This is a genomic window from Pseudomonas sp. TNT2022 ID1044, from assembly GCF_028656895.1.
Taxonomy (GTDB): Bacteria; Pseudomonadota; Gammaproteobacteria; order Pseudomonadales; family Pseudomonadaceae; genus Aquipseudomonas; species Aquipseudomonas reinekei.
In genome coordinates, this window is the sequence record NZ_JAMDHB010000027.1 from 55046 (window position 1) to 112716 (window position 57671).

Annotated in this window: 49 protein-coding genes (1 of these 49 cut by a window edge); 19 read left to right on the forward strand and 30 right to left on the reverse strand. The window is 61.0% G+C overall.

What is annotated here, in order from left to right:
* Nucleotides 1-288 precede the first annotated feature (288 nt).
* Nucleotides 289-759 (reverse strand): hypothetical protein, encoded by a 471-nt coding sequence (locus M5G20_RS27145; protein ID WP_150736060.1) that lies wholly within the window; start codon nucleotides 757-759, stop codon nucleotides 289-291.
* A gap of 461 nt (nucleotides 760-1220) precedes the next feature.
* On the opposite strand from M5G20_RS27145, the gene M5G20_RS27150 reads away from it, so the two are divergent.
* Nucleotides 1221-2156 carry a chemotaxis protein CheV gene (locus tag M5G20_RS27150; protein ID WP_150736061.1) on the forward strand — a complete coding sequence of 312 codons (936 nt, stop codon included), beginning with the start codon at nucleotides 1221-1223 and terminating at the stop codon, nucleotides 2154-2156.
* 161 nt (nucleotides 2157-2317) lie between these two features.
* Nucleotides 2318-3124 (forward strand): MOSC domain-containing protein, encoded by an 807-nt coding sequence (locus tag M5G20_RS27155; RefSeq protein WP_273921726.1) that lies wholly within the window; start codon nucleotides 2318-2320, stop codon nucleotides 3122-3124.
* A 70-nt stretch (nucleotides 3125-3194) separates the two neighbouring features.
* On the opposite strand, the gene ppnP is transcribed toward M5G20_RS27155, so the two are convergent.
* From ppnP to M5G20_RS27195, 8 genes are all read right to left on the reverse strand, one after another.
* The gene (gene ppnP, locus M5G20_RS27160) at nucleotides 3195-3479 is read right to left on the reverse strand and encodes a pyrimidine/purine nucleoside phosphorylase (protein WP_150736063.1); all 285 of its coding nucleotides are present in this window, start codon (nucleotides 3477-3479) and stop codon (nucleotides 3195-3197) included.
* A 68-nt stretch (nucleotides 3480-3547) separates the two neighbouring features.
* On the reverse strand, nucleotides 3548-4090 hold the full coding sequence (locus M5G20_RS27165) for an exonuclease domain-containing protein (RefSeq protein ID WP_075948077.1): 543 nt from the start codon (nucleotides 4088-4090) through the stop codon (nucleotides 3548-3550).
* Nucleotides 4091-4161: 71 nt separating this feature from the next.
* Entirely contained in the window at nucleotides 4162-6123 is a 1962-nt protein-coding gene (locus M5G20_RS27170; protein WP_273921727.1) for an acetyl/propionyl/methylcrotonyl-CoA carboxylase subunit alpha, read from the reverse strand.
* Nucleotides 6124-6219: 96 nt separating this feature from the next.
* The gene (locus M5G20_RS27175) at nucleotides 6220-7017 is read right to left on the reverse strand and encodes an enoyl-CoA hydratase/isomerase family protein (protein ID WP_273921728.1); all 798 of its coding nucleotides are present in this window, start codon (nucleotides 7015-7017) and stop codon (nucleotides 6220-6222) included.
* Nucleotides 7014-8171 carry a citronellyl-CoA dehydrogenase gene (gene atuD, locus M5G20_RS27180; protein WP_273921729.1) on the reverse strand — a complete coding sequence of 386 codons (1158 nt, stop codon included), beginning with the start codon at nucleotides 8169-8171 and terminating at the stop codon, nucleotides 7014-7016. Before atuD ends, M5G20_RS27175 begins: the two co-directional genes overlap by 4 nt.
* A 25-nt stretch (nucleotides 8172-8196) precedes the next feature.
* Nucleotides 8197-9813 carry a geranyl-CoA carboxylase subunit beta gene (gene atuC, locus M5G20_RS27185; protein WP_273921730.1) on the reverse strand — a complete coding sequence of 539 codons (1617 nt, stop codon included), beginning with the start codon at nucleotides 9811-9813 and terminating at the stop codon, nucleotides 8197-8199.
* Nucleotides 9814-9816: 3 nt separating this feature from the next.
* Complete coding sequence (locus M5G20_RS27190) at nucleotides 9817-10686, reverse strand: SDR family oxidoreductase (RefSeq protein ID WP_273921731.1); 870 nt, start codon at nucleotides 10684-10686, stop codon at nucleotides 9817-9819.
* Between the two features lie 12 nt (nucleotides 10687-10698).
* A complete protein-coding gene (locus M5G20_RS27195; RefSeq protein ID WP_273921732.1) occupies nucleotides 10699-12501 on the reverse strand; it encodes an acyclic terpene utilization AtuA family protein in 1803 nt (600 codons plus the stop codon).
* A 162-nt stretch (nucleotides 12502-12663) separates the two neighbouring features.
* On the opposite strand from M5G20_RS27195, the gene M5G20_RS27200 reads away from it, so the two are divergent.
* From M5G20_RS27200 to M5G20_RS27210, 3 genes are all read left to right on the forward strand, one after another.
* On the forward strand, nucleotides 12664-13287 hold the full coding sequence (locus M5G20_RS27200; RefSeq protein ID WP_273921733.1) for a TetR/AcrR family transcriptional regulator: 624 nt from the start codon (nucleotides 12664-12666) through the stop codon (nucleotides 13285-13287).
* A 93-nt stretch (nucleotides 13288-13380) separates the two neighbouring features.
* Complete coding sequence (locus M5G20_RS27205; protein WP_273921734.1) at nucleotides 13381-14187, forward strand: substrate-binding periplasmic protein; 807 nt, start codon at nucleotides 13381-13383, stop codon at nucleotides 14185-14187.
* Between the two features lie 98 nt (nucleotides 14188-14285).
* Complete coding sequence (locus M5G20_RS27210) at nucleotides 14286-15296, forward strand: GNAT family N-acetyltransferase (protein WP_273921735.1); 1011 nt, start codon at nucleotides 14286-14288, stop codon at nucleotides 15294-15296.
* A 90-nt stretch (nucleotides 15297-15386) separates the two neighbouring features.
* Here M5G20_RS27210 and M5G20_RS27215 read toward each other — a convergent pair whose 3' ends face one another.
* Entirely contained in the window at nucleotides 15387-15935 is a 549-nt protein-coding gene (locus M5G20_RS27215; RefSeq protein ID WP_273921736.1) for an RNA polymerase factor sigma-70, read from the reverse strand.
* Between the two features lie 382 nt (nucleotides 15936-16317).
* Here M5G20_RS27215 and M5G20_RS27220 point away from each other — a divergent pair, with 382 nt between their 5' ends.
* Both M5G20_RS27220 and M5G20_RS27225 read left to right on the forward strand, forming a co-directional pair.
* Entirely contained in the window at nucleotides 16318-29316 is a 12999-nt protein-coding gene (locus M5G20_RS27220; RefSeq protein ID WP_273921737.1) for a non-ribosomal peptide synthetase, read from the forward strand.
* Nucleotides 29317-29523: 207 nt separating this feature from the next.
* Nucleotides 29524-30339, forward strand: a complete 816-nt coding sequence (locus tag M5G20_RS27225; protein ID WP_273921738.1) for an alpha/beta fold hydrolase — start codon at nucleotides 29524-29526, stop codon at nucleotides 30337-30339.
* Between the two features lie 86 nt (nucleotides 30340-30425).
* On the opposite strand, the gene dsbG is transcribed toward M5G20_RS27225, so the two are convergent.
* The 4 genes from dsbG to M5G20_RS27245 all read right to left on the reverse strand — a co-directional run bounded on the left by dsbG (nucleotide 30426) and on the right by M5G20_RS27245 (nucleotide 34837).
* Nucleotides 30426-31193, reverse strand: coding sequence for a thiol:disulfide interchange protein DsbG (gene dsbG, locus M5G20_RS27230; RefSeq protein WP_150736077.1), 768 nt, complete (start codon nucleotides 31191-31193; stop codon nucleotides 30426-30428).
* Nucleotides 31169-32023 (reverse strand): TlpA disulfide reductase family protein, encoded by an 855-nt coding sequence (locus tag M5G20_RS27235; protein WP_273921739.1) that lies wholly within the window; start codon nucleotides 32021-32023, stop codon nucleotides 31169-31171. Before M5G20_RS27235 ends, dsbG begins: the two co-directional genes overlap by 25 nt.
* Complete coding sequence (dsbD, locus tag M5G20_RS27240) at nucleotides 32023-33765, reverse strand: protein-disulfide reductase DsbD (RefSeq protein WP_273921740.1); 1743 nt, start codon at nucleotides 33763-33765, stop codon at nucleotides 32023-32025. Before dsbD ends, M5G20_RS27235 begins: the two co-directional genes overlap by 1 nt.
* A gap of 121 nt (nucleotides 33766-33886) precedes the next feature.
* Nucleotides 33887-34837, reverse strand: coding sequence for a tetratricopeptide repeat protein (locus tag M5G20_RS27245; RefSeq protein WP_273921741.1), 951 nt, complete (start codon nucleotides 34835-34837; stop codon nucleotides 33887-33889).
* A 193-nt stretch (nucleotides 34838-35030) separates the two neighbouring features.
* Here M5G20_RS27245 and M5G20_RS27250 point away from each other — a divergent pair, with 193 nt between their 5' ends.
* The 5 genes from M5G20_RS27250 (at nucleotide 35031) to M5G20_RS27270 (ending at nucleotide 39425) form a co-directional block, all read left to right on the forward strand.
* Entirely contained in the window at nucleotides 35031-35711 is a 681-nt protein-coding gene (locus M5G20_RS27250) for a response regulator (protein ID WP_273921743.1), read from the forward strand.
* Nucleotides 35708-37033, forward strand: coding sequence for an ATP-binding protein (locus M5G20_RS27255; RefSeq protein ID WP_273921744.1), 1326 nt, complete (start codon nucleotides 35708-35710; stop codon nucleotides 37031-37033). Before M5G20_RS27250 ends, M5G20_RS27255 begins: the two co-directional genes overlap by 4 nt.
* A gap of 142 nt (nucleotides 37034-37175) precedes the next feature.
* The gene (locus M5G20_RS27260; protein ID WP_273921745.1) at nucleotides 37176-37658 is read left to right on the forward strand and encodes a GNAT family N-acetyltransferase; all 483 of its coding nucleotides are present in this window, start codon (nucleotides 37176-37178) and stop codon (nucleotides 37656-37658) included.
* A 57-nt stretch (nucleotides 37659-37715) separates the two neighbouring features.
* Nucleotides 37716-39119 carry an aspartate aminotransferase family protein gene (locus tag M5G20_RS27265; protein WP_273921746.1) on the forward strand — a complete coding sequence of 468 codons (1404 nt, stop codon included), beginning with the start codon at nucleotides 37716-37718 and terminating at the stop codon, nucleotides 39117-39119.
* 81 nt (nucleotides 39120-39200) lie between these two features.
* A complete protein-coding gene (locus M5G20_RS27270; RefSeq protein ID WP_075948058.1) occupies nucleotides 39201-39425 on the forward strand; it encodes an MbtH family protein in 225 nt (74 codons plus the stop codon).
* Between the two features lie 66 nt (nucleotides 39426-39491).
* On the opposite strand, the gene M5G20_RS27275 is transcribed toward M5G20_RS27270, so the two are convergent.
* The 10 genes from M5G20_RS27275 to soxR all read right to left on the reverse strand — a co-directional run bounded on the left by M5G20_RS27275 (nucleotide 39492) and on the right by soxR (nucleotide 47218).
* Nucleotides 39492-40391 (reverse strand): metal ABC transporter substrate-binding protein, encoded by a 900-nt coding sequence (locus M5G20_RS27275; protein WP_273921747.1) that lies wholly within the window; start codon nucleotides 40389-40391, stop codon nucleotides 39492-39494.
* Nucleotides 40392-41291, reverse strand: a complete 900-nt coding sequence (locus M5G20_RS27280) for a metal ABC transporter permease (RefSeq protein WP_273921749.1) — start codon at nucleotides 41289-41291, stop codon at nucleotides 40392-40394.
* Nucleotides 41291-42136, reverse strand: a complete 846-nt coding sequence (locus M5G20_RS27285; RefSeq protein WP_273921750.1) for a metal ABC transporter ATP-binding protein — start codon at nucleotides 42134-42136, stop codon at nucleotides 41291-41293. Before M5G20_RS27285 ends, M5G20_RS27280 begins: the two co-directional genes overlap by 1 nt.
* A complete protein-coding gene (locus M5G20_RS27290; RefSeq protein WP_273921752.1) occupies nucleotides 42133-43059 on the reverse strand; it encodes a metal ABC transporter substrate-binding protein in 927 nt (308 codons plus the stop codon). The genes M5G20_RS27285 and M5G20_RS27290 overlap by 4 nt, the downstream gene beginning before the upstream one ends.
* 35 nt (nucleotides 43060-43094) lie before the next feature.
* A complete protein-coding gene (locus M5G20_RS27295; RefSeq protein WP_273921753.1) occupies nucleotides 43095-43667 on the reverse strand; it encodes a DUF6162 family protein in 573 nt (190 codons plus the stop codon).
* Entirely contained in the window at nucleotides 43664-43993 is a 330-nt protein-coding gene (locus M5G20_RS27300; protein ID WP_273921754.1) for a hypothetical protein, read from the reverse strand. The genes M5G20_RS27295 and M5G20_RS27300 overlap by 4 nt, the downstream gene beginning before the upstream one ends.
* Nucleotides 43990-44532, reverse strand: a complete 543-nt coding sequence (locus M5G20_RS27305) for a thiamine pyrophosphate-binding protein (protein WP_273921755.1) — start codon at nucleotides 44530-44532, stop codon at nucleotides 43990-43992. Before M5G20_RS27305 ends, M5G20_RS27300 begins: the two co-directional genes overlap by 4 nt.
* Nucleotides 44529-45728 (reverse strand): PepSY-associated TM helix domain-containing protein, encoded by a 1200-nt coding sequence (locus M5G20_RS27310; RefSeq protein WP_273921757.1) that lies wholly within the window; start codon nucleotides 45726-45728, stop codon nucleotides 44529-44531. The genes M5G20_RS27305 and M5G20_RS27310 overlap by 4 nt, the downstream gene beginning before the upstream one ends.
* A 359-nt stretch (nucleotides 45729-46087) precedes the next feature.
* Nucleotides 46088-46546: a VOC family protein gene (locus tag M5G20_RS27315; RefSeq protein ID WP_273921759.1), complete on the reverse strand. Its 459-nt coding sequence runs from the start codon at nucleotides 46544-46546 to the stop codon at nucleotides 46088-46090.
* A 204-nt stretch (nucleotides 46547-46750) separates the two neighbouring features.
* Nucleotides 46751-47218, reverse strand: coding sequence for a redox-sensitive transcriptional activator SoxR (soxR, locus tag M5G20_RS27320; RefSeq protein ID WP_273921760.1), 468 nt, complete (start codon nucleotides 47216-47218; stop codon nucleotides 46751-46753).
* Between the two features lie 95 nt (nucleotides 47219-47313).
* On the opposite strand from soxR, the gene M5G20_RS27325 reads away from it, so the two are divergent.
* The 5 genes from M5G20_RS27325 (at nucleotide 47314) to M5G20_RS27345 (ending at nucleotide 52067) form a co-directional block, all read left to right on the forward strand.
* Nucleotides 47314-47679, forward strand: coding sequence for an antibiotic biosynthesis monooxygenase (locus M5G20_RS27325; RefSeq protein WP_273921761.1), 366 nt, complete (start codon nucleotides 47314-47316; stop codon nucleotides 47677-47679).
* A 167-nt stretch (nucleotides 47680-47846) separates the two neighbouring features.
* Nucleotides 47847-48116 carry a hypothetical protein gene (locus tag M5G20_RS27330; RefSeq protein ID WP_273921762.1) on the forward strand — a complete coding sequence of 90 codons (270 nt, stop codon included), beginning with the start codon at nucleotides 47847-47849 and terminating at the stop codon, nucleotides 48114-48116.
* 101 nt (nucleotides 48117-48217) lie between these two features.
* Complete coding sequence (locus tag M5G20_RS27335) at nucleotides 48218-48832, forward strand: LysE family translocator (protein ID WP_273921763.1); 615 nt, start codon at nucleotides 48218-48220, stop codon at nucleotides 48830-48832.
* Nucleotides 48833-49037: 205 nt separating this feature from the next.
* Nucleotides 49038-50195, forward strand: a complete 1158-nt coding sequence (locus tag M5G20_RS27340) for an aminotransferase class V-fold PLP-dependent enzyme (RefSeq protein ID WP_273921764.1) — start codon at nucleotides 49038-49040, stop codon at nucleotides 50193-50195.
* Nucleotides 50196-50258: 63 nt separating this feature from the next.
* Nucleotides 50259-52067 carry an aminopeptidase P family protein gene (locus M5G20_RS27345; protein ID WP_273921765.1) on the forward strand — a complete coding sequence of 603 codons (1809 nt, stop codon included), beginning with the start codon at nucleotides 50259-50261 and terminating at the stop codon, nucleotides 52065-52067.
* Here M5G20_RS27345 and M5G20_RS27350 read toward each other — a convergent pair.
* Nucleotides 52060-52980 (reverse strand): LysR family transcriptional regulator, encoded by a 921-nt coding sequence (locus M5G20_RS27350; RefSeq protein ID WP_273921766.1) that lies wholly within the window; start codon nucleotides 52978-52980, stop codon nucleotides 52060-52062. The two genes, M5G20_RS27345 and M5G20_RS27350, sit on opposite strands and share 8 nt — an antisense overlap.
* A 104-nt stretch (nucleotides 52981-53084) precedes the next feature.
* Here M5G20_RS27350 and M5G20_RS27355 point away from each other — a divergent pair, with 104 nt between their 5' ends.
* Nucleotides 53085-54083 carry a zinc-dependent alcohol dehydrogenase family protein gene (locus M5G20_RS27355; protein ID WP_273921767.1) on the forward strand — a complete coding sequence of 333 codons (999 nt, stop codon included), beginning with the start codon at nucleotides 53085-53087 and terminating at the stop codon, nucleotides 54081-54083.
* On the opposite strand, the gene M5G20_RS27360 is transcribed toward M5G20_RS27355, so the two are convergent.
* Both M5G20_RS27360 and M5G20_RS27365 read right to left on the reverse strand, forming a co-directional pair.
* Nucleotides 54080-54670, reverse strand: a complete 591-nt coding sequence (locus M5G20_RS27360; protein WP_273921768.1) for a 2-hydroxychromene-2-carboxylate isomerase — start codon at nucleotides 54668-54670, stop codon at nucleotides 54080-54082. The genes M5G20_RS27355 and M5G20_RS27360 overlap by 4 nt on opposite strands.
* A 36-nt stretch (nucleotides 54671-54706) precedes the next feature.
* Nucleotides 54707-55435 carry an SDR family oxidoreductase gene (locus M5G20_RS27365; RefSeq protein ID WP_150736103.1) on the reverse strand — a complete coding sequence of 243 codons (729 nt, stop codon included), beginning with the start codon at nucleotides 55433-55435 and terminating at the stop codon, nucleotides 54707-54709.
* 92 nt (nucleotides 55436-55527) lie between these two features.
* Between M5G20_RS27365 and M5G20_RS27370 the strand changes: the two genes are divergently transcribed.
* A complete protein-coding gene (locus M5G20_RS27370; RefSeq protein WP_273921769.1) occupies nucleotides 55528-56088 on the forward strand; it encodes a TetR/AcrR family transcriptional regulator in 561 nt (186 codons plus the stop codon).
* Between the two features lie 15 nt (nucleotides 56089-56103).
* Here M5G20_RS27370 and M5G20_RS27375 read toward each other — a convergent pair whose 3' ends face one another.
* The 3 genes from M5G20_RS27375 to M5G20_RS27385 all read right to left on the reverse strand — a co-directional run.
* A complete protein-coding gene (locus tag M5G20_RS27375) occupies nucleotides 56104-56385 on the reverse strand; it encodes a hypothetical protein (protein WP_273921770.1) in 282 nt (93 codons plus the stop codon).
* Between the two features lie 166 nt (nucleotides 56386-56551).
* The gene (rhtA, locus tag M5G20_RS27380; protein ID WP_150736105.1) at nucleotides 56552-57439 is read right to left on the reverse strand and encodes a threonine/homoserine exporter RhtA; all 888 of its coding nucleotides are present in this window, start codon (nucleotides 57437-57439) and stop codon (nucleotides 56552-56554) included.
* Nucleotides 57440-57594: 155 nt separating this feature from the next.
* Nucleotides 57595-57671: part of a hypothetical protein coding region (locus M5G20_RS27385; RefSeq protein ID WP_273921771.1), annotated on the reverse strand (this coding region is incomplete at its 5' end). The annotated region continues 190 nt past the right edge of the window; the window shows 77 of its 267 annotated nt.

A 57671-nucleotide genomic window follows, 5' to 3' on the forward strand; every position in this document is an offset into this window, starting at 1 on the left:
TACCGTTGGTCGCGTCGTGATATATGTCCATGGAGTCAAGAAACAAGGCGTTCTGGACGGTAGTTCCACAATGGAAAAGTGTGGGGCTATCGTCAGCAAGATACCCTCGGTCACAGGGGTTTGACCCCGTTAGCGCCAGGTAAAACCCTGGTCTGGAGAGGAGGGGAAGTGCGACAAAAAGTTTGAAGGTGTCGTAAATGGATATGTAATGTTCAATTACGACTTGAGTATGCCCCGCTAATTAGCAGTCATGATCTCAATGATGGAGCGCGGCTAAATTCATTGAAATCAAGCCTGGCGCTCCATATAGGAAACGAGCGTGAACGGCCGGGAATTAACCGGAGGCTGGAAATGCCGTTGCCCGACCTGGAAGGCGAAGGCTTCGATCAGGGTTGTCTGTTCGCTTTCGTCAAGACTGAGCTGGCCGGTCTTCTGATCGATCAACTCCAGTTGCCAGGCGATCAACGTCAGGCAGTCCTTGAGCGCCCCCAAGGCTTCGTCGTGCAGGTCCATGTGATGCTGCGCATGGTTGAGCAAACCATGGATGTGCAACGAAAACTCTGAAACGGCTGCCAGCGCGAGGGCATCCGCCTTGCTGGCGAGCTTGAGAAGGGTACTGAGCATGCAGTCGATGGCGTCCTTGTCATTGCTGATCAGTTGCAAGTGACTGAGGCATTCCTCGGTTTTGGCCAGCAGTGTTTCGGCTTCGACGAGAAACTCAGGGACGCGCTTCGCCCACTCTGTGCGATTGTTCGGCATGCTTATCTCCACAACGTCATGTTAAGTGAGGGGATGTCGTGTGTGTCGACGAGGACGACAGTCGTCCCGACGTAATCGGTTCGTCGTGAGATCGCGCTCTGGCCGGCTGGAGTGCAGGCTGGGTTAGTCAAAAGGGTGACTGGCCACGTACTTGCGATCGCACACAAAAGCCTGACTCCATTCATGCAATGAGAATGGCGTCACATTAATGGCTATTGGATATCGCGAATATCAGGTTGCACCTGATTGTTGCTAGGGGAATCCCTTACGCAACGGAACCTCACGCGCAAACTATTGTCGCGGCGCAGGAATACAGCGGATGAAATTACAACGCCAGTAAAGCATGATGTTAATGTGACATCAATGTTTGAGCGCGGCATTTTACAGGGGGTCAAGCTCCGGCAATAACAGCCGATAACCCTCTATTAGTGAATTCATCAGTACAAGCCCAGGAGTGATTGATGGCCGGCATTCTCGATACGGTAGACCAACGTACGCAATTGGTGGGTGAGAATCGCCTGGAAATTTTGATGTTCCGGCTTGCCGGGCGGCAGTTGTTCGCCATCAACGTGTTCAAGGTGCAGGAAGTCCTGCAACTGCCGAAGCTGACCTTGATGCCCCAGCGTCATCCGTTTGTGTGCGGTGTGGTCAATCTGCGAGGTCAGACTCTGCCGGTGATCGACCTGTCCCAGGCGATCGGCATGCGGCCGCTGGTGCCGGGCCCGGGCAGCACGATCATCGTCACTGAGTACAACCGCTCGGTGCAGGCATTCCTGGTCGGTGGCGTGGATCGCATCGTCAACATGAACTGGGAGGCGATTCTGCCGCCGCCGACCAGCGCCGGTCGCCAGCACTACCTGACGGCCATCAGCAAGGTCGACGATCAATTGGTGGAAATCATCGACGTCGAAAAAGTCCTGGCCGAAATCGTCCCGTACAACGCCAAGGTGTCCCGCGACAAACTTGAAGATCCGGTGCTGGAACGCGCCCGTGGTCGTGAAGTGCTGTTGGTGGATGACTCCAATGTGGCGCTGGCACAACTGCGCGATACGTTGGGGCAGTTGGGCGTGAAAATGCACATCGCCAGTGACGGTTTGAAGGCGCTGAACATGCTCAAGGCCTGGGCCGATAGCGGTGTGAACATGACCGACAAGCTGCTGATGGTCTTCACCGATGCCGAAATGCCGGAAATGGACGGCTATCGCCTGACCACCGAAATCCGCAACGATCCGCGCTTGCGCGGCCTGTATGTGGTGCTGCACACATCGCTGTCCGGCAGCTTCAACGACTCGATGGTCAAGAAGGTCGGCTGCGACAACTTCCTCTCCAAATTCCAGCCGGACAAACTCGTCGATGTGGTGCGCCAGCGCCTGATGCTCGACGCCGTGCCGGCGTGATCATGACCAACCTGTAGGGACCGGTTTGCCGGCGCGATTTTACCGACCGCCTCGTCAGCAAGCCGGCTCCTGCAAGAACTGCGCGTGCTTCAGTCATCAGCCTTTGATTCAGCGCTCAAGCTCGTATAGGGTGGCGTTTTTGGCCCACCAGGGAGCTGGCTATGCTGCGTCTGAGCGCGCTTTATCGTTATCCGTTGAAATCCGGCAAGGGCGAGATCCTGCAACAGATCAGCCTCGACAAGCTCGGGCTGGACGGGGATCGACGCTGGATGCTGGTGGACGAGGGCAGCGGGCGTTTCCTGACCCAGCGAGCGGTGGCAAAAATGAGCCAGCTGTCGGCGCTGTGGAATGCCGAGGGCGGCTTGACCCTCCAGGCTCCTGGCCTCGCTGCTATCGATATCGCCTTGCCTGGCAGCGATGCCGAACTGCGCGGTGTAACCATCTGGCGCGATACTTTGCGCGTGCCCGATGCCGGTGATGCGGCGGGTGCCTGGGTCAGCGAGTTTATCGGCAAGCCGACGCGCCTGGTGCAAGTGCCGCTCGATCGTGCGCGTACCACCCAGGCCGGTTATGGCAAGGACGATGATCAGGTGGCGTTCGCAGACGGTTTTCCGTTGTTGTTGATCGGGCAGGCATCCCTGGAAGATCTGTCGGAAAAAGTCGGCCGGCCCATGGAAATGTTGAGATTTCGGCCGAACCTTGTGATCGAAGGCAGTGATGCGTTTGCCGAGGATGGCTGGAAGCGCATTCGCATTGGTGATGTCGAGTTCCGCGTGGTCAAGCCGTGCTCACGGTGCATTCTGACCACCATCGACCCACAGACCGGCGAACGCAGCGCGGATCGTGAACCGTTCGCTACCCTGCAAGCCTATCGATCCAAAGCGGATGGCGCGATGTTCGGGCAAAATCTGGTCAATGACAGTAACGGCCGTCTGGAAGTCGGCATGCCGGTGACTATCCTTGAATGAAAGCCGCTGCATGAAAAAATGCCCGTGTCCCTGGACACGGGCATTTTTTTGCTTTGTGAAACCCAGGGTTTTAGCCGCGGTATTCGCACAGATAAGCGGTATCGACAGATACTTTCAGTTTGAATTTGCTGTTGGCAGGCACGTTGAACTGGCTGCCGGCGGCGAAGGTTTCCCATTCTTCGCTGCCGGGTAGCTGGACGGTCAGGGCGCCGGATACCACGTGCATGATTTCACGCTGGGAAGTGCCGAATTCGTAGTCGCCCGGAGCCATGACGCCGATGGTCGCCGGACCTTCAGCGGTGCCAAAGGCGATCGACTTGACGGTGCCGTCGTAGTACTCATTGACTTTAAACATGGCGATTCCTCGAAAAGGGCTAAAAAGGGCCGGCCAGTATGCACAAGGCCTTTGTTGGCGTCACCTGTCTAAAGCGGCAGAACCAGGGGTAACAGTCGTGCGGTATTGCGCGCGTCTTCCAGTGCCCGGTGCTGCTGGCCGGTAAACTGCAGACCGGCCAGTTGCAGGGCGCCATTGAGCCCCAGCGGGCGTTCCAGCCGTCGGGCCTTGGCAAAGCGTTGCTTGAGGTTCATGTGCTGTACACGACTCAAGACGCTGTCGAGTTGCAGGCGCTGCCACTCCTGCAACAGTTGCTTGCGGTCGTAATCGCCCCAACTGGCCCAGCCTTCAAGGCGGCTGTGATGTTGGCCGAGCCAGCGCTCGAACAATGGCCAGACCTCGCCCAAAGGTTGCGCGCTATCGATGTTGGCCTGGGTGATATGCGTCAGGTCCCGGCAAAATGGGGTCAGCAACGGTCGCCGCAACGGGCGGACGAACCGCTGGAAATGATCCAGTTCCCGTCCCTTGCGATCGACCAAGGTGGCACCGATTTCGATGATTTCCATCTCAGTTACTGGCCAACCACCCTCGTCGGTGGTGGCTTCCAGATCAATGACCAGCCAATGAGGCATCGCAGGGTTCCTGGTATCCGCGTCCTGATAGGTTTTGAGCGTAGCCAAACCCGACGGATCCGCCTAGCGGCTTATTCGACCTCCAGCAGAATCTGGCGATTTTTCACTTGATCACCGACCCGCACCTGCAAGCGCTTGAGCACGCCGTCGATACCGGATTTAAGCGGATGCTCCATCTTCATGGCCTCCAGCACCACCAGCAGCTGGCCTTTGCTGACGGTGCTGCCCTCGCTGACCAGCACGTCGACAATCGCGCCGTCCATCGGCGCCTTGAGCGTGCCGGAGCTGACATTGGCCAGGCTGCTGACCAAGGCCTGGGTTCGGTCCTCCAGTGTCAGGCTGCCCGGTCGGGTAAACAGGCACAGGTGTCCACCCTCTAGTCGATAGGCATGGCGTTGGCGGATTCCGTCAATTTCCAGGGCGGCCCAGTGTCCGTCGCTGTGGATGACTTTCACTTCAAGCGTGCGGTGGGTGACTTCAATCCGGTACGCCGCGCCCGGTACCGCGTTCACGACCACCGACCACTCCTGATCTTCCAGGCCGAGACGATAGTGCAGCGGCACACTCGCGTTATTGCGCCATCCGGACAATGGGGCACGATGCGACTGGGCCGAGGCCTGATAGAGCAGGGTAGCGGCAATCGCCAATTGCTCGGGGGTGGGCGCATAAGGCTGCAAACATTGATGTTCGGCAAATTCCTGGGCGATCAGGCCGGTGCTGAATGCTCCACGAATGAATGCCGGGTGTTGCAACAGGCTGGCAAGCAGGCGCTGGTTGCTTTGCACGCCCAGCAGCACGCTGTCCTGCACCGCCCGCAGCAGTTTGCGCCGGGCTTCTTCGCGGGTAGCACCATGGGCAATGATCTTGCCCAGCATCGGGTCATAGAAGGGGCTGATGCGCTGACCTTCGATCAGGCCGTGGTCGAATCGCACGCCTTCCTGCAAACCGGGTTCCCAGCCGGCAATGCGTCCGGTTTGCGGGAGGAAACCCTGGGCCGGGTCTTCAGCATATAAACGCACCTCCATGGCGTGACCGGTGAGCTGCACTTGCTCCTGACGCAATGGCAGCGGTTGTCCATCGGCAATGTTCAACTGCCAGGCCACCAGATCGAGCCCGGTGATCAGCTCCGTCACCGGATGCTCCACTTGCAGGCGCGTGTTCATTTCCAGAAAGTAAAACTGCCCGCGTGCATCGAGCAGGAATTCCACCGTACCGGCACCGACGTAGTTCACTGCACGCCCGGCCTTGAGCGCCGCTTCGCCCATGGCCTGGCGCAATTCGCCGGTCATTACCGGGCAGGGGGCTTCTTCGATGACTTTCTGGTGCCGGCGCTGGATCGAGCAATCGCGTTCACCGAGGTAGATCAGGTTGCCATGTTGATCGCCGAACAACTGAACCTCAACATGCCGTGGCTCGATCAACGCCTGTTCAAGAATCAGTTCGCCGCTGCCAAACCCGTTCAACGCTTCAGAGCGCGCCGTGCGAATCTGCTCGAGCAAAGCCCCGGCGTCGTGCACCAGACGCATGCCGCGCCCGCCACCGCCGGCGCTGGCCTTGATCATCAGCGGATAGCCGATGCGTTCGGCTTCGCGCTTCAGGGTCGCGTCATCCTGTTCGGCGCCTTGATAACCCTGGATGCAGGGCACACCCGCTTCAATCATGGCGATTTTCGACAGGCGTTTGCTGCCCATCAGTTCGATGGCTTCAGGACTGGGACCGATGAAGGTGATGCCGGCCTGCTGGCAGGCGCGGGCGAAGCCGGCGTTTTCCGAGAGGAAACCATAACCGGGATGAATGGCATCGGCGCCGGTGCGCCGGGCGGCGTCGATGATCGCCGGAATGTTCAGGTAGGACTGTTGGACCGGGGCCGGGCCGATGTTGACGGCTTCGTCGGCCATTTGTACGTGCAGTGCATCGGCATCGGCATCGCTGAACACGGCGACAGTGCGATAACCCAGCGCCTGGGCGGTGCGCTGGATGCGGCAGGCGATTTCACCGCGGTTGGCGATGAGGATTTTGCTGAATCCGGGCATGTTTTGTTCCCTGGTTTTTTGCGGTGAATGTGGCCCATCACTGGCAAGCCAGCTCCCACACAAAACCTTGTGGGAGCTGGCTTGCCAGCGATGCTTTTAAGAGGCCCACCCCGGTTTACGCTTCTGCACAAAGGCCATCGTCCCCTCGACGCCTTCAGCCCCGGTCACTGCGTCGCTGAACCACTCGGCTGCCTGGTCGAGTAGCGCATCCGAAGGTTGCCCGGCGCTGGCCAGCAACAGTTTTTTGGTCGCCGCATTTGCTTCGGGGGCGCAGCAAAGTACATGGGCCAACACCTCATCGAGACGCTCAGCCAGGGCTTGCGGGTCATGTTCGACAAAGTGCACCAGCCCCATTCGCCGCGCCTGGTTGCCATCGAAGCGCGCCGCCGTCAGCGCCAGTCGCCGGGCCTGGGTCAGGCCGATCCGCTGGACCACGAACGGCGCGATTTGCGCCGGCAGCAGGCCGAGGCTGGTTTCCGGCAGGCCGAATTGCGCCGAATGATCGGCCATGGCGATATCGCTGACACAGGCCAGGCCCAGGCCTCCACCGAGCACGGCACCTTGCAGCACGGTGATGACCACTTGCGGTGCGTGTTGCACCTCTTGCAGCAGCGCACCGAACACCCGGTTCAAATCGCGGTGCGCGCTGGAGCCCTGGGCGCGGGCGTTGGCCATGTCCTTGATGTCGCCACCCGCGCAAAAATGCCCACCGGCACCGCCGATGACCAACGCCCGAATTGCGCGGTCATCGTTAATTGCCGCCAGTACTGCGCGCAGTTCGCTCACCATCTGCAAGCTCATGGCATTGCGGCTGTCCGGGCGATTGAGGGTGATGTGCAGCACGCCGTTGTGCAGTTCCAGCAGCAGCGTCTGGCAATCGGGTAGCGTGCTCATTTCTTTTTCCCCGGCAGGATGCCCATCAATTTGCAGATGATCCCCAGCATGATTTCGTCGGCACCGCCGCCAATCGACACCAGCCGCACGTCGCGATAGGCGCGGGCCACCGGGTTGTCCCACATGAAACCCATGCCGCCCCAGTATTGCAGGCAACTGTCGCTGACTTCGCGGCCCAGTCGACCGGCCTTGAGTTTGGCCATGGACGCCAGGCGCGTGACGTCCTGGCCTTTGATGTACTGCTCGGTGGCCTGATAGACCAACGCCCGCAGGCATTCGATTTCGGTTTGCAGTTCGGCGAGGCGGAAGTGGATCACCTGATTGTCGATCAGCGCGTTACCGAAGGTTTTACGCTCCTTGCAATACTCGATGGTGCTGTCGATACAGTACTCCAGGCCCTTGATCATATTGGCTGCGCCGAACAGGCGTTCCTCCTGGAACTGCAGCATCTGCATCATGAACCCCGCGCCTTCATGGCCGACGCGGTTGCGCTGCTGCACGCGCACGTTGTCGAAAAACACCTGCGCGGTTTCCGAGCTGCGCATACCGAGTTTGTCCAGGTGCGAGCTGAGGCTGATGCCCGGCGTGTTCATCGGCACCATGATCAATGATTTGTTGATGTGCGGTTTGTCGTCCGACGTGTTGGCCAGCAGACAGATGAAGTCGGCGCTCGGCGAGTTGGTGATCCACATCTTGCTGCCGTTGATCACGTAATCGTCGCCATCCTTGCGCGCGGTGGTTTTCAACCCGGCCACATCGGAACCGGCGCCCACTTCGGAGACGCCAATGCAGCCGACCTGCTCGCCGCTGATGGCCGGGCGCAGGAACTCGTCACGCAGTTCATCGGAGCCGAAACGGGCGAGGGCCGGGGTGCACATGTCGGTCTGCACGCCGATGGACATCGGAATGCCTCCGCAATGAATGGTCCCGAACTCTTCGGCGGCGACGATCGAATAGCTGTAGTCCAGGCCCATGCCACCGAATTTTTCCGGTTTGGAAATGCCCAGCAGGCCCAGGTCGCCGGCCTTGCGGAAGATATCGTGGATCGGAAAGCGCCCGGCCTTTTCCCATTCCTCGACATGGGGGTTGATCTCGTGCTCGACGAATTGGCGGACGGTGCGGCGCAGTGCTTCGTGTTCCTGGGTGAAGATCATTTTTATTGTTCTCCTCTGGTCGCCCTTAGAAGCGGGCTACACCAAAACTGTTGGCTTGCAGCGGCCGCACTTCGGCCTCCTGACAGATATCCAGCAAGTAACCGAGCAAGGTCCGGGTATCGCGCGGGTCGATCAAACCGTCGTCCCACAGGTTGGCGCTGCCGTAGAGCGCCGTGGACTGGCTGTCGAGCTTCTGCGCGGTGACCTGTTCAAGCATGTCGAGCATTTTCGGATCTGGCACCAGCCCGTCCTTGGCCTGTTTGGCTTCGGTGACGATGCGCAACACTTTGCCCGCCTGCGCGCCGCCCATCACCGCGGTGCGGCTGTTGGGCCAGGCAAAGATGAAACGCGGGTCCAGGCCGCGACCGCACATCGCATAGTTGCCAGCGCCGTAGGACCCGCCGACAACGATAGTCAGTTTCGGCACGCGGGCATTGGCCACGGCCTGAATCATCTTGGCGCCGTGCTTGATTACACCTTGCTGCTCCGATTCGGTGCCGACCATGAACCCGGTGGTGTTATGAAAAAACAGCAACGGCGTCTGGCTCTGGTCGCACAGCTGAATGAACTGCGCTGCCTTGCTTGCACCCTTGGGCGTGATCGGGCCGTTGTTGCCAATGAAGCCGCAGGCGCGACCCTGGATTTTCAGTTGCCCGCAGACGGTTTGCTGATCGAACTCGGCCTTGAATTCGAGGAAGTTCGAAGCGTCGGCGATGCGGGCGATGATTTCGCGCACGTCGTAAGGTTTTTTCGGATCATCCGGAATGAGCCCCAGCAGTTCGTCGACGGGGTAGAGCGGTTCTTCCCAGCGCAGTTCGGGTAACCATTGCAGTTGTTCGTTCCAGGGCAGCATGCCGACAATCTCGCGCACCTGACGCACGCCATCGGCATCGTTTTCCGCCAGGTATTCGGCAGTGCCAGCTGTTTGTGCGTGCATCTCGGCGCCACCCAGTTCTTCGTCCGTGGCGATTTCCCCGGTCGCCGCTTTCAACAGCGGTGGCCCGGCGAGAAACAACTTGGCCTTGCCGCGTACCACCACCACGTAGTCCGACAGCCCGGGCTGATAAGCGCCACCCGCTGTGGCTGAGCCGTGCACCACGGTGATTTGCGGCAGGCCCATGGCCGACATCCGCGCCTGGTTGGCGAAGCTGCGCGCGCCTTCGACGAAAATCTCCGCCGCGTAGTTGAGATTGGCGCCGCCGCTTTCGGCGAGGGTGATCACCGGCAGTTTGTTTTCCATGGCGATCTGTTGCAGGCGCAGGGATTTTTTCAAGCCGCTGGGGGAAATGGTCCCGCCCTTGATGGCGCTGTTGTTCGCCACCACCAGCACCCGCACCCCGGACACATAACCGATGCCGGCGATCAAGCCGCCGCCGGCCGAACTGCCGTCCTTGTCATCGTGCAGTTTATAGCCGGCCAGGCTCGCCAGTTCGAGGAACGGCGCACCGGGGTCGAGCAGCAGATTGAGGCGTTCGCGGGGCAACAACTGGCCGCGTTTATCGAATTTGGCTTTGGCTTGTGCGGCCTTGTCCAGCAGGTTCTGTTCGAGGGTGCGGACCTGTTCGACAGCGCTGAGCATCGCCGCACGGTTGTGGACGAACTGTTCGCTGTTGGCATCGAGTTGCGACTGGATCACCGGCATGGGTTATTCCTTGTCCTTGAGGACGTCAGGAAGGTAGGCGCGGTGGAAGCCGTTATACGATTCGCTGTTGGTCGCCTTGTGAATGGGCCATGCCCGTCCGCCAAGGCTGGCGGCACCGTCGATACGCAAAGTGCTGCCGCTGATGAACGCAGCGGCCGGGCTCAGCAGGAACACGATGGCGGCGCTGACTTCCGATTCAGTACCGATGCGCTTGAGCGGCACGTGTTCGCGCAAGGTTGGAATGACTGCCTTGAACGCACCTTCGTAGGTGTCCATGCCGCTGGAGGCAATCCAGCCCGGCGCCACGGCGTTGACCCGTACCCCGGCATAACCCCACTCGAACGCCGACGTCTTGGTCAGGTTGTCCATTCCCGAGCGCGCCGCCCCCGAATGCCCCATGCCCGGCATGCCGCCCCACATGTCGGCGAGCATGTTGACGATGGCACCGCCGTGTTTGCTCATGGACTGGTTGAACACTTCCCGGGCCATCAGGAAACCGCCCACCAGGTTGGTGCGCATCACGGTTTCGAAACCCTTTTGATTGATCGAGGCCAGCGCAGACGGGTATTGCCCGCCGGCATTGTTGACCAGGCCGTGAATCGGCCCGTATTGACGGATCAGTTCACTGACCAGGTGCGTCACCGCTTCTTCGTCTCGAATGTCGCAGGTGCTCCAGTCAGCCTTGCCGCCATCTTCCGCAATTTCGGTGGCAACGGCTTTCAGTTTGTCGGCCTTGCGCCCGACCAGAATCACATGGGCGCCGAGGGCCGCCAGTTCGTGCGCAGTGCAGCGGCCGATGCCACTGCCGCCGCCGGTGACGATGATGTTTTGGCCGGCAAACAGATCAGTTCTGAATATCGAATCGTAGGCCATGGCGGCAGTCCTCTATTTGACCTGGTCGGCGATGCGCTGCGGCACCGGAATCTGGATTTCCAGCAACTGCTGGGCGAAGGCCTTGCCTTGTGGGTCGATTCGCAGGCTGGCGATGCCACCGCCGCCGAGGGCGTTTTCCAGCAGGAAGTTCAGGCTCTGGCTGGCGGGCAAATACCATCGCTCGACGCGCCCGTGCACCGGGTCGAGGACATGGCTCATCCAGTCGACGATCACCTCGTGCGTCAACGCCTCGGCGATCCACGGCAGGTACTCTGGATCGCGGGCCATGACGCCGATGTTGCTGTGATTGCCCTTGTCGCCCGAACGCGCCACCGCGAGTTTGACCAGCGCCACGCTGGCATCGGCCAGCCCCGTGGGCTTCGGTGGTTCCAGCGGCGCCGGCAAGTCCGCACTGTCGAGGACATCGAGGGCGGGCAGGGCGCACGGGTGGCGCTGCCCCATGAAATCAATCTCCAGCGAACAGGTGCTTTTGTCGATCAGGAACGAGAACAGCCGGATCAACGGATAGACCGTCGGCCGCCCGCCGACAATTCCGGTCAGCCCCGGCGCCATGCCCGTGGCGGCCTGGGCGATTTCCCGGGAGAACACGATCAGCGCCTGTTTGTTCGGGTGACGCACGGCAAGCTTGATCACCACTTCGCGGCTGTCGTGCCGTTGTCCATGGGGACCGTAGGTGGCCTCGCTGCCGAGCAGTTCGATGTTCACGTCGCTGTAGGCTGGCCAGCCGCGCCGGGTGAAAATTTCCGAGGTCTTGTTGATGATTGCTTCACTGACGCGCCGGGCCTTGTCCACCGCGTCGATGCCGGCGATCAGGCAACTGGCGGTGCATCGGAAACCATCCGGGTAGGTGGCACTGACCTTGTACTGATCGGTGGGCGGCAAACCTTTTGCGCCATGCACCTGGACAGCGTTTTTGCCTTGCTGGTGCAGTTTGACCTGAGTGAAATCGCAGACCACATCGGGCAGCCGATAGGCCCTTGGATCGCCGATTTCATAGAGCATCTGCTCACCCACCGTCAGCGGTGTGACCAGGCCACCGGAGCCTGCGGGTTTGCTGACGACGAACTGGCCGTCGGCGCTGACTTCGACGATGGGAAAACCGATGTGTTCATAGTCGGGTACATCGCGCCAATCGGTGAAGTTGCCGCCAGTGCACTGGGCGCCGCATTCGATGATGTGCCCGGCCAGTGCCGCCTGGGCCAGTTTGTCGTAGTCGTGCCACGACCAGCCGAACTCATGCACCAGCGCGGCGCTGACCACCGCGCTGTCGACCACGCGCCCGGTGATCACGATGTCCGCGCCCAGGCGCAAAGCCTCGACGATGCCCGGTGCGCCGAGATAGGCGTTGGTCGAGACGCACATCGGTGGCAGCGGCGCGCCGTTGAACATTTCATGAATGCCCAGGGTGCTCAATTGTTTGAATTGCGGTTGCAGGTCATCGCCCAGCAGTACGGCGATCTTCAAGGAAACGCCGGCCTTGTCGCAGGCCGCTTGCAGGGCGGCGGCGCAGGCTTGCGGGTTGACCCCGCCGGCATTGCTGATGACCCGGATGCTGTGATTGGCGAGTTGCGGGAGCAGGGGGCCGAGTACTTCGATGAAGTCGCCTGCATAACCACCTGCGGGATCTTTCATGCGAGCGCCAGCCATGATCGACATAGTGATTTCGGCCAGATAGTCGAAAACCAGATAGTCCAAGCGCCCGTCTTCTACCAGTTGCGCGGCGGCAGTCGAGGTATCGCCCCAGAATGCGCTGGCGCACCCAATGCGAATTGTTCGTGGTGCAGTCAAATCCATAACCACCTCCAACAGAGTGCATCGAGACTACCAAGCAAGCGCTTGGTTTGTAAATGGCGAAAATATCTTCTGCCCGAGCGCTTGCTTGGTTCGGGCCATCAGCTTAAATTGCCCGCGCAACCCCGCTGTTTTAGCGGTGATCACGACTGTAGGAGAGATCGGGTGGATGAGCAAAAAGCGCTGAGGGTCATGCGCGAATTGGTCGACAGTGGCCAGTTGACCGATCCGGACAGTGCCCGTGGCAAGTTGCTGCAAGTGGCAGCTCACCTGTTTCGCAATAAAGGCTACGAGCGCACCACCGTACGCGACCTGGCCGGTGCCGTGGGCATTCAGTCGGGCAGCATTTTTCATCACTTCAAGAGCAAGGATGAAATCCTGCGCGCGGTGATGGAGGAGACCATTCGCTATAACACCGCGTTGATGCGTGCGGCCATTGCCGAGGCCGGCAGTGTGCGCGAGCGCGTACTGGCGCTGATCCGTTGCGAGTTGCAATCGATCATGGGTGGCAGTGGCGAAGCCATGGCGGTGCTGGTCTACGAATGGCGGTCGTTGTCCGAGGACGGCCAGGCCCAGGTGCTGGCGCTGCGGGACATTTATGAAGACATCTGGCTGCAGGTGTTGGGTGAAGCCAAAAGCGCCGGTTTTATCCGGGGCGATGTGTTCATCACGCGACGTTTTCTGACCGGGGCGCTGTCCTGGACCACCACCTGGTTTCGCGCCGATGGCAGCATGGGCCTGGATCAACTGGCCGACGAGGCACTGATTCTGGTACTGGAGCAGAAGTGATCGGCTGGATTGGTTTGCAGGAAACTGGCTAACTGGGCGAAACCGCCTAGCTTGAATGCATTGATGCAGTACTTTGGGGAGTGGCTTGTCTTGATGTCTTCGCCAATTCGGACGGCTTCGCGGCTTTTGCTGGCGACGCTTGTGGCGTTATGGATGATACCGTCCCAGGCTGCGCAACTGGTGCGAATCGGTGCCGCGCACTTTCCGCCGTACACCGTACGCCCGGAATCCGGGGCCGACACCGGCTTGCTGCCGCAACTGGTCGAGGCGCTGAACACCCTGCAAAGCGACTATCGGTTCGTGCTGGTACCGACGTCCATTCCTCGACGCTTTGGTGACTTCAAGCAGGGGCGGATCGACATGGCGATCTTCGAAAACCCGGCCTGGGGCTGGAAAGACATTCCCCATATCGATGTCGACATGGGCCTGGAAGACGCCGAAATTTTCGTCGCACAACGTCAGCCCGAGGGCCGTGCGGTTCGCCAGCAAGACTATTTTGCAGACCTGACCGACAAGCGTCTGGCGCTGTTCAGCGGCTACCACTATGAGTTCGCCAACTTCAATGCCGAGGCCCAATACCTCGCCAAAAACTACAACGCCACGCTGACCTATTCCCACGACAGCAACCTGTTGATGGTGTTGCGCGGCCGGGCCGACATCGCGCTGGTCACGCGCTCTTACCTCAACGACTATTTTTTGCGCAATCTGAATGTGGCCAATGAGTTGCTGGTGTCCGAGCGCATCGATCAGATCTATCACCATTACGCCATCCTGCGCCCGGCGGCGCCCATCAGTGGCGAAGTGTTCGGCAAGCTGCTGCAAGGCTTGCGGGACAATGGCCAGATGCTGAAGATTTTCGAGCCCTACAAGATTGCGGTGGTGCCTGTCCCGGGCAGCTGAGATCGTCACTTCAGATCAGCTATTGACCGGGTTCTCTTAAATTTCCGGTTGCGGCTGACGTCACATGGTTGAACTGTCGACGATCGTGAGCCCGACCCATGTCCAATCTGAATGACCTGACTGCCCTGGCGTTACCCTCAGGCAGTCGTCTTGTAGCCGATGAAACCGAAAACCGCCTGAGCCTCAGCCTTGACGGCCAACCGCTGGTCCAGCTGCGACTCAGCCGCGACCCCGAATTGAAAGTGCAACGGGAGGAAGGTGGCGACCTCGACACCTCGGCTGTGTGGGCCGCCTGTTACTGGCTGTTCGCCGGTGATCCGGCGTGCCAGCGCCTGATCTGGCAACTCGATGAAGCCCCGGCCGAGGCTCTGCTCAGCGGTTTGCTGATCCCCACGCAAACGGCCAGTCAGTTCCACTGCGAGCGCACGCTATTCTGGCAGTTGCCGCAGCCGTGGCTTGTGCAGTCGTTGACCAACAGCTATCCCCAGCAAATGATCATCAGTGGCGGCAAGCGCCATCCCTTGCGACCGACCAAGCCACGCGGCGAGGTTTACCGGCGTTTCGATGCGCGACTGGGGATGTGGATTTCCCTGCGCACCGTGGACATCGATGTCGATCTGGCGCGTTTCAATCGGTGGCAGAACAGCGCGCGCGTCGCGAGTTTCTGGCAGGAGGAGGGCAGCCTCGAACAGCATCGCGAGTACCTGGGCAAACTCGAAGCCGACCCCCACACCCTGACGCTGATCGGTTGTTTCGACGATCAACCGTTTGCCTATTTCGAAGCCTACTGGGCCAAGGAAGATCGCATCGCACCGTTCTACGACGCCGGCGATTATGACCGTGGCATTCACATGCTGGTGGGCGAGGAACATCACCGTGGCCCGCACAAGGTCGCGAGCTGGTTATCGGCGTTGGTGCATTACCTGTTTCTTGATGAGCCGCGCACTCAGCGGGTGGTTGCCGAGCCTCGCGCCGACAACGCCAAGATGATCGGGTACATGCAGGATCAACGGTTTTTCCGCGAGAAAGAGTTCGACTTCCCGCACAAGCGTGCCGCTTTGATGGCGTTGGGGCGTGAGCGTTTTTTTGATCGGTGCGGGTTGGTGTGACGGCAGGGCTCAAGGTCTGTGTTGGTCTTGAGTCCGTCTTCGCTAGCAGGCTAGCCTGCTAGCGATCAGGGGCGACGCAAACTTCGGATCTTAACGACGAGCCATGCTGTCCGCCCGAGTGCCCGACACCTTGCGACAGTGCACCAGCGCATCGCGAATCATGAAGTTCACCAGGGTCGGCGAGACCCCGAGTTCCTTGGCGATGTCCTTCTGCGGCACGCCGTGCAAGCGATACATCTCGAAGGCGTAACGGGTGCGGCTTGGCAGCTCTGTCAGCGCGTCGGCGATGTTTTCCAGGGTCGAGAAATTGATGTGCGACGTTTCCGGCGAAGCCCCCTGGATGACCACGTTCAGGCCTTCCTCTTCAGGTCCGGAATACTTCTGCTCCAGTGCCTGTTTACGGTAGTGATCAATCGCCAGGTTGCGCACGATCTGGAACAGATAGCTGAGCTGAGCCTTGAACGAGGACGTGATTTGCGGCGCGGATTGCAGCCGGAAAAATGCGTCCTGCACCACGTCTTCAGCGCGAGATCGGCAGCCGGTGATGCGGGCTGCAATCTTGACCAGAATCAGTCGATTGTCGACGAATGCCTGAAGTAGCGGCGAATCGCACCTGCTTGTGGAGACTTGTTCCGTCATGGAAATCACCCTGCTGCCAAAAGGTTAGTGGGACGACGAGAAGTCCTGGGCCGCCCTACACATCGAGCGACAAATTATGTTGAATGATAATGATTGTCAATTGAGAAAGAGAACTAATGCTCCTTGAAGGTGCAGAGTGCGAACTGCGACACGCTGACGCACGTTCGCAGCTCCCCGGCCTGGTTGGCGCTCAAGCCTGGCGACTAATTATTTCGAGATGCCATCCGTTCTCATTGGTGAATGGCTCCGGGCAGTAGCCCCGGCACAACCGTATTCCCAATGCCTTGCGCGGTCGGCAAAGACCGCGCCCTGCGCGCCCTCGAAGGGGCGTGACGTCAGAAAACCGATTCCATTTGCAAGCCGAATTCAGGCAGGAAACCTCATGACCGACGCGTTCGAACTCCCCAGCACACTGGTCCAAGCCCTTCAGCGCCGCGCAGCCCTGACGCCGGATCGTGTGGCCTTGCGTTTTCTCGCCGAAACCCGGGATCAGGCTGTGGTGCTCAGCTATCGCGAACTGGACCAGCGTGCGCGAACCATTGCCGGCGCGTTGCAGGCCGAGGCTGATTTGGGGGATCGCGCGGTGCTGCTGTTTCCCAGCGGCCCGGAATACGTCGCGGCGTTTTTCGGTTGCCTGTACGCCGGCGTAATCGCCGTGCCGGCTTATCCGCCAGAGTCGACGCGCCGTCATCATCAGGAGCGCCTGCTGTCGATCATCAGCGATGCAGAACCGCGCCTGTTGCTGACCAGCGCCGGTTTGCGTGATGCGTTGCTAGACATTGAAGGTGCGCCGCCGTTGTTGTGTGTCGATACCCTCGACAGCGCATTGGCCGAACGGTGGGTCGCGCCGGACCTGCAAGGCGATCACATCGCATTCCTGCAATACACCTCCGGCTCAACCGCGTTGCCCAAAGGCGTGCAAGTCAGCCACGGCAACCTGGTGGCCAATGAACGGCTGATTCGCCACGGTTTCGGCATCGACCTCAACCCCGACGACGTGATCGTCAGCTGGCTGCCGCTGTACCACGACATGGGCCTGATCGGCGGCTTGCTGCAACCGATTTTCAGCGGGGTGCCGTGCGTGTTGATGGCGCCGGCGTACTTCCTCGGCCGGCCGCTGCGCTGGCTCGAAGCGATCAGTGACTATGGCGGCACCATCAGCGGCGGGCCGGACTTTGCCTATCGGCTGTGCAGCGAGCGGGTCAGCGATTCGGCGCTGGAACGCCTCGACCTGAGCCGCTGGCGCGTGGCGTATTCCGGCTCCGAGCCGATCCGTCTCGACACCCTGGAGCGCTTCACCGAGAAGTTCGCCGGTTGCGGTTTCACGGACGACAGTTTCATGGCCTCTTATGGCCTGGCTGAAGCCACGCTGTTCGTCGCCGGCACACCGCGCGGCCAGGGCATCGGCAACCTGCGGGTGAACGATCAAGCGCTGACGCAGAACCGCGCCGAGCCGGGTGAGGGCAGCGCGATCATGAGCTGCGGCATCAGTCAGCCGGATCACGCGGTGCTGATTATCGACCCGGCGTCGCTCACTGAACTGGCCGACAACGCCGTCGGCGAAGTCTGGGCGGCCGGCCCGAGCATCGCCCGCGGTTACTGGCGCAACCCCGAAGCTTCGGCCAAGACGTTCGTCCAGCACGCCGGCCGCACCTGGCTGCGTACCGGTGACCTGGGTTTCATGCGTGGCGGTGAACTGTTCATCACCGGTCGCCTGAAAGACATGTTGATCGTGCGCGGCCACAACCTTTATCCACAGGACATCGAGCAGACCGTCGAGCGAGAAGTCGAGGTCGTGCGCAAAGGTCGCGTCGCGGCGTTCGCGGTCAGCGTGGACGGTCAGGAAGGCATCGGCATCGCCGCGGAAATCAGTCGCAGCGTGCAAAAAATCCTGCCGCCCGAAGCGCTGATCAAAGCGATTCGCCAGGCCGTTGCAGAAGCCTGTCAGGAAGCGCCAAGCGTGGTGGTGCTGCTCAATCCGGGCGCACTGCCCAAGACTTCCAGCGGCAAACTGCAGCGCTCGGCGTGCCGCAATCGCCTGGCGGATGGCAGCCTCGACAGTTACGCGGTGTTCCCGTCGGCAACCAGCGAAAGCGCAGGCACTGCCGAAACCGGCTCCGGGCTGCAAAGCCTGATCGGGCAAATCTGGTGCGAGCAGTTGCAGCTCAACGAGGTGGGCGCCGACGATCACTTCTTCCTGCTCGGCGGCAACTCCATTGCGGCGACACAGGTGGTGGCGCGTTTGCGCGAAGAGTCGGGCCTGGAGTTGAACCTGCGCCTGCTGTTCGAAGCGCCGACCCTCGGCGCATTCGCCGAGGTGGTGGCCCGTCAGCAAGAGGAGGGTGGGCTGGCCCAAGGGCCGATCACTGTGCTGTCGCGCCATCAACCGATGCCGCAATCCCTGGCACAAAACCGTTTGTGGATCACCTGGCAACTCGACCCGCTGAGCAGCGCCTACAACATTCCCGGTGCCTTGCGTTTGCGCGGTGAGCTGAATGAAGACGCGGTGCGCGCCAGTTTCCAGCAGTTGATCGAGCGTCACGAATCCCTTCGCACGCGGTTCTTCGAACGTGACGGCGTGGCCTTGCAACAGGTGGTTGCGGCTGACGAATTCAACCTGCAAGTGATCGATATCAGCGACCTTGCGCCCACCGAGCGTGAGGCGCGTGCGCAGCAAATCCGCGAAGATGAAGCGCGGACCCCGTTCGATCTGGAGAAAGGCCCGCTGTTCTGGGTGACGTTGCTGCGCCTTGATGACGAAGACCATCAACTGTTACTGACGATGCACCACATCATCGCCGACGGTTGGTCGCTGAACGTGTTGATCGACGAATTTGCTCGGTTGTACGCGGCGGCTTGCCAAGGGCAGCAGGCAACGCTCGCGCCTTTGCCCACTCAGTACGCCGACTACGGCAGTTGGCAGCGGCAATGGCTGGCGCAGGGCGAGGGCGAGCGGCAACTGGCTTATTGGAAAGACCGGTTGGGCGATGAGCATCCAAACTTGAGCCTGGCCACCGACCATCCGCGTTCGGCGCAACACCTGCGCAGCGCCGAACGCCACACCGTGCGCCTGGGCACCGCCCTCAGCGATGCCATTCGCCAGACCGCGCTGGCCCATCAATCGACCCCCTTCATGCTGCTGCTGGCCGCGTTCCAGACCCTGTTGCATCGCTACAGCGGCCAGCGTGACATCCGCATCGGCGTGCCGAACGCCAACCGTCCGCGCCTGGAAACCCAAGGCCTGATCGGCTTTTTCATCAACACTCAGGTGCTGCGCGCGCAAGTGGACTCACGGCAGCCATTCACTGACCTGCTGGCGCAAACCCGGCAGGCGGCATTGGGTGCGCAGGCGCACCAGGATTTGCCGTTCGAACAACTGCTTGAAGCCTTTGCGCAAGCCCGTGAACAAGGGCTGTTCCAGGTCATGTTCAACCATCAGCAGCGCGACCTCAGCGCCTTGAAACGCCTGCCGGGATTGCTCGCCGAAGAATTGCCGTGGCACAGCCGCGAAGCCAAGTTCGATTTGCAGTTGCACAGTGAAGAGGATCGCAACGGTCGCCTTAGTCTGTCTTTCGATTACGCCAGCGAGCTGTTCGAGGCGGCGACCATCGCGCGTCTGTCCGGGCACTTCAGCAACCTGTTGCAGGCCATTTGCGCGCAACCGCAAACCGCCATCGGCGACCTGCAAATGCTGACCGGCGCCGAACTCGATCAGCAAGCCGACTGGTCCGTCGCGCCCGGCGCGCCGGCCCAGCAGTGGCTGCCTGAACGGCTCAACGAACAGGCCCGTCAGACTCCGCAGCGCACTGCGCTGTTGTGGGAGGGCGGCCAGATGGACTTCGCCGAATTGCACACCCAGGCCAATCGCCTGGCCCATTACCTGCGCGACAAAGGTGTGGGGCCGGACGTTTGCGTAGCGATCGCGTGCGAGCGTTCGCCGCAACTGCTGATCGGCCTGTTGGCAATCATCAAGGCCGGTGGCGCTTATGTGCCGCTCGATCCGGATTACCCGGCCGAGCGTCTGGCCTACATGCTCAGCGACAGTGGCGTGGAATTGCTGCTGACGCAAAGCCAACTGCTGGAGCGTCTGCCGGCAACTGACGGCGTCAGCGTTATCGCCATGGATGCCCTGCATCTGGAGCGCTGGCCGAGTCACGCGCCGGGCCTTCACCTGCACGGCGACAACCTCGCCTATGTGATTTACACCTCCGGCTCCACCGGCCAACCGAAAGGGGTCGGCAACACCCACGCGGCCCTTGCCGAACGCCTGCAATGGATGCAAGACACCTATCGCCTGAACGACACCGATGTGCTGATGCAAAAAGCGCCGATCAGTTTCGACGTATCGGTGTGGGAGTGCTTCTGGCCGCTGATCACCGGTGCCCGCTTGCTGATCGCCGCCCCTGGTGAGCACCGCGATCCGCACCGCATCGCGCAACGGGTCCAGCAATATGGCGTGACCACGCTGCACTTCGTCCCGCCGCTGCTTTCGCTGTTCGTCGACGAACCTCTGACGACTGAATGCACCAGCCTGCGCCGGGTGTTCTGCGGTGGCGAAGCGTTGCCCGCCGAATTGCGCAACCGCGTGCTGGAGCAATTGCCGGCAGTGCAACTGCACAACCGCTACGGCCCGACCGAAACCGCGATCAACGTCACCCATTGGCACTGCACTCGCGCCGATGGCGAGCGCTCGCCGATTGGCCGGCCATTGAGCAACGTGATTTGCCGCGTGCTCGACAGCGAGCTCAACCCGGTTCCGGCTGGCGTGCCGGGTGAGTTGTGCATCAGCGGCATCGGTTTGGCGCGCGGTTATCTGGGCCGTCCGGGCCTGACCGCCGAACGCTTTGTGGTCGATCCGTCGGGCGAGCAGGGCGCGCGTCTGTATCGCACCGGTGACCGTGCGCGCTGGACCACCGATGGCGTGATTGAATACCTCGGCCGCCTCGATCAGCAGGTCAAGCTGCGCGGCTTCCGCGTCGAGCCGCAAGAAATCGAAGCGCGGCTGCTGGCCCAGGATGGTGTCGCTCAAGCCGTGGTATTGGTGCGCGAAACCTCAGCCGGGGGGCAACTGATCGGTTACTACACCACGACCGATTCCAGTGAATCCATCGACGCGCAAACCGCACGGCTGAAAACCACATTGGCGACGCAATTGCCGGAGTACATGGTCCCGGCACAGCTGATGCGGCTGGACGAAATGCCCCTTGGCCCGAGCGGCAAACTCGACCGTCGTGCCTTGCCGGAACCGCAGTGGCAGGTGCGCGAACACGTCGAACCGGTGACCGAACTGCAGCAACAGCTCGCCGGTATCTGGCGCGAAGTGCTGGGCCTGGCGCAAGTCGGTCTGCGCGACGACTTCTTTGCCCTCGGCGGCCACTCGCTGCTGGCCACGCAAATCATTTCCCGCACCCGCCAGGCCTGTGACGTCGAATTGCCGCTGCGTGCGCTGTTCGAGAACAGTGAGCTGGGCGCGTTCACCGAGCAGGTGCGCCTGATCCAGGCCAGCGGCAGAACCAACAAACAGCCGCCGATCGACAAAGTCGACCGCAGCCAACCGGTGCCGCTGTCCTATTCCCAGCAGCGCATGTGGTTCCTCTGGCAAATGGAGCCGCACAGCCCGGCCTACAACGTCGGCGGCATGGCGCGCCTGCGCGGGGTGCTGGATGTCGGGCGTTTCGAAGCCGCGTTGCAAGCGCTGATCCTGCGCCACGAAACCCTGCGCACCACGTTCCCGAGCGTCGATGGCGTGGCGCGTCAGCAGGTGCATGCCGAGACGGGTGTGCGCATGGACTGGAAGGATTTCACTGCGCTGGCAGCCGAAGTTCGCGAGTGGCAAGTCCAGCAACTGGCCGACGCTGAAGCGCACCAGCCGTTCGATCTGGAGAGCGGACCGCTGCTGCGCGCCTGCCTGGTCAAGACAGCCGAGCAGGAACATTACTTCGTGCTGACCCTGCACCACATCGTCACCGAAGGCTGGGCGATGGATATTTTTGCCCGCGAGTTGAGCGCGCTGTACGAAGCGTTCATCGATGACCGCGAGTCGCCGCTGGCGCCGCTGCCGGTGCAGTACCTCGACTACAGCGTGTGGCAGCGTCAGTGGCTGGAGTCCGGTGAGCGCCAGCGTCAGCTCGACTACTGGACCGGGCAACTGGGCCGTGAACATCCGCTGCTGGAATTGCCCGCCGACCGACCGCGTCCGCCGGTGCAAAGCCATCAAGGTGAGTTGTACCGTTTCGACCTGAGCGATGACCTCGCCGCACGGGTCCGCGCCTTCAACGCGCAAAACGGTTTGACCCTGTTCATGACCATGACCGCCGCCCTGGCCACGCTGTTGTACCGCTACAGCGGCCAGACCGATTTGCGCATCGGCGCACCAGTGGCCAACCGCATTCGTCCGGAAAGCGAAGGGCTGATCGGTGCATTCCTCAACACGCAGGTGCTGCGTTGCCAGCTCGACGGGCAGATGTCCGTGGGCGAGTTGTTCGAGCAGGTTCGCCACACGGTAATCGAAGGCCAGTCTCATCAAGACCTGCCGTTCGATCATCTGGTGGAGGCCTTGCAGCCGCCACGCAGTGCTGCTTACAACCCGCTGTTCCAGGTGATGTGCAACGTTCAGCGCTGGGAATTCCAGCAGAGCCGCACCTTGGCCGGCATGACCGTCGAGTACCTGGCCAACGATGCCCGTGCGACCAAGTTCGACCTTAACCTGGAAGTCACCGACCTCGACCATCGCCTCGGTTGCTGCCTGACCTACAGCACCGATCTGTTCGACGAACCGCGCATTGCGCGCATGGCCGGGCATTGGCGCAACGTGCTGGAAGCGTTGATTGCCGATCCGCAACAACGCCTCAGTGAATTGCCGCTGCTCGAAGCCGGCGAACAACGCCATCTGCTTGATAGCCTCGGTGTCGAAGCGGGTCAGCATCGCCTCGATCAGTGCATCCATCATCTGTTCAGCGAGCAGGCACTGGCGCGTCCCGATGCGCCGGCACTGACCTTCGCCGGGCAGACCCTCAGCTACGCCGAACTCGACCGCCGCGCCAATCGCCTCGCATGGATGCTGCGCGAACGCGGTGTCGGGCCGCAGGTTCGCGTGGGGCTGGCATTGCAGCGTTCGCTGGAAATGGTTGTCGGCTTGCTGGCGATCCTCAAGGCCGGCGGCGCCTATGTGCCGCTGGACCCGGAGTACCCACTCGATCGCTTGCACTACATGATCGAAGACAGCGGCGTCGGATTGCTCTTGAGCGATGCGGCGATGTTCAAGGCCCTCGGCGAATTGCCGTCGACGGTGGGCCGTTGGTGCGTCGAAGAGGACGCCGAAAAACTGGCCGATTACCCGGCCAGCGAACTGCCATTCATCAGCCTGCCGCAACATCAGGCGTACCTGATCTACACCTCGGGTTCCACCGGCAAGCCCAAAGGCGTGGTGGTGTCCCACGGCGAAATCGCCATGCACTGCCGCGCCGTGATCGAGCGTTTCGGCATGCGCCCGGACGATTGCGAACTGCACTTCTATTCGATCAACTTCGACGCCGCTACCGAACGCTTGCTGGTGCCGTTGTTGAGCGGTGCGCACGTGGTGCTGCGTGCGCAGGGCCAATGGGACGCCGAAGAAATCTGCGGCCTGATCCGCACTCATCACATCAACGTCCTCGGTTTCACCCCGAGTTACGGCAGCCAGTTGGCGCAATGGCTGGCGACCCGCAACGAGATCCTGCCGGTGCGCATGATCATCACCGGGGGGGAAGCGTTGACCGGCGAACACCTGTCGCGCATTCGCGCGGCGTTCACACCGAGCCTGTTCTTCAACGCCTACGGCCCGACCGAAACCGTGGTCATGCCGCTGGCCAGCCTGGCCCCGCAAGTCCTCGAGGAAGGCCTGGGCAGTGTGCCGATCGGCAGCGTCATTGGCGACCGCGTGGCGTACATCCTCGATGCCGACCTGGCGTTGGTGCCGCAAGGCGCGACCGGTGAGTTGTACGTCGGCGGTGCCGGCCTGGCCCAGGGTTATCACCAGCGTGCGGGCATGACCGCTGAACGCTTTGTGGCTGATCCGTTTGCCGACAACGGCGGGCGTATCTACCGCACCGGCGACCTGGTGCGTCAGCGGGCCGATGGCCTGGTGGAGTACCTCGGGCGTATTGACCACCAAGTGAAGATTCGTGGTTTCCGTATCGAGCTGGGGGAAATCGAAACCCGTTTGCTGGAACACGATTCGATCCGTGAAGCCGTGGTGTTGGCGCTGGATGCACCGAGCGGCAAGCAGCTGGTTGGCTATCTGGTGAGCGACGTCGCAGAAACTGGCGAAGCGCAACAGGCTGAACTGCGCGAGGCGCTCAAGACCCACCTCAAATCGCAACTGCCGGATTACATGGTACCCACGCACCTGATCCTGCTGGCCAGCATGCCGCTGACCGCCAACGGCAAACTCGATCGTCGCGCCTTGCCGGCACCGGACCCGGAGCTGAACCGCCAGCAATACGTCGCGCCGGGCAACGAGCTCGAAATCGCGCTGGCGCAGATCTGGTGCGAAGTCCTGAACGTCGCGCAGGTCGGTCTCAACGACAACTTCTTCGAACTGGGCGGCGACTCGATCCTGTCGATCCAGGTGGTCAGCCGCGCACGGCAGCAAGGCCTCCATTTCAGCCCGCGTGACCTGTTCCAGCACCAGACCGTGCAGACCCTCGCCGCCGTGGCGACCCGCACTGAACAGGTCAGCGCCGAGCAAGGTGTGCTCAGCGGCGAGTCGCGCCTGACGCCGATCCAGCACTGGTTCTTCGACACCGATATTCCACAGCGCCAACACTGGAACCAGGCGTTGTTGCTGCAACCGACGGCACCGCTGGAGCCTCATCGTCTGGAGCAGGCGCTGCTGGCGGTGATCGAACAGCACGACGCCTTGCGTTTGCGTTTCAGCAACGTGGCGGGCCAATGGCATGCCGAACATCAGGCGATTTCCGATGCGCCGGTGCTGTGGCCGGTGCGCGTTCCGTCGATGGACAAATGCGTCGCACTGTTCGCCGACGCCCAGCGCAGCCTGGACCTCGAACAGGGGCCGCTGATGCGCGTGCTGCTGGTCGATGGTCCCGAGGGCCAGCAGCGCTTGTTCATCGCGATTCACCACTTGGTGGTCGATGGCGTTTCCTGGCGCGTGCTGCTGGACGATCTGCAAACCGTGTACCGCCAACTCGATGCGCGGCAGTCGGTGAAACTGCCGGCGAAAACCAGCGCGTTCAAGGACTGGACCGCACGCTTGCACGCCTATGCCGGCAGCGAATCCCTGCGTGAAGAACTGAGCTGGTGGCAGGCGCAACTGGCTGGGCCGAGCGCCGAATTGCCGTGTGATCGTCCCGACGGTGGACGGCAAAACCGGCACGCGCAAACCGTCAGCGTACGCCTCGACCGCGAGCGAACCCGGCAGTTGCTGCAACAGGCGCCGAGCGCTTATCGCACCCAGGTCAACGACCTGCTGTTGACCGCACTGGCCCGTGTGCTGTGCCGATGGAGCGGTCACGCCTCGACGTTGATTCAACTGGAAGGTCATGGCCGCGAAGCACTGTTCGACGAGATCGACCTGACCCGCACCGTCGGCTGGTTCACCAGCGCTTACCCGTTGCGCCTGACGCCGACGAACATTGAAGAGGCCGCCGGGCAGGGCGCATCGATCAAAGCGATCAAGGAACAATTGCGCGCCGTGCCGCATAAAGGTCTGGGGTATGGCGTGCTGCGTTATCTCGCCGATGACCTGTGTCGCCAACGCATGGCCGGGTTGCCGGTGGCACCGGTCACCTTCAACTACCTGGGGCAGTTCGATCAGAGTTTCGGCGCCGATGCGCTGTTCCATCCGCTGGATGAAGCCATCGGCGCGGCCCACGATGCCAATGCACCGTTGCCCAACGAGTTGAGCGTCGACAGCCAGGTGTACGCGGGTGAACTGGTACTGCGCTGGACTTTCAGCGCCGAACGCCACGATCCCCAGACAATCAACGAGCTGGCAGACGCTTACCTTGGCGAGTTGCAAAGCCTGATCGAACATTGCCTGCGTGATGACGTCGGTGGCCTGACGCCGTCGGACTTCCCCTTGGCGCGGCTCAATCAGATGCAACTCGATGCGCTGCCGATCCCGGCGGCGGCGATCGAGGATGTCTACCCGCTGACCCCGATGCAGGAAGGCATGCTCCTGCACACCTTGCTGGAACCCGGCACGGGCCTGTATTACATGCAGGATCGCTATCGCATCAACAGCGAACTCGACCCGCAGCGTTTCGCCCAGGCCTGGCAAGCGGTCATCGCCCGTCACGAAGCGTTGCGCGCGTCGTTTTGCTGGAACATCGGCGAAGACATGTTGCAGGTTATCCACAAGCCGGGCAGGACGCCGATCGAGTACCTGGACTGGAGCCATATCGCCGAAGCCGAGCAGGAACCCAAGCTGCAAACCTTGCTCAAGACCGAGCGCGAGGCCGGCTTCGATCTGCTCAATCAGGCACCGTTCCACTTGCGCCTGATTCGTGTGGGCGCGGCGCGCTACTGGTTCATGATGAGCAACCATCACATCCTCATCGATGCCTGGTGCCGTTCGTTGTTGATGAACGATTTTTTCGAAATCTACAGCGCCCTCGGCGAGGGGCGGGACGCGCAACTGGCCGTGCCGCCGCGTTACCGCGATTACATCGGCTGGCTGCAACGCCAGAGCCTGGCCGAAGCGCGACAGTGGTGGAAAACCAACCTGCGGGGCTTCGAACGCACCACGCCGATCCCGAGTGATCGACCGTTCCTGCGTGAACACGCCGGCGACAGTGGCGGCATGATTGTCGGTGACCGCTATACCAGGCTCGACGCCTGTGACGGTGCACGACTGCGTGAGCTGGCCCAGGCCCATCAGCTGACCATCAACACTTTCGCCCAGGCGGCGTGGGCCATGGTGCTGCGCCGCCTGAGCGGTGATCGTGACGTGTTGTTCGGCGTCACGGTGGCCGGGCGACCGGTGGACATGCCACAGATGCAACGCACCGTTGGCCTGTTCATCAACAGCATCGCGTTGCGGGTGAAGATGCCGCAGGACGATCAGCGTTGCAGCGTGCGCCAGTGGCTCAGCGCTTTGCTCGACAGCAACATGCAACTGCGCGAGTACGAATACCTGCCGTTGGTGAACATCCAGGAACAAAGCGAACTGCCGAAGGGCCAGCCACTGTTCGACAGCCTGTTCGTGTTCGAAAACGCGCCAGTGGAAAGCTCGGTACTGGACCGCGCCCAAAGCCTGAACGCGACCTCCGATTCGGGCCGCACCCACACTAACTTCCCGCTGACGGCGGTGTGCTATCCGGGCGATGAGCTGGGCTTGCACCTGTCCTACGACCAGCGTTACTTCGATGAAAACACCGTCGAGCGCATGCTCGGTGAGTTCAAGCGTTTGCTGCTGGCGTTGCTCGAAGGTTTCCACGGCGACATGGCCGACTTGCCGTTGTTGGGTGCCGAGGAACAGGACTTCCTGATCCACGGCTGCAACCAGAGCGAGCATGCCTATGCGCTGGAGCAGAGTTACGTTGAATTGTTCGAAGCGCAGGTTGCCGCGCATCCACAGCGGATCGCCGCCAGTTGCCTCGCGCAGCAGCACAGCTACGCCGAATTGAATCAACGCAGTAACCGTCTCGGTCATGCGCTGAGAGCTGCCGGTGTCGGGCTGGATCAACCGGTGGCCTTGCTGGCCGAGCGCAACCTCGATCTGCTGGGCATGATCATCGGCAGCTTCAAGGCCGGGGCCGGTTATCTGCCGCTGGACCCGGGGCTGCCGAGCCAGCGCCTGAGTCGCATCATCGACCTGAGCCGTACGCCGTTGCTGGTCTGCACCCAGGGCTGCCGCGAGCAGGCGGTTGCGCTGCTGGACGAATTCGCCTGCGCCCATCGGCCTCGATTGCTGGTCTGGGAAGAGGTGCAGGCGAGTGGGGTGTCGAGCCATAACCCGGGGATCTACAGCGGCCCGGATAATCTGGCGTACGTGATCTACACATCCGGTTCCACCGGTTTGCCAAAGGGCGTGATGGTCGAACAGCGCGGCATGCTCAATAACCAGTTGAGCAAAGTGCCGTACCTGAACCTGAGCGACGCCGATGTGATCGCGCAGACCGCTTCGCAAAGCTTCGACATTTCGGTCTGGCAGTTCCTCGCCGCGCCGTTGTTCGGTGCGCGAGTGGACATCGTGCCGAACACCATCGCCCACGATCCGCAGGGCCTGCTGGCGCATGTTTCGAATCAGCGCATCAGCGTGCTGGAAAGCGTGCCGTCGCTGATCCAGGGCATGCTTGCCCAGGAACGCATGAGCCTCGACGGTTTGCGCTGGATGCTGCCGACCGGAGAAGCGATGCCGCCGGAACTGGCGCATCAGTGGTTGCAGCGTTACCCGGACATCGGCCTGGTGAATGCCTACGGTCCGGCGGAATGCTCGGACGACGTGGCGTTCTTCCGCGTCGATAGGGCCTCTACTCGCGGCAGCTACTTGCCGATTGGGATGCCGACCGACAACAACCGTTTGTACCTGCTCGACGGTGCCTTGGAACTGGTGCCGCTGGGTGCGGTGGGCGAGTTGTGCGTCGCCGGCACTGGCGTCGGGCGCGGTTACGTCAGTGATCCGCTGCGCACCGCACAGGTGTTCGTGCCCAACCCGTTTGGCGCGCCGGGTGATCGGTTGTATCGCACTGGCGACCTGGCCCGCCGTCGCAGCGATGGGGTGCTGGAATACGTCGGGCGCATCGATCATCAGGTGAAGATTCGCGGCTACCGTATCGAACTGGGTGAAATCGAAGCGCGCCTGCATGAACAGCCGGAAGTCCGCGATGCGGCGGTCGGTGTGCAGGAAGGCGTAAACGGCAAGCACCTTGTTGGTTATCTGGTCGCGGCGGATTCCACGCTCAATCCGGCTGAACGCCTGGCGCGCATCAAGCAGCGCCTGCGTGCCGAACTGCCGGAATACATGGTGCCGCTGCACTGGCTGTGGCTGGACAGGTTGCCGCTCAACGCCAACGGCAAACTGGACCGCAAAGCCTTGCCGACGCTGGAAATCGGCCCGCTGCAAAACCAGGACTTTGTAGCGCCGCGCAATGAACTGGAGCAGACCCTGGCAGATATCTGGGCCGAAGTGTTGAAAGTGGATAAGGTCGGTGTTCGCGACAACTTCTTCGAGTTGGGCGGGCATTCGCTGCTGGCCACGCAGATCGCCTCGCGGGTGCAGAAAACCCTGCAGCGGGATGTGCCGCTGCGGGCGATGTTCGAGTGCAGCACGGTTGAGGAACTGGCCGGGTACATCGACGGTTTGGCGGCCAGCGAGATTACCGGGGACAAGGCGGATCGGTTGAATGATCTGATGGCGGCGCTGGAGGGGCTTTGATTCTCTAGTGGTTGTAGCGGCCTCATCGCTGGCAAGCCAGTTCCCACAAGGTGCAATGGTGGACACTTAAAGTGTGAACAACATTGATCCCTGTGGGAGCTGGCCTGCCAGCGATGGCGGTTGTACAGACGCATACAATCGTGCAATTGACTACGCACCGTCAGCCGCTCAGTCTTCATGCTCCATTTTTCACGGCGGAGACACTTGATGCCTTTCGTAACGATAGACGGCCAACCCCTGCACTACATCGATCAAGGCACCGGCCCGGCAGTCCTGCTGGCCGGCAGTTATCTGTGGGACCAGGCCATGTGGGCGCCACAGATTGCCGCACTGTCGCAACAGTATCGAGTGATCGCGCTGGACCTGTGGGGCCACGGTGAATCGGGGCCACTGCCTGCAGGCACTGCATCGCTGGACGATGTGGCGCGCCAGGCCTTGGCGCTGCTCGATCATCTGGACATTGCCCGCGTGACGCTGATCGGCCTGTCGGTTGGCGGCATGTGGGGCGCGCGCCTGGCGTTGTCGGCACCGCAGCGGCTCAACGGGCTGGTGTTGATGGACACCTATGTCGGTGTCGAACCGGAGCCGACCCGCCAGTATTACTTCTCGCTGTTCAAGATGATCGAAGAAAGCGGTGTGATCGCGCCGCAACTGCTCGACATCGTGGTACCGATTTTCTTCCGCCCGGGGATTGATCCGCAGTCGGCGCTGTATCAGGACTTCCGTGGCAAACTCGCGGCATTAGCGCCGCAACGGCTGCGCGAAAGCATCGTGCCGATGGGGCGGATTACGTTTGCGCGCGATGATCTGTTGCCGCGCCTGGGTGAACTGGATGCGGCCAGTACGCTGGTGATTTGTGGTGACCAGGACAAGCCGCGTCCACCGTCGGAAGCCCGTGAGATGGCGGAGTTGATTGGTTGCCCGTGTGTGCTGGTACCGGAGGCGGGGCACATTTCCAATCTGGAAAATCCGCAGTTTGTGACTGCCGAACTGTTGAAGTTTATCGCTGCAAGAAATCATTGACCGTAACGACGCCGCGAGCAGGCTCGCTCCCACACTGGAATGCATTCCCTGTAGGAGCGAGCTTGCTCGCGATGAGGTGAGTGAAGTCACTTCGGCCCGAGAATCTTCGCCAACTTGTCCGGCGACGGCGCGCCTTGTTGCTGTTGCAGCTCACCCTTGCTGTCCATGTAGAAAATCGCCGGGGTGGCTTGCAGCTCCAGGTCTTCCATCAGCTGCATGTTTGCCGCGAGTTTCGCCTGGATCGCCGGCGGCACCTCTTTCAAGGCTTTGAGCGTACTGGCCTTGCCGGCGGATTCGTGGTCTTGCAGGGCTTTTTGCGGGTCTTTGGCGGCGAGCAGCGCGGCGGATTTGCCGGGGCTGTCTTCACGGATGATGCCGACCATGATGTGCCGCAACTGCACTTTGCCGGCCTTGACCCATGGCCGTGCCTGTTCCCAGAACATGTTGCAGTAGGGGCAGTTCGGGTCGCTGAACATGTAGACGATGCGCGGCGCATCCTTGTTGCCATCGGCGATCCAGTTGCTCGCTTCCATCTTGCCCCAGACTTCCTTGGCCATTGGCGCGTACACCAGTTTCTGCAACGGCGCGCTGCTCAGGTCGTTGCCCTCGGCGTCGTACAGATTGCCCAGCAGCACGTGCTTGCCGTCCGGCGTCAGGTACAGCGCCATGCCACGGTTCTGGTATTGCGCGGCGTAACCGCGCAAGCCGTCAGGGGCATCGAACTGACCGACGATTTTCGCGCCTTTGGCTTCGATTTTCTTGATCGCCTCGGGCAGCTCTTCGGCCTGCACCGATGGCAGGTGCAGCAGGGCGGCACCGAGGCTCAGGGTCAGCAGGTGGCGGAGGCGGGGCATGGCAGTTTCCTTGCAGAGGTGGCAGGTACGGAGTCGAAGTTTTCCAGGGCGCGGGCCAGGCTGGCGTGTGACAGCTCACCCAGATGGCTGCCCAGCAAGCGACCGTCGGTGTTATAGAACAGCGTAGTTGGCAATGCCATGGAACCCACGGCCTGGCCCAAACGGCCACTGCCGTCGAACAGCACGTTGGACAGACTCAGGCCCTGGGTTTCCAGAAACGTAGCAACGCTTTGCATGCTTTCGGCCTGATTGACGAACAGGAAGGTCAGGTCCGGGCGTTGCTGTTGAGCGTTTTCCAGCACCGGCATTTCCCGGCGGCATGGCGGACACCAGGTGGCCCACAGGTTGATCACCAGCGGGCCGCCCTTGTAGTCGGCCAATTGCACGGTTTCACCGGCGGCATTGCGCAGGGTGATTTCCGGCAGGCGTGTGCCTTGCTCGTAGATCGTCAGCGAAAACGTCGCCAGCAACCAGAACGCCAGGCCGCTGGCCACACCAAAGCCCAACGGACGGCGCAAACCCGGGCGACGCCAGCCCCGGTATACGCTGGCGAGCACCAGCGTGATCACGCCCGGCCAGGCGAGGAAACCGCCATCGCGCAGATCAATGACCTGCCAGGGACCATTGCGATAGTGGCTCCAGTAAACGGCAACGAAACCGATCCGCGCCGCGAGCATGCCGATCAGGAACAGGCTGAACAGCACCGATTCGGGGTTATCGCCTCCGCGCTTGGCCACCCGCCAACCAACAAAGGTCGCCAGTGCCAATGCACTGATCAGCAGCAGGTGGTTAAGCGCGATGGCAAAGGTGCCGAGGGTAAAGGTCAGCATTAGCGGGCGTCTCGGGTGGTGGTCCAGCGTTGCAGGAACGTCTCGGCATCGACTTCGCCAGTGATGCGCTGACTGCGACGCTCAACGCCGTCGACACCGATCCACAACAGGCTCGGCGGCCCCGGTACTTTATAGCGAGCGAGCAATTCGCGGCTGGCGGCATTGTCGGCGGTGACGTCCAGTCGGAGCAAGCGCACATCGCTCAAGGCGTCGAGCACTTTGGTTTTACCGAATACCTGTTTTTCCATGACCTTGCACGACACGCACCAGTCGGCATAGTAATCGAGCAATACCCACTGGCCCTGCGCTTGCGCGGCGTCGAGCTCCCGTTGCAGGGCTTGCGGATCCTTGATGGTGGTGAAGGCGTCATGACCGACCGGCACAGCCGCAACGGCCGTGTTTGAAGCGCGGTAAACCTGCAACGGCTTGAACAGATCATCACTGCCGCCCGCCGCGCCGATCAGCAACAGACTGCCCCACAAACCGAGCAGCAACGACGTGGCCCCGAACAGATGCGCCACGCGACCAAAACCCTCTGATTGCTTCCACGCGCTATAGGCCGCGATCACCAGCAATGCGCCGCACAAACCGACCCACAGGCTTTCGTCCAGCACCGGGCGCAGCATCAGCAACGCAGTGGCGAGGAACAGGAAGCCAAAAATGCCTTTGACCAGGTTCATCCAGGCGCCAGGCTTGGGCATGAAGCGGTTGCCGACAGTCACCAGCAACAGCAGCGGCACACCGATGCCGACACCCATGGCGAACAGGATCAGCCCGCCGTGCAAGGCATTGCCGCTTTGTGCGATGTAGAGCAGGGCGCCGGCCAGCGGTGCGGTCATGCACGGGCCGACCAGCAGACCGGACAAGGCACCCAGCACACCCGCGCCGATCAGGCTGCCGCCGCGCTGGTTGCGCGAGACATTCTCCAGGCGATCACGCACGGCCACCGGCAGTTGCAGTTCGAAAAAACCGAACATGGGCAGCGCCAACAAGACGAAAATCGCCGCGAAACTCCCTAGCAGCCACGGGTTTTGCAGCCAGGCTTGCAGGTTCGCTCCGAGGGAGGCCGCCAACACACCCATCGCCGCATAGACCAGCGCCATGCTCACCACGTAACTGCCGGCCAGTGCCACGCCACGTTTGGGGCTGGCGCCGCTGCCGACGATCAACCCGGCCAGGATCGGCAGCATCGGTAATGAGCAAGGGGTGAAGGCCAGCAACAGGCCCAGACCGAAGAACACCAGCAGGCTCCAGCCCAGCGCCCGTTGTTGCAGGTTGCTGGCCAACGCTTGATCCGGTGCTTCGTTTGTCACAACGGTTGCCACATTCTTGCCCAGATCGACAACCTGGGTCTGCGGCGGATAACACAAACCCGCATCGGCACAGCCCTGGAAACCCACCTTGATCTGGCCACTGGCCCCGGCCGGGATCTTCAGTTCCAGACCCTGTCGATAAACCTGTTGCTCACCGAAAAACTCGTCACTGTGCGCTTCGCCCTGCGGCAACGCTGGGTGCTGATCGGCAGGCAATCCGTCGAACTTCAGCCGTTTCTGATACAGGTAATAGCCGTCGGCAATCTGCCAGAACAACTGGGTTTCACCGGAGTCCAGGCGTTCAGACGTAAAAATGAAGGCTTTGCTGACCGGAAGAAAATCCGGTTTGGAATCGAATGGATTGCTGCCAGCCTGGGCTATACCCAGGCTGGCAAACAATGCCAGCAACAAGAAAACGACGTAACGCATCGACAACACCTGGGGGTTCATGATTTGCCCACGATGATGGTCGTCGATTAACCGGGTGTTAAAGCAAAAAAGCCCGCGTGCGCATTGATTGAGACAACATCGCGTTACTGGCCATGCCGAGTTAACTGATATCGCTATAGGTCAACCTGTACTCGGACATTGGCGGATGATCCGCCTCCCACTGCCGGGCAAAGACTTTGGCCGCGGCGATCTGATCGGCTGTCATGTCTGTGGCTACGGACCGGAGGTCTTGCGCTGCCAGGTTATGCACAGACAACTCCCGGGTGGTTTCAGTGATCAGCCAGAACAAGCCGTAACTTTTGACCGGGTCTTCTGTGAAGCCATATTCGTCAGTGCCATCTTCAGCGGTATAGAAACCACCGAGGGCGCGGGCATAGTTCAGCAGGGAGTGGACATTATTCATTTGGGCGCGTTTTTCCAGCCACTGGCGCCTGACAGGCAGATCCTGCTTGATGGGAGGGCGATTGGCGTACCAACTCATCGCCTGCGAAAGGCCGCCCTCTGCGGCTTTTTTCAGCAATGCGTCAATCGTCGATTCCCGTTCGATGCTGTCGGTAATGAGATTCGGGTCCGACTCGTACTTGACCGCGAGAATGTACTGGGCCTCCAGCGATCCGGCGTCGGCCGCTTTTTTAAGCACCGCAATATCCTGATCCATTTCGTACAGCGCCAGCATGGCGTCGGCATTGCCCTTATCGGCTTCTGCCTGAGCCAGCCCCCGTGCTTTGGTCAATGAGTCAGCGTCACCCAGCCGCAACAGGGCGTACACGTGATTTTGCGCCGCAGCCAGTTGATACCACTTTTTAGCGTCATCGCTCAGGCCCCGTGCGCGACGCCTGAAAACCTCGCCCAATGCGTATTGTGAAGCGCGGTCTCCGGCGGTGGCGCCGATTGTCAGATAAGGTTGCGACTGGGTGAACTCACCCAGGTCATACAAGGCCATGCCCTTGGTTGTGGCTTCCACTTGCTGATCGGTCACGCGGCCAACGTGGATGCTGATGGCCTCGCGCAGATTGAATAAGCTCCTTAACGCTGTTTCATGGGTATACATAGTTGATTCCTGTGTTGAGTTGAAATTAAGTGCTACCCGACACAGGCTATTGGGAAAGATCGGCGCGGATGCGGTAGATATGTATTGCACTGAGCCAACGTTGCCGCGTGATATTGGACCGTTGTGGACAGCAGGCATAATCTCGGGTTAATCGATCTGTTGCCTAATCGGCTTTATTTTTACGAGGCTTTCCATGCACGTACTGGTTTGTGAAGACGATGAGCTGATCGCCAGCGGCATCGTCGCCGGCCTGACCGCTCAGGGGCTGACTGTGGAGCACGTCGCCACGGCGTCCGCCGCCCGGGCGATGCTCAAGGTCGCAGCGTTCGACGTGATGGTGCTCGACCTCGGGTTGCCCGACGAAGACGGCCTCAAGTTGTTGCAGCAGCTGCGCCACAACGGTCTGGAGCTGCCGGTGCTGATCCTCACCGCCCGGGACTCGGTCACCGACCGCGTCGATGGTCTGCAGGCTGGCGCCGACGACTACCTGCTCAAGCCTTTCGACCTGCGCGAACTGGCCGCGCGCCTGCACACGCTGTTGCGACGCGTGGCGGGGCGTAGTGTCAACCTGATTGAACACGGCGCGCTGACTTACGACCCGAGCAGCCGGGAAACCAGGCTCGCCGGTCAACCGGTGGATTTGTCGCGCCGCGAACAGTCGCTGTTGCAGGCCCTGCTGCATAACCGTGGCCGGGTGCTGTCCACCGAGCAACTCAAGGACAGCGTCTACGGCTTCAACGACGAACTGGAAAGCAACGCCCTCAACGTCCATATCCATCACCTGCGCAGCAAACTGGGAAAAGGCATCGTCGAAACCGTGCGCGGTCTGGGCTATCGCCTGGGGCCGGCTGACGGCGGAGATCAATCGAAGTGATGAGTTTGCGTTTGCGCCTGAGCCTGACGCTCGGCGCCGCGTTTGCACTGATCTGGGCGCTGGCTGCGGCCTGGATGCTCAGTGACCTGCGCAACCAGATGATGTTCTCCCTCGACCAGCGCCTGGTGGCTTCGGCGCGGATGGTCGCCGGGCTGATGGAGCAGCTGCCGCCGGTACCGAGCAAGGGTGAGGGCACGCATTTCAGCGCCGAACAGCTGAACATTCCCGGCGGCATGGCGTGCCAGGTCAGTTCGTTGCGCGGGGAAATCCTCGCCCGCAGTCACACCGATCCCGGACAAACCCTGGAAGCCGAAAAAATGGGCTTCCACGACCAGATGATCGACGGCGCGCCGTGGCGCAGTTTTACCCTGGCTCGCGGCGATCTGCGCATCACCACGGCGGACCGGCAAATCGAGCGTGAGGCCTTGAACATGTCGATCCTGCTGGCCGCTTCGGTGCCGGTGGGTGTGGCGTTGCTCGGTTGCCTGTGCCTGCTGTGGCTGGGGATCGGCCAGGGACTGGCGCCGCTCAACCGTATGCGCGATGCCTTGATGCGACGCAGTCCCGACTCTCTGGAACCATTGCAGGTAAAGCCATTGCCCAGCGAGCTGCAACCGCTGCTCGACACGCAGAACCAGTTGTTCCAGCGGATCGGCAAGACCATCGAGCGTGAGCGTCGGCTGACCGGCGACGCTGCCCATGAATTGCGCAGCCCGCTGACCGCGATCAAGACCCACCTGCAGGTGGCGCGCATGACCGAAGGCGTGGCTCGGGACCAATCCCTGGCCCGGGCCGAGGAGGGCGCCGACCGCCTGCACCGCACGCTTGAACAATTGTTGTTGCTGGCCCGGGTCGAGGGCAGTTTGTCGTTCGATGACGGTGTGCAGTGCAGCGCCGAGCAAGTGGCGAAACTGGCGATTCAGGACGCGGCGGGCGGTGATCGTCAGCGCATAAAATTCCACCTGCCGACCAAGGCCTCTCAGGCGCCGGTGCAAATGCCCGCAGTGCTGTCGATTGCGGCGCTGCGCAACCTGCTGGACAACGCTTTGCGCCATACTCCCGGCGAGGGGGAAGTCGAGCTGAGCCTGCAGACCAGCGGCAACCGTGTGCAATTTGTGGTGCGCGATCACGGGCCGGGTATTGCCGAAGACGACCTGCAGCACCTGACCCAACGATTCTGGCGTAACGGTCAGAGCACCGGATGCGGTCTTGGCCTGGCGATTGTCCAGGCCATCGTACAGCGCTGCGGCTGCACGTTGCATTTCGACAGCCGACCGGACGGGTTGCGGGTTGAGCTGACCATGCCGTTGCAATCGGTCTGATAAACACAACAAGACCCTGTGGGAGCGGGCAAGCTCGCTCCCACAGAGTTTGCTGTACATCAAAAGTAACGTCTCTCCATTGGCCGCCCGGACCTCCCACGACTATCGTTCCTCAAACTCAACGGATTGAGGTAACAGCGCCATGGATGACCCCATACTCACCTGCAAGGCTACCCCGGGCGACGCCGGCATCATCAGCCGCATCATCGAGCGTTCCATCCGCGTCGGTTGCGCGCTCGACCATCGCAACCAGCCGCAAACCGTCGCGGCCTGGACCCGGAATCAAACCCACGAACATATCCGCCTTTGGCTCACGGACCCGCGTCTGTACCTCAACGTCGCGCTGTTGCAGGGCAAACCGGTCGGTGTGGCGATGGCGTCGAACGAGGGGCAGGTTGCGTTCTGCTACGTACTGCCGGAGTGGTTTCGGCGCGGGGTGGGTCAGGCGTTGGTGGGTGAACTTGAAAACTGGTTGATTGACCAGGGCCTGCGCCAGTCACGACTCAACAGCACGCGGACCGGCGAAGCCTTTTACCGGCGCCTGGGTTACCAGCCACACACCGGAACATTCACGGTGGCGGGGCTTCCTGCCATCCCCATGCACAAAGCCTTGTCGAAGGTGTAAATCCTTGAGCCCCTGATGCGTTTCCAGAACAGGAAAACCTTATTGTGGGGTCGAGAGATGTCAGTCGCTACCAGCCTTATCGAAGATCAGCCGGCCCGGGTCGCCCCGACCGAGACGCTTTATCAATTCACCGAATCGCCGTTACTGGCCCGTCAGAACCAGCAGGAATCCAACGCGCGCAGCTATCCGCGACGCATTCCCCTGGCACTCAAACGCGCCAAGGGCATCCATGTCGAAGACGTCGAAGGTCGCACGTTCATCGACTGCCTGGCCGGTGCCGGCACGCTCGCGTTAGGCCACAACCATCCGGTGGTGATCGAGGCCATTCAGCAGGTGCTGACTGACGAATTGCCACTGCACACGCTGGACCTGACCACGCCGGTCAAGGACCGGTTCGTGCAGGACCTGTTCGCCCTGTTGCCGCCAGCACTGGCGGCCGAGGCGAAGATTCAGTTCTGCGGCCCCACCGGCACCGACGCTGTGGAAGCCGCGTTGAAACTGGTGCGCACTGCCACCGGTCGCAGCACCGTGTTGTCGTTTCAGGGCGGTTACCATGGCATGAGCCAGGGCGCGTTGAGCCTGATGGGCAGCCTGGGGCCGAAAAAGCCCCTGGGTGCCTTGCTCAGCAACGGCGTGCAATTCATGCCGTACCCTTACGATTACCGTTGTCCGTTCGGGCTGGGCGGCGCGCAAGGGGTCAAGGCCAACCTCAATTACCTCGAAAATCTGTTGAGCGACCCGGAGGCCGGCGTGCAATTGCCGGCAGCGGTGATCGTTGAAGTGGTGCAGGGCGAGGGCGGGGTAATCCCGGCCGATCTGGACTGGCTGCGTGGCTTGCGCCGGATTACCGAAAAGGCGGGTGTGGCGCTGATCGTCGACGAGATCCAGAGCGGTTTCGCCCGCACTGGCAAGATGTTCGCCTTCGAGCATGCCGGGATCATTCCGGACGTGGTGGTCATGTCCAAGGCCATCGGCGGCAGCCTGCCGCTGGCAGTGGTGGTGTATCGCGACTGGCTCGACACCTGGCTGCCGGGCGCCCATGCCGGGACATTCCGCGGCAATCAGATGGCCATGGCTGCCGGGTCCGCGGTGATGCGTTATCTGGTTGAGCACAAGGTTTGCGAACACGCCGCCGCCATGGGTGAGCGCTTGAGCGAACACTTGCGCATCCTGCAGCGCGACTTCCCGCAACTGGGTGACATTCGCGGTCGTGGCTTGATGCTGGGCGTCGAACTGGTCGATCCGACCGGAGCGCTGGACGCTTTGGGGCATCCGCCTGCCTTTGCCCGTCTGGCGCCTCTGGTACAGCGCGAATGCCTCAAGCGCGGCCTGATCCTGGAGTTGGGTGGCCGGCACGGCGCGGTGGTGCGTTTCCTGCCGCCGTTGGTGATTACCGCCGCGGAAATCGACCGCGTCGCCGAGATTTTCGGCCGGGCATTGGCCGCCGCCACCGGGCTTTAAATTTTCCGGGCGCCGGAACGTTCCTTCTACATAGCGGCTGCACATCGCGTACAGCCCACCTTACAGTGATGGAGAAACAGCATGACTTCAGTTTTCGACCGCGAGGACATCCTCTTTCAGGTCGTGGTCAACCACGAAGAGCAATACTCGATCTGGCCTGACTACAAAGCCGTGCCTGAAGGCTGGCGTACCGTAGGCAAGAGCGGACTGAAGAAGGAATGCCTGGCTTACATCGAGGAAACCTGGACTGACATGCGCCCGTTGAGTTTGCGCCGGAAGATGGATGAGCAGGCTGTCGCTCACTGATCATTGATGCAAAAAAAGCCCGCTGGACCGGTGACGGTCAGCGGGTTTTTTTGTGGCCAGCGGTGATCAGCCACTCAAGCCTTTGATCACCAAATCCACATCTCCCTCCAGCTCGGCCACCGGATCAGCCGCGTCGACGCTCAACACCACCAAGCGACTGCCGGCGTCGGCGATCACCGCTTTCACCGCATCGGAAGGTTGACGATGGTGCAACACCACCGCGACGTCATTGTCCTTGAGCGTCGTACCCAGCGCCTTCAAGGCCTGCGGCGTCCACTCGGCATCCGGTCTTGCATCCAGGCCAACCAGCTCAAGATTGAGCCCGCCAATCAGATAGCCGAAATGATCGCTCAGGCTCATCACACTCAAATTGTCGGCAGCCGCCAGACGCGCTTCGCTGTCTGCGCTGAGCTTGAGCAGGCGCTGTTTCAGTGCCGCCAGATTGGCCTCGATCGCAGGCTTGGCCTTGGGCGCCAGGCGCACCAGGTCTGCCGCCATCACGTCCGCCATGCGCCCCATGTTGTTGCTGGCCAGCCACGGCTGGCTGTTCAACCCATCGACCTTGCTGCCGGGTTGGACGGCAATGCCGGGCAGGGCGCCGTCCACCGGGCGGGCGGCGTCGACTTCGACGATACGGATATTGCTGCGCCGTGAGACGGGATACAGCGGATCCTCCGGCCACAAAGAACGCAGGCCGATGACCGCATCGGCGTCGGTCGCCAGTTTGGCCAGCGCCGGCGCACCGCGGCCGGTGAAGTACGCGGTCTGACGGCTGCCCGGCAGATTGTCCGGAGCCGCGCGTTGCAGATGGACGTCGGTACCCTTGAGCAGCACTTCGCCCAGCCCGTAGGTGATTGGCAACGAGGCCAGTACGCGCAGCGGTTTGCTGTCGTCAGCGGCGAAGGATGTTGTGGCCAGCCCGCACAGGGCGACCGCCAGGGTCAGTTGTCGCAGAGAAAAAGTCATTTATCCAAGGTTCCCTTTCAGGCTGGGGACGACGCCGCGCGCGATGGCGGCCAGGGCGAAGGCGATACCAGCCACCAGAATGATCGCGGCACCGGAGGGGATCGGCAGGTCGAAGACGATCGGCGCGAGAATCCCGCACAGCGTGCTGACCGTGGCGATCAGCACCGAACACCAGAAAAAGCCCTTCAACGATTGGCTGAGCAAGCGCGCCGCAGCGGCTGGAATCACCAGCAGTGCGCCGACCAGAATCGCACCGATGACTTTCACCGCGGCGACGGTGATCAGTGTCACCAGAATCACGAACAGGTAATCCAGCGATTTCACCGCCACGCCGCGCACCGCCGCCAGTTGCGGGTTGAAACTGGCGAGCATGATGCGGTTGTACAGTGGCAAAGCCAGGGCCATCACCAGGGAACCGACGATGGCCAGCACCAGCAGGTCATTGCCATTGACCGTCAGCACCGAGCCGAACAGCACGTTTTCCAGAATGTGCACGTTGATCTTGCCCGCCAGAATCAGCAGCAGGCTCGCGCCCAGCGCCAGGGACACCGAAAGGAATACGCCAATCAAGGTGTCCGGTGCCAGGCCAGTGCGGTTGCGCAGGTAGTTGAGCAAGATGCCGAACAACAGGCAGTAGCCGAACAGGCTGCCATAGGGGCCGGTGTAGGGTTCGCCAAGCAGAATGCCGACGGCCACGCCGGTCAGTGCCGCGTGACCCACCGCTTCGGAGAAAAACGCGAAACGCTTGACCACCACCAGCGTGCCCAGACCGCCCAGCACCGGGCCGATCAACAAACCGGCGAGCAGCGCGTTGACCACAAAACCATAGGCCAGCGCTTCAGGCAGGTACCCGGAGGAGGCCCAGCCCTGGATCATCAAACGAAAGGCTTCGTAACTCATCAGGCAGCGCTCCGTGGATGGGTCGAAAACAGTGTCAGCAGTCGATCCGGGGTCAGTGCCTGTTTCGGCGTGGCATCGAACAGTACCCGGCGATTGAGGCCGGTGACGTGATCGGCCAGCCGTCCGACGGCTTCCAGATCGTGCTCGATCCACAACACGGTGATGCCCGCCGCGCGCCAGTCGCCGAGCAAGCGCTCGAACACCTGTATCCCGGCTTCATCCAGCGCCGACATCGGTTCGTCCAACACCAGCAATTGCGGCGCCGGAATCAGCCCTTGTGCCAACAACACCCGCTGACGCTCGCCACCGGACAGCGCACCCATGCGCCGCTTGCGCTTGTCCTGCATGCCGACTCGCTCCAGCGCCTCGCCAATCGCCGCGGCGTAATGCTTGCTCAGGCCGAGGAATGCCGGGCGCCGTTGACACATGGCCGCCATGAAATCGTCGACGGTCATCGGCAGGCCGCGATCAAACTCCAGGGCCTGCGGCACATAGCCGATGATCCCCGGTTCGCCCGGCCAATGCAGGCTCAGGCGACCCTGATGCGGCATCTGCCCGAGCAAAGTCTTGATCAACGAACTTTTGCCGCCACCGTTAGGCCCGACCAGCGCGTGCACGCTGCCGGGACGGACCTCAAAGGTGACCTTGTCGAGGATTGTCGTGCGACCCAATGTCAGGCTGACCTCCGAAAAATCCAGCGTCGGCCCCGAAACCTTTAGGAGCGAGCTTGCTCGCGATTGCGGTGTGTCATTTGGCAAGGACACTGACTGGCCCACCGCATTCGCGGGCAAGCCCGCTCCCACAGAGGATTCGGTGTCAGCCAGGATGGTTTCTTTCGAGGTCATTTACCCGACTCCTGAATCGCCCGGACGACCGTGTTGAGGTTGCCGGTCATTTCCTTTTCGTACTTGTCGGCGGTGTATTCGCCGTAGGAAATATGCGACAGCGGATACAGCTTCACCCCGGATTCGCGCTGAATGGTGTCGACGTAGGAAGACGGGAAATCCATTTCCGAGAAGATCACCTTCACGTCCAGCTCACGCAGTTGGTCGATGGTTTTCTTCAGCTGGCTCGGGCTCGGCTCGATGCCGTGGGCCGGCTCGACCACGGCGGTGACTTCCAGGCCGAACTCGCGCAGCAGGTAGTCGTAAGCCGCGTGCACCGTGGCCACTCGTAATTCGGCGTTGGGCGCCTGGGTCAGTTTGGCCAGGGCATCGGCGCGCATCTTGCGCAGGCGTTTGCCATAGGCACGGGCATTTTCGGTGTAGGTCCTGGCGTTGGCCGGATCGAGTTTGCCCAGCTCCCGGGCGATGTTGTTGACCTGGGCAATCGACGCGCTGATCGACAGGAAGGTGTGCGGGTTCACCACTTTGCCGGCACCGCGCGCGGCTACGCCGGTGGCGGCGAGCAGCGGCACGTTTTCGTTGGCTTCGATCACCGGCACCTGCGGCGTCTCGCTGGCGGCGATCATGCGGTCGGCAAAGTCGTCATGGCCTACACCGTTGAGCACAATCACGTCGAGCCCGCTGATGCGCTTGATGTCTTCGGCGCGGGGTTCGTAGGCATGCGGGTTGAATCCGGCCGGAATCAGCGGCACGACCTCGGCCTTGTCGCCGACGATGTTGGCCACGTAGCTGTAATACGGATGCAGGGTGATGCCGATGCGCAGGCGCTTGGCCTCGTCGGCACTGGCCAGGGGTGTCAGCAGGCAGGCCAGCAGGCCGACCAGTGTCAGGCGCAGAACAGAGCGTAGAGATGAAATAGGCATGGGAAAGCAGTCTTCTCTCGGGTGAAGGCGAGGGTTCAGTGCCGGTGCTGGCGGGTCACGCCGGCATCGAATTGCGCGACGATCTGCTGCCAGCCGGCGCTTTCGAGCGCGGCGTCACTGAGGTCGGCAGGGACCTTGAGGTCGGTGGCGCGGTTGAGCCAGATGTCGGGGGCGTCGTCCTCAGCGGTCAACCGCATCAGAAACGAGCCGGCCACGCTGGCGGTCTGGCTCTGGCCGAAATAAGCCTTGGCATCGAGCAACTGCCAGGCATGGCCACCGCGACTGACAGAGCTGGCGTCCTGGGCGAACGGCGCGAAGCCTTCATCGGCGAGGGTTGCAGGTGTCGGCAGGGTTTGTTGTTCCTGGCGCAGCAGATGAATTTCGTCCAGCGTTACCCGCAGATCGGCGTAGATGCCTTGCTCGGACGCGCTGAGGTCGCGGCGGGCATCCAACTGATGGCTGTTGACGCTGCTCACTTCCTGAGGCTCGCCGCGCCAGGCAACCACCGAACCGGCCACCGTCAGAATGATCAGGCACAACAGCAATACGTAGAGGGTTTCATGGCCGGCACCGGCCGGGCGGACGACTTGCGTGGTGGGCGTACTCATGGGGTCTCGATGTCCGCTTGGTCGATTTCGACCACGTGCCCGGGGCCTGCGTCGAACAGCACGTAGAACTCGGCGCCGGGCTTCTTGAAGGTCAGGGTCGAGTCAGCCCCAAGCTTGCCTGGCACCAGAATGGTTTCGTCGTAGCCGATCACATCCAGCGTCACGCCCGGTGCGCCGCTGCCGTCGGAGAAGCCGCCGGTGCATTTGATCTGCTCGGCGTCGATCGCCTTGCACTCGCACATCGGGTTGTGGGCCAGGGCGCTGGTGCTGAAACCGGCGCAGAGCAGCAGCACTGCGGCGCTGAGAGGGCGAATAAGGTTGATCATGGTTTACCTCCTTGAGTGCTCAGCCAGGCAAGGGTGGCGGGGGAGGCCTGGCTCAGAGGAATGGATGCCTGATGCATGGAGCCGTCCCAGCCTTCCATGGTGATCCACAGTTCGGCGTCGGCCTTGGTTTTTTTCGGGATCGGCAACATGGCGCCCATGCGGTACGGCGTGCCAAAGAAAATCACCCCGGCGGCGCGCAGGCTGCGGGGTTTACCGATGCGCAGGTAAGTGGCCTTGACCTGCTCGCGGCAACTGTCGCACAGCGCGGCGTTGAAGCTTTTCATATAGCCGGCCGGACCATCGGGGCGCGGTGCTTCATTGCGCAGCTCGGCAAGACGCACGCTCCATGGGCCGACCTGGACTTCGCCGATTTCCCGTTCGCCGAGCCCGGTGTCACCGCGAAACAGCGCGGCGTCGGCGAAGTACTTGGGCATAAAGCCCAGCGGCACCAGCAACAGCAGGACGTTGATGTGGAAACGCCATTTGTGCCAGAAGCGGCTCAGTTTCGAGGCTGGTTTTTCCGCAATGAACAGGCTCATTGGCTGACCTCCGTGGTTTCACGGCCGGTCACCGGGATATTTTCGTTGCGAGTGCGTTTGGTGCTGCGCTTGAGAGCATTGGCGGTGGCCAGGGCGGTGCGCTTGGTCCAGATCAACAGCCCGCTGAGCACCATCATGCTCAGCAGCAGGCCGAAGAAGAACCAGATCAACTTGATCCAGAGTCCGCCAAAATCACCGGTGTGCAGCGGGCGCATGGACTCGGTCACGAACTCCAGGCCCGAGCGGTCCGACAGCAGGCGCGTGGCGGCAACATCGCCGGTGTACGGGTTGATTTCGGCGGTCTGGAACATCAGTGGGTACCAGCTGCGACCACCCACCGACAGGTAGCTGTAGGCGTTGGCCGGCATGCTGACAAAGCTTTCGTCCAGACCGGGAATGCGTTCCTTGGCTTCGCGGATCGCCGCTTCCAGGCTGATCATCGGTGCCGCCGAACCGTCGGCGGTGAGCGGCACGCTCTCACGGGGCACCACAAGCGCCACCGGAGCGGTGGAGATGGAAATCTGGTTGTCGAACATGAACGCTTCGATCAGGAACCAGGTGCTGGTGACGGAAATCACCGCGATGAACCAGATCGACCAGATGCCGCTGAGACGGTGGAAATCGCCCCAGAAAATCCGTGCGCCATGGCGAATGCGCAGGGTCGGGCGCAAGAAACCTTTCCAGAAGCGCTTGTACACCACCAGCCCGGTGATCAAAGAAGCCAGCAGCGGCAGACTGAGGAACGACACCAGGTACCAGCCCCAGCTGTAGCCATTGGTGAACGGCACCAGCCACCAGCCATGCAGGGCGCGGGTGAACGCCTGGAAGTTGAATTGCGGTGCGGGGCCCTGAATGGCGCCGGTATACGGGTTGACGTAGACCGTCAGCTCACGTCCGTCGGGGTAGTTGACCCTGACGTCCAGGGCAAAGTGCGACTCGTCGGGACGACTGATGCTGTCAATGATGATATCGGGCTCGGCCTTTTTGATCGCACTGACGATCTGGTCGTAGTTGAGCCGCGGCGCATCGTCCGAAGGCTGGCTGGCGCGCATTTGCGGGTTGGCCAGCCAGACGATTTCCTGGCTCACCACGGCCAGGGTGCCGGTCACGCAGACGATCAGGACGAAAAACCAGATCGGCAGTGCCAGCCAGCTATGGACCAGGAACCAGAGTTTTGAACGGGATTTCTTCGACATGATTAGGGCGTCTTATATCGATGAAAGGCCTCTACTACGGGCTTCGCAGCGATGAGGTCCATGAAAGGCCCGGCCGTGGCTTTTGCCTACGCGACAGGACTGCATCTATATAGGACGGATGAGCACCCGAAATCCCGAAGGGTGATATGAAAGAAAATGTTTCGTGTTTTCTTTTCGTTCTCTGGCTTGGGCAAAATGCCCCTCAGGAACCGGGTTGCTGGCGATAGGCACCACGGGTTCAACATCGCCAGCAAGCGGGCTCCGGCAGGGGATTATTGGTATACACAAGACCTGTGAACAACCGGATTCCTGTGGGAGCTGGCTTGCCAGCGATGACGGCAGATCAAACACCTCAGGACTCAACCCTGCTGAAACATTTCCCTGGCCCGCTGCTCAATCTGCTCCTGAGTCAGATCTTCTTTACGTGTGGCCAGAAACCAAAGATGCCCATAGGGATCCTTCAACGTCCCGGAGCGGTCGCCATAGAACTGATCCTTGACCTCCGAGACCACGGTGCCGCCGGCGTCGATCGCCTGTTTGTAGGATTTATCCACATCGGTCACATACAAATGAAGGCCCACCGATGGTGAACTGTCCGGGTTGCTCAACGGCCCCTGATCGCACGGCGTGCCGAGCATGATCGGGCAGTCGCCGATACGCAGCTCGGCGTGACCGATGCCGCCGTCGGGCATGGACAGGCGCATGACTTCGATGGCGCCGAAGGCTTTTTTGTAGAAGTCGATGGCTTCAGCGGCTTTTGCGATGCCCAGATACGGGGTGATGCTGTGATAACCCTCTGGAATGGGTTTGACGCTCATGATCGTTCTCCTTTTTTATTGTGAGACGAAGATCGTTCTCCAGCCGAATCAGTGTAGGAGTTGCCGAAGAGTGCGATCTTTAGATTTTGATCTTCGGCAGTCTTCGAGTTCACAAAAATATCGCAGCCTGCGGCAGCTCGGGGGGCCCCGACTGCCGGAATGCAAGCCACTGTGGGAGTGAGTCTGTTCGAGATGGCCGCACCACTATTTCGGATCAACCCCCGATTCCAGCAGCCGCGCCCCCGGCCCTCGATCCCCAAGCACATCGCCAGAATTGCGTAACGGGCAAGCCTCCATCGACAGACACCCGCAGCCAATGCAGCCGTTGAGCTTGTCACGCAGCAAAGTCAATTGATTGATCCGCTCGTCCAGATCCCGGCTCCATTGCGCCGACAGTACTTTCCAGTCCGCCGCTGTTGGCGCGCGGTTATCCGGTAAAGCCTTGAGCGCCTCGCCAATGTCCGCCAAGGGAATGCCCAGGCGCTGAGCCACTTTGATCAGCGCCACACGGCGCAACACTTCCCGTGGATATCGCCGCTGGTTGCCCGGGTTGCGATTGCTTTTGATCAGCCCTTTGGACTCGTAAAAGTGCAACGCCGTGACCGCCACGCCGCTGCGTGCAGCCAATTGGCCGACGGTCAGTTCCTTGTGCAGTTTTTCCGGGGTGATCATTTGAAAAAAGCCTCTTGACCTCTAGTTAACTTGAGGTTTTACCCTGCACACCTTCGGATCGCAAGATTCGTTTTACTAATGAGTGGGGACAATTCATGCCAGTGTCTGAGAAAAATCGCAGCTTCACCCAATTGATCGAATTCGAAATCGAGCCTGGCCAGCAACCGGCACTGGTGTCGGCACTGTCACGGCAGACCGAGCACCTGGCCCGGCACCACAGTGGGTTTTTGAGTGCGAGCATCCAGGCCAGCGACGATGGCCGGCGAGTGCTCAATTATCTGCAATGGCAAACCCGCGAGGCCGGGGAAGCGGCGTTCCAGGGTTTTGAAAGCGGCGAACAGGATTTCTGGCAACTGATGCGCACCCATCAGGCGAAGACCGTGACCTTCGGTTCGTTCCAGGTGCTGCACAGCCTGGAACTCAGTCACGACCAGGCACTGCACTGCAATCTGGTGGGTTAGATCGACTGTTGCATCAAACGCTCGCCCTGCGCGCCGCCGTCCACCGCCACGAACGGTAATAGCGATCAAATCTCGATACCCACTATCGAGAGCGATGATTTCTGCCCGTCCAAAGGCGCGAGTAGCCTGTGTTCATTGCCCCGAACCCAGATGCCAGGACGTCGAACATGAAACCTCTAATCGCCACGTTGATGTTGCTCGCGGTCTCCGTTCTCGCCGGATGTGCCAGCCATGTTTCTCCGGAGTTGCGGCCCTACACCGCCGAAGAAACCCGGGAGCTGGCGCTGGAAGCGTTGAACCGTCGTGGCTTGTCCTTCGACGAATACCACGCGAAAAAAGCCGAATTGCTCGGCCAGCCACAGAAGACCTTCGGCTTCGACAAACAAGGTGAGATGAACGCCGAGCGAGCTGTACAGCTGCACGGTCGCCCAAGCTGAGTGAAGACTGTACTGGTGTAAGTTTTGCCCAACTGTCCGTGGGTTTCCTGCGGGGTGTGCGATAGGGTCAACACCTGACCGACCCTGATGGATTGCCACCCATGACACTCTCGCTTGATCTGCTGCTGGGCTTTGCCCTGTTTGCTCTCGTGACCTCAATCACGCCCGGCCCGAACAACACCATGTTGCTGGCATCCGGCGTGAACTTCGGCTTTAACCGCACGATCCCCCATATGCTGGGCATTACCTGCGGCTTTTTCGTGCTGGTGGTGGCGGTCGGTTTCGGCTTGGGCGCGGTGTTCCAGACGTATCCCTTGCTCTACACCGTGCTGCGATACGTCGGCGCGGCGTATTTGTTGTACCTGGCATGGAAAATCGCCCATTCCGGGCCGGTCTCGGACAGTGCCAAGGGTGACGCGAAACCGATCAGCTACCTCGGCGCCGCCGCGTTCCAATGGGTCAACCCCAAGGCCTGGATCATGGCCATCGGCGCAATCAGCACCTATACGCCGATGCAAGGCTATTTCACCAACGTGATTGTGATTGCGGCGGTTTTCGCCCTGATCAACCTGCCCAGTGTCGGTGTCTGGGCGGCGTGCGGCACGTTGTTGCGCAACGTTTTGAAGGATCGCCGCTGGCTGCGCCTGTTCAACTGGAGCATGGCGGCATTGCTGGTGGCGTCGCTGTATCCGATCCTGCTCGAAAGCTTCAGCTGACGCATTGCTTCAACCGATTGCCTGATGCCTGTTAAGCTCACTTTTCAGGAGCGTTCCTACGCACTTTTAAATGAAGTTGTGCTTCTTTAACGGCATCCGATCAGGTATTGGTAACGTTCTGAAAACCGGACGCAGCTCATAAGGCTGCGTTTCGCCGTTGCAGTCACGAGCCTCCTGATCCCGGAACACGCTCTGCGAGTTTTTTATGAATAAACGTCCACTGTATTTCGACTACGCCGCCACCACCCCGGTGGATCAGCGAGTCATCCAGGTCATGGTCGAGTGTCTGGGCTTTGACGGCAACTTCGGCAATCCGGCCTCCAGCTCCCACGCATTCGGCCAACAGGCCCGGCAAACGGTCGAGCAGGCGCGACGGCAGGTCGCCGAACTGGTCGGCGCCGAGGCTGAGCAAATCGTCTGGACCTCCGGCGCCACTGAATCCAACAACCTGGCCCTCAAGGGCGTCGCCCAGGCGCGCCGCGTTGCTGGCGGTCACATCATTACCAGTCAAATCGAACACAAGGCGATCCTCGACACTGCCCGGCAATTGCAGGACTCGGGCGTCGAGGTCACCTATCTGGTGCCGGACGCCGATGGCCTGATCACCGCGCAAGCCGTCAGCGATGTCATGCGCGATGACACCTTTTTGGTGTCGCTGATGTTGGTCAACAACGAGTTGGGTACAGTCAATGACATCCCGGCCATCGGCCAGGTGGTGCGCGAGCGCGGCGCGTTGTTTCATGTCGACGCGGCGCAGGGCGCGGGCAAAGTGAAGATCGACCTGGCCGAGTGGCCGGTAGATTTAATGTCGTTTTCGGCGCACAAGCTCTACGGCCCCAAAGGCATCGGCGCGTTGTACGTTGGCCCGCGGGCGCGGCCGCGTTTGCTGGCACAGATCCACGGTGGCGGACACGAAGGTGGCCTGCGCTCCGGCACCCTGGCGACCCACCAGATTGCCGCCATGGGCGCGGCCTTCGCCTTGGCCGCGGCTGCGTTCGACGAAGAAAAAGCCTTGATCGTGCGCCTGCGTGAACGCTTGCTCGATCCATTGCTGGGCATGCCCGGCGTGCGCCTCAATGGCAGCCCGACCCGACGTATACCGCACACCCTGAGCCTGACCTTCAGTGAGGGCGAGTTCAATTCAGCGGCCTTGCTCGCGTCGATCGCGTTTTCCGCGACCTCGGCGTGCAATTCCGCGAGCAATGCGCCGTCCCACGTGTTGCTGGCGCTGGGGCATGACGCCCGCTCGGCAAGTCGCACCATTCGCTTGAGCCTGGGACGTTTCACCACCGAGCAGGATATCGATCAAGCCGTACAGCTGATTAAAACAGCCTGCGCCAGTGCCCCGGCATTCTGGCAGTAAGGCGCAAAGCGCCGGCGTCGATCGGCACTGAACAATAATGATGAGTGGTTAGCAGGAGTCATGATGAATACGCAGGTTTCAATTACAGGATCGGTGCCTCAGCGCCTGGCGCATACCCGTGAGCTGATGAGCCGGGAGGGCATTCACGCCTTGCTGGTGCCGTCGGCAGATCCGCACTTGTCCGAATATCTGCCGGGTTACTGGCAAGGGCGTCAATGGTTGTCGGGTTTCCACGGTTCGGTCGGCACGCTGATCGTCACTGCGGATTTCGCCGGTGTCTGGGCGGACAGCCGTTATTGGGAGCAGGCGACCAAGGAACTCAAGGGCAGCGGCATCGAACTGGTCAAGCTGCAACCGGGCCAGCCGAGCCCGCTGGACTGGCTCGCCGAGCAAACCCCGGAAGGTGGCGTGGTCGCAGTCGATGGTGCGGTGATGGCCGTGGCCTCGGCGCGTACTCTGGGCGGCAAACTCGAAGAGCGCGGGGCACGACTGCGCACCGACATCGACCTGCTGAGCGAAGTCTGGAGCGATCGCCCGACGCTGCCGAACGCGCCGATCTACCAACACCTGCCTCCACAGGCGACCGTCAGCCGTGGCGAAAAACTCGCCAAACTGCGTGAAACCCTGCAGGCACGTGGCGCCGACTGGCATTTCATCGCCACCCTCGATGACATCGCCTGGCTGTTCAACCTGCGCGGTGGTGATGTCTCGTTCAACCCGGTATTCGTTTCCTTTGCCTTGATCAACCCACAACAGGCCACCCTGTTTGTGGCGCTGAGCAAGGTTGACGCCGAGCTGCGCGCGGTCCTGGAGCAGGATGGCGTGACCTTGCGTGATTACAGCGAAGTGGCCGATGCCCTGCGCGCAGTGCCGAACGGTGCAAGTCTGCTGGTCGATCCGGCGCGCGTCACTGCCGGTTTGCTGGATAACCTGAACGATGGCGTAAAACTGGTCGAAGGCCTGAATCCGACGACGCTGGCCAAGTCGCAGAAAAGCCTGGCCGACGCCGAACACATCCGTCGGGCCATGGAGCAGGACGGCGCGGCGCTGTGCGAATTTTTCACCTGGCTGGACTCGGCCTGGGGTCGCGAACGCATCACTGAACTGACCATTGATGAAAAACTCACCGCTGCCCGTGAACGTCGTCCGGATTATGTGTCGCTGAGCTTCAATACCATTGCCGCATTCAACGCCAACGGCGCCATGCCGCATTACCACGCCACCGAAGAAGAACACGCGGTGATCGAAGGCGACGGTCTGTTGCTGATCGACTCCGGTGGTCAGTACCTCGGCGGTACCACCGACATCACGCGGATGGTTGCGGTGGGGACACCGACTGCAGAGCAGAAACGCGACTGCACCCGCGTGCTCAAAGGCGTGATTGCCTTGTCCCGTGCGCAGTTCCCGAAAGGCATCCTGTCGCCGCTGCTGGACGCCATCGCACGTGCGCCGATCTGGGCCGAAAACGTCGATTACGGGCACGGCACCGGTCACGGCGTCGGCTACTTCCTCAATGTTCACGAAGGCCCGCAGGTCATTGCCTACCAGGCCGCTCCGGCACCTCAAACCGCGATGCTGCCGGGCATGATCACCTCCATCGAGCCAGGTACGTACCGTCCGGGTCGATGGGGCGTGCGCATTGAAAACCTTGCGATGAACCGCGAAGCAGGCAGCAGCGAGTTCGGTGAGTTCCTGAAGTTCGAAACCCTGACCCTGTGCCCGATCGATACCCGTTGCCTGGAAACCTCGTTGCTCAGTGAAGAGGAAAAACAATGGTTCAATGCCTACCACGCCGAAGTGCGTGAGCGCTTGAGCCCGTTGCTCGACGGCGCGGCCCTTGAGTGGCTGAACACGCGTACCGCGGCTATTTGATGGCTTGCAGCTCAGGCGCTGTTTCCAGCGCCTGACTCATGTAATCGACAAACGCTTTGACCCTGGCCGATTGGCGACGATTCGCCGGGGACAGGGCATGTATCGGCAGCGGCTGCGCGGTGTAGTCACGCAGCAACGCTGTCACTCTTCCGGCTTTCAGATCCTCGCTGAACAGCCACACCGGCGACAACGCCACCCCCAATCCCCCCAGAACCAACTCGCGAATCGCTTCGGAGTTGTTGCTCTGCGCATTGCCCTTGATTCGCACTTCATGCCGATGTGCGCCATGGTTGTAAACCCACACGTTTTGACTGGTCAGCAGATTGAACTGCAGGCAGTTGTGTCCGCGCAGATCTTCCGGCGTTTGCGGCTCGCCGTGTTGCGCCAGGTAATGCGGTGCCGCCACGGTCATCCGGTGGGTGGTGCCGATGTGGCGAGCTATCAGGCCGCTGTCACTCAACGCGCCAATCCTGAACGTGACGTCCAGACCTTCAGTCACCAGGTCCTGATTTTGATCACTCAGTTGCAAGTCAATCTGTATCCCGGGATAGCGCCTGAGAAACGCCGGCAGACGCGGAGCAATCTGCAGGCGCCCGAAACTCACGGAAGAACCGATTCGCAGTGGACCGGCGATGGTCTCCCGGCCAGACTGGAAGCTGTGTTCGGCGGCGTCCACGGCAGCGAGGATGTGCCGGCATTGGTCGTAGTAGCGCTGGCCTTCATCGGTCAGCGATAACTTTCGGGTGCTGCGGGTAATCAGCTTGCCGCCCAGTTCGCTTTCCAGTGCCTGTAGCATTTTGCTGATGGTCGGCTGACTGGTCTGCAACTCCCGGGCGACGGCGGAAAAACTGCCGCGTTCAACCACTCGGACGAAAATCGCCATTGCGTTCAATTTGTCCACGAGACGTCTCATTGATGCTGTCAGGGCATAGTCACTATAGCGATCTGGCGTCTTATCGGCATGAGTAGGTGGGTGGAAGATCATTCCTACAACCACCTCTGACGGGAGTATGCGAAATGACTGACTCATTGCACATGCGTGCGCTGATTGTTGACTCGGCTAATGCGCCGCTACGCTTGGCTTCCATTCCTCGGCCGACTCCAGGCGTGGGGCAGGTTCTGGTGCGGGTGGCGGCCAGCGGCTTGAATCCATTGGACGGGAAGATTCGGTCGGGCCAGGCCGCCCACGCGCGGCAGCCGTTGCCGGCAGTATTGGGCATGGATCTGGCGGGAACGGTGGAAGCGTTGGGGGAGGGGGTAAATGGCTGGACGCCGGGTGATGAGGTGTATGCGATGGCGACGGGGATTGGCGGAGTTCAGGGTTCGCTGGCTGAGTACGCGGTGGTCGATGCGCGGCTCTTGGCGCATAAGCCGGGCAATCTGGACATGCGCGAAGCGGCCGGGTTGCCATTGGTGCTGATTACGGCGTGGGAAGGATTGGTCGATCGCGCGCGGGTGCGGGCGGGGCAAAGAGTCTTGATTCACGGTGGTGCAGGAGGCGTCGGGCATGTTGCGGTGCAGATCGCCCGTGCATTCGGCGCGCAGGTGTTCGCTACGGGGGCTGCGCGCCATCAAGGGGTCATAGAGGACTTGGGCGCAACGTTTATCGATTACCGCCAGTCTCCAGTCGAGGCTTATGTGGCGGAGCACACGGACGGGGCGGGCTTCGATATCGTTTATGACACAGTGGGTGGTGAAGTTCTGGACGCATCATTCAGGGCCGCGCGGGTTTATCACGGCCATGTGGTGAGTTGTCTGGGATGGGGGCAGCACAGTCTCGCGCCGCTTTCATTTCGCGGGGCAACCTATTCCGGCGTATTCACGTTGCTGCCATTGCTGACGGGGGAGGGACTTGAACATCACGGGGAGATTCTTCGGCAAGCGGCGCGTTTGATCGAGGCTGGCAAAGTTAAACCCATTCTCGATCCGCGCCGGTTCACCTTGCAAACCGCCGACGCCGCCCATGAATTGCAGCAATCGGGAGCAGCGCAGGGGCGGTTGGTGGTCGAGATTTAACTCAGGGCTTCGAGGACGAAGTCCAGTCGATCCTGGCCGAAGAACAACTGGTTATCCACAAACATGCTTGGTGCACCAAACACGCCACGTTGCACAGCTTTTTCGGTATTGGCCTTGAGTACGGCTTTGACTTCGTCATCCGCGGTCAGGGCGAGTACTTCATTGGGATCGAAGTTGTTTTGGGTCAACACGGCTCCGACGGTGGCCGGTTCATCGAGGCTGCAGCCGTCAACCCACAGCGCTTTGAACAGGCAGTCGATGAACGCCAGAAAACGCTCGGGGTGGCGCAGCTGCATGCCAGTGACAGCACGCATCAACATGAGGGTGTTGATCGGGAAATGCGGATTGAACTTCAGTGGCACGCCATAACGTTTGGCGAAGCGGTCGAGGTCTTGAAACATGTAATGACCCTTGGCTGGAACAGTCGCCGGGGAAGCATTACCGGTGGCTTTGAAGACCCCGCCAAGCAGGATCGGGATGTAGAGGAGCTGGCTGTCGGTTTGCTCACAGATCTTGGGTAGCTGTGTGTATGCCAGGTAAGTGGCGGGGCTGCCCAGGTCGAAGTAGAACTCCACGGTTTTGCTCATGGTCGTTGCGCTCTGTTGTTGTTATAGGGGGAGGGCTTACCAGCGTTCGCTCCAGGGACGCAGGTCCAGCTCGAAGGTCCAGGCGTCGCGAGGCTGGCTGTGCAGGTACCAGTAGTTCTCGGCGATGTGTTCGGGGTTGAGAATGCCGTCCTGATCTTTGGTTGCGTACTTCTCGGGAAAACTGTCGCGAATGAAGTCGGTATCGATCGCACCGTCGACGATGATATGGGCGACGTGAATGTTCATCGGCCCCAGCTCACGGGCCATGCTTTGCGCCAGGGCACGGATGCCGTGCTTGGCGCCGGCGAACGCGGCAAATCCTGCAGCGCCTCGCATGCCGGCGGTTGCGCCAGTGAACAGTATCGTTCCGCGCTGACGCTTGGCCATGCGAATGGCCACTTCACGGGCGTTGAGAAAACCCGAGAAACAGGCCATTTCCCAGATCTTGAAATACTTGCGGGCAGTTTCTTCCAGAATGCTGCAAGGCACGTTGGCGCCGATGTTGAAAACGAATGCTTCGATGGGGCCGATCTCGCTTTCAATCTGCTCGACCAATGCCACCACATCGTCCTCTTTGCGCGCATCGCAAGCAAAGCCATGGGCTTCACCGCCGTCGGCCAGGATTGCGTCGACTAGCGGCTGGAGTTTGTCCGCGCTGCGGCGGGTGACGCAGGCGACGAATCCTTCCTGGGCAAAACGCTTGGCGATGGCGCCACCGGTAGAATCACCCGCACCAACGACCAGTACGACCTTCTTGTTATTCATGGGTAGATCCCTTTATTAAACGATCGTTAACTAAACGAACGTTATGCTACGATTTGATCAGCGTCAAGGCGATCAATCCTGAGGGAAAGGCAATGCGTTACTCGGCCAGTCACAAGTTGGAAACCAGAGAAAAACTCCTGCAAAGCAGTGCGGTATCGGCCAAGCGATCCGGTTTTTCCACGGTAGGTGTGGACGGCTTGATGAAGGCGATCGGCTTGAGTGGTGGGGCTTTCTACAGCCACTTCTCTTCAAAGGATGAGTTGTTTGCTTCAGTTGTCGAAAATGAGTTGAGGCAAAGTCTGGAACGATTGGGGGCCGAGCAGGATCGCGACAAGCTTGAGCGGTGCCTGAAGCAGTACCTGAGCATGTCCCATGTCGAACATCCGGAAACAGGTTGTGCACTGCCTGCGTTGGGCGCCGAGATCGCGCGTTCTGACGTGGCGATTCGTCTGCAGGCGGAGCACTGGATTTGTCAGTTGCAGGAGAGTTGGGCGCAGGTGCTGGAGAGCGACAGTTTGGCTTGGGCCATTCTGTCGCAATGTATCGGGGCGTTGGTGGTGGCGAGGATGCTGGCCACTACGGAGCTTCAGCATAAGGTGCTGAAGTCCAGTTACGATGAGATCGGACGGCAGATCGCAGGCCCTGGAGCCTGACGACGAGGTCGCAATCTACTTGCAGATGACGATCATGCTGCGACTGGTGTAGCCCGCTGGATTGAGGCCAAACGGATAGTCGCCCGGTTCCTCTACGGCATCCCCTGACTTGGCGATGACCTTGTATCCCTTCGGTGCGCACGAGTTGGCGGCACTGGCGTAGCACTGATCCCAGGATGACGACAGGCCTGAACAGTTGATGTGCAGCCCTTTCCTGCCGTGTTTGACCAGGGGCTTCGATGTCGCCGCGCAGCCCGCAATTGCAAGTACGGCGATCAATATCAAAATTCGTTTCATTGCTGTCCTTGTTGCTTTCCCGGATCTGACGCCCGGTCTGGCAGTATTCGCTTTCGCATGAAGCGTGCTGATTTCCCTGTCTTGAAAAGTCCATGGCTGACATTGGATTGCGGGCTAAACATGGCCTAAATGAGTGGCAAATACCAGAGCCTCTTCAAATCTTGCATCAATCCGCTGCAATCGCTGGCTTGGCAGAGCTCCCCATGGTCATGGTAGCGCCGACCGAAGCCAGGATGATGCACAAGATAGCCATCCACTGTGACAGGGACAGGTATTCCTGCAGGAACAGTAAGCCGGATAGCGCACCAATGGCGGGTTCGATGCTCATTAATGTCCCGAATGTCCTGGCTGGCATGCGGGTGAGGGCGACCATCTCCAGCGTATAGGGGAGTGCTGTGGACAGAATGGCAACTCCGAGGGCAATCGGGATCAGTGATGGGGTCAGCAGCGCGGCTCCCGCATGAACAATGCCTATGGGAGCTACGAACAGGGCGGCAATCATTACCCCCAATGCGGCTGTCTGCACACCATTGTCGGCGCCGGCCTTTTGCCCAAACAGAATGTACAGCGCCCAGCATACCCCGGCGCCCAATGCGTAGCCGGCACCTACCAGGTCGATACCTGCGGTCGTTGCACCCGTAGGTATCAGTAGGAGCAAGCCGAGAGCTGCAAGTGCGATCCACAGGAAATCGATTGCTCGACGTGAAGCGTAAATGGCGACTGCCAATGGCCCGGTGAACTCAAGGGCCACCGCGATACCCAGAGGCACTGTGCGCAAGGACATATAGAAGAGGAAATTCATGCCGCCCAGGGCCATGCCGTAGACGATGACGGTTCGCAGGGACTTCGCAGTCAGCTTCGCGCGCCATGGGCGCAGGAGCAGCAGCATGATTACGCTGGCAAAAATCAGGCGCAGAGTGGTGGTCCCTTGGGCACCAACAATGGGGAACATGCTTTTGGCCAGGGAGGCTCCGGACTGGATAGATGCCATGGCTATTATTAGCAGGCCGACCGAGAACAAGGTCGAGGCAAGGCTGCGAGGTTGGTCATTCATTAAGAGGCATCGTCCAAAGTGGGTGGAACTGGAGCGCTATTGTTGTGTTGAGCAATATACTGCGCATTCGTTGAGGGCGCGTCTATATATAAGCAGCGATTTTGCGCATCCTGATAGAAAAACCAAATCAGTGCTTGACGGCAGATTTCAGGTGTCTATAATTCGCCCCACTTCCGGCGCAGTCGAAACGGAAAACTCCTTGGTAAACAATGAGTTACGCAGTTTTCGGCAG

Bases quoted from the DNA above. Each gene is read 5' to 3' on its own strand.
- atuC (WP_273921730.1), bottom strand. From the start codon at position 9,813: ATGCCGGTGATCCAGTCGCAACTCGATGCCAACAGCGAACAGTTCGTC.
- M5G20_RS27175 (WP_273921728.1), bottom strand. From the start codon at position 7,017: ATGAGCACGCTACCCGATTGCCAGACGCTGCTGCTGGAACTGCACAAC.
- rhtA (WP_150736105.1), bottom strand. From the start codon at position 57,439: ATGAATGACCAACCTCGCAGCCTTGCCTCGACCTTGTTCTCGGTCGGC.
- M5G20_RS27245 (WP_273921741.1), bottom strand. From the start codon at position 34,837: ATGTATACCCATGAAACAGCGTTAAGGAGCTTATTCAATCTGCGCGAG.
- M5G20_RS27345 (WP_273921765.1), top strand. From the start codon at position 50,259: ATGAATACGCAGGTTTCAATTACAGGATCGGTGCCTCAGCGCCTGGCG.
- M5G20_RS27270 (WP_075948058.1), top strand. From the start codon at position 39,201: ATGACTTCAGTTTTCGACCGCGAGGACATCCTCTTTCAGGTCGTGGTC.
- M5G20_RS27250 (WP_273921743.1), top strand. From the start codon at position 35,031: ATGCACGTACTGGTTTGTGAAGACGATGAGCTGATCGCCAGCGGCATC.
- M5G20_RS27235 (WP_273921739.1), bottom strand. From the start codon at position 32,023: ATGCTGACCTTTACCCTCGGCACCTTTGCCATCGCGCTTAACCACCTG.
- M5G20_RS27370 (WP_273921769.1), top strand. From the start codon at position 55,528: ATGCGTTACTCGGCCAGTCACAAGTTGGAAACCAGAGAAAAACTCCTG.
- M5G20_RS27335 (WP_273921763.1), top strand. From the start codon at position 48,218: ATGACACTCTCGCTTGATCTGCTGCTGGGCTTTGCCCTGTTTGCTCTC.
- M5G20_RS27265 (WP_273921746.1), top strand. From the start codon at position 37,716: ATGTCAGTCGCTACCAGCCTTATCGAAGATCAGCCGGCCCGGGTCGCC.
- M5G20_RS27195 (WP_273921732.1), bottom strand. From the start codon at position 12,501: ATGGATTTGACTGCACCACGAACAATTCGCATTGGGTGCGCCAGCGCA.
- M5G20_RS27340 (WP_273921764.1), top strand. From the start codon at position 49,038: ATGAATAAACGTCCACTGTATTTCGACTACGCCGCCACCACCCCGGTG.
- M5G20_RS27155 (WP_273921726.1), top strand. From the start codon at position 2,318: ATGCTGCGTCTGAGCGCGCTTTATCGTTATCCGTTGAAATCCGGCAAG.
- M5G20_RS27315 (WP_273921759.1), bottom strand. From the start codon at position 46,546: ATGAGCGTCAAACCCATTCCAGAGGGTTATCACAGCATCACCCCGTAT.
- ppnP (WP_150736063.1), bottom strand. From the start codon at position 3,479: ATGTTTAAAGTCAATGAGTACTACGACGGCACCGTCAAGTCGATCGCC.
- M5G20_RS27220 (WP_273921737.1), top strand. From the start codon at position 16,318: ATGACCGACGCGTTCGAACTCCCCAGCACACTGGTCCAAGCCCTTCAG.
- M5G20_RS27305 (WP_273921755.1), bottom strand. From the start codon at position 44,532: ATGAGCCTGTTCATTGCGGAAAAACCAGCCTCGAAACTGAGCCGCTTC.
- M5G20_RS27150 (WP_150736061.1), top strand. From the start codon at position 1,221: ATGGCCGGCATTCTCGATACGGTAGACCAACGTACGCAATTGGTGGGT.
- M5G20_RS27190 (WP_273921731.1), bottom strand. From the start codon at position 10,686: ATGGCCTACGATTCGATATTCAGAACTGATCTGTTTGCCGGCCAAAAC.
- M5G20_RS27350 (WP_273921766.1), bottom strand. From the start codon at position 52,980: ATGAGACGTCTCGTGGACAAATTGAACGCAATGGCGATTTTCGTCCGA.
- dsbG (WP_150736077.1), bottom strand. From the start codon at position 31,193: ATGCCCCGCCTCCGCCACCTGCTGACCCTGAGCCTCGGTGCCGCCCTG.
- M5G20_RS27330 (WP_273921762.1), top strand. From the start codon at position 47,847: ATGAAACCTCTAATCGCCACGTTGATGTTGCTCGCGGTCTCCGTTCTC.
- M5G20_RS27325 (WP_273921761.1), top strand. From the start codon at position 47,314: ATGCCAGTGTCTGAGAAAAATCGCAGCTTCACCCAATTGATCGAATTC.
- M5G20_RS27375 (WP_273921770.1), bottom strand. From the start codon at position 56,385: ATGAAACGAATTTTGATATTGATCGCCGTACTTGCAATTGCGGGCTGC.
- M5G20_RS27280 (WP_273921749.1), bottom strand. From the start codon at position 41,291: ATGAGTTACGAAGCCTTTCGTTTGATGATCCAGGGCTGGGCCTCCTCC.
- M5G20_RS27290 (WP_273921752.1), bottom strand. From the start codon at position 43,059: ATGCCTATTTCATCTCTACGCTCTGTTCTGCGCCTGACACTGGTCGGC.
- atuD (WP_273921729.1), bottom strand. From the start codon at position 8,171: ATGATCTTCACCCAGGAACACGAAGCACTGCGCCGCACCGTCCGCCAA.
- M5G20_RS27355 (WP_273921767.1), top strand. From the start codon at position 53,085: ATGACTGACTCATTGCACATGCGTGCGCTGATTGTTGACTCGGCTAAT.
- M5G20_RS27260 (WP_273921745.1), top strand. From the start codon at position 37,176: ATGGATGACCCCATACTCACCTGCAAGGCTACCCCGGGCGACGCCGGC.
- M5G20_RS27215 (WP_273921736.1), bottom strand. From the start codon at position 15,935: ATGACGGAACAAGTCTCCACAAGCAGGTGCGATTCGCCGCTACTTCAG.
- M5G20_RS27300 (WP_273921754.1), bottom strand. From the start codon at position 43,993: ATGATCAACCTTATTCGCCCTCTCAGCGCCGCAGTGCTGCTGCTCTGC.
- M5G20_RS27365 (WP_150736103.1), bottom strand. From the start codon at position 55,435: ATGAATAACAAGAAGGTCGTACTGGTCGTTGGTGCGGGTGATTCTACC.
- M5G20_RS27225 (WP_273921738.1), top strand. From the start codon at position 29,524: ATGCCTTTCGTAACGATAGACGGCCAACCCCTGCACTACATCGATCAA.
- soxR (WP_273921760.1), bottom strand. From the start codon at position 47,218: ATGATCACCCCGGAAAAACTGCACAAGGAACTGACCGTCGGCCAATTG.
- M5G20_RS27205 (WP_273921734.1), top strand. From the start codon at position 13,381: ATGTCTTCGCCAATTCGGACGGCTTCGCGGCTTTTGCTGGCGACGCTT.
- dsbD (WP_273921740.1), bottom strand. From the start codon at position 33,765: ATGCGTTACGTCGTTTTCTTGTTGCTGGCATTGTTTGCCAGCCTGGGT.
- M5G20_RS27170 (WP_273921727.1), bottom strand. From the start codon at position 6,123: ATGCCCGGATTCAGCAAAATCCTCATCGCCAACCGCGGTGAAATCGCC.
- M5G20_RS27360 (WP_273921768.1), bottom strand. From the start codon at position 54,670: ATGAGCAAAACCGTGGAGTTCTACTTCGACCTGGGCAGCCCCGCCACT.
- M5G20_RS27285 (WP_273921750.1), bottom strand. From the start codon at position 42,136: ATGACCTCGAAAGAAACCATCCTGGCTGACACCGAATCCTCTGTGGGA.
- M5G20_RS27165 (WP_075948077.1), bottom strand. From the start codon at position 4,090: ATGCCTCATTGGCTGGTCATTGATCTGGAAGCCACCACCGACGAGGGT.
- M5G20_RS27145 (WP_150736060.1), bottom strand. From the start codon at position 759: ATGCCGAACAATCGCACAGAGTGGGCGAAGCGCGTCCCTGAGTTTCTC.
- M5G20_RS27295 (WP_273921753.1), bottom strand. From the start codon at position 43,667: ATGAGTACGCCCACCACGCAAGTCGTCCGCCCGGCCGGTGCCGGCCAT.
- M5G20_RS27310 (WP_273921757.1), bottom strand. From the start codon at position 45,728: ATGTCGAAGAAATCCCGTTCAAAACTCTGGTTCCTGGTCCATAGCTGG.
- M5G20_RS27275 (WP_273921747.1), bottom strand. From the start codon at position 40,391: ATGACTTTTTCTCTGCGACAACTGACCCTGGCGGTCGCCCTGTGCGGG.
- M5G20_RS27210 (WP_273921735.1), top strand. From the start codon at position 14,286: ATGTCCAATCTGAATGACCTGACTGCCCTGGCGTTACCCTCAGGCAGT.